Raw genomic sequence first — 57671 nt, 5'->3', positions numbered from 1 at the left:
CAGTCCGGTCTCGGCCCAGATGCGGGTGAGTTCGCCGTGCAGTACGTCCCGGGTGATGGCGTCGAGGGCGGCGAACGGCTCGTCCATCAGCAGCAGCCGGCTGTCCTGGGCGAGCGCCCGGGCCAGGGCCACGCGCTGGCGCATGCCGCCGGACAGCTCGTGCACCCGCTTGCCGTAGGAGCCGCCGAGGCGGACCAGCTCCAGCAGCCGCTCGGCCTCCGGACGGCGCTCGGCCTTGGCCACCCCGCGCAGACGCAGGGCGAGTTCGATGTTCTTGCCCGCGGTCAGCCACGGGAAGAGGGCGTGCTCCTGGAACATCAGCGCCGGACGGCCGCCGGGGGTCTCGATGGACCCCGCGGACGGCTTGTCCAGACCCGCGACCAGGTTCAGCAGCGTGGACTTTCCACACCCCGAGGCACCCAGGATGGTGACGAACTCTCCGGGAGCGACATCGAGGCTGATGTCGTCCAGGACGAGCTGCGATCCGGCCGGGCCGGAGAAGGACTTCGAGACGTGCCCGATGCGGGCGGCGTGCGTGCGCTCCGCGACGGAGCCCTCGGCAGCCTTGGCAAGCGTAGTGGCCATGGTCGTCACCTCCTGGGGTTGCTGGATTGCGGGGTTACTTGGTGCCGAGTCCGGCGTCGGAGACCTCGGGCTTGCCGGCGGCCTTGAGCACCTTGTTCAGGAGCGTGAGGTCGTAGATGCCGGCGAGGTCGGGCTGCTCGATGAGCTTGGCCTTGACGGCCCACTCGGACTGGGTCTTGAGGGTGGCGGCCAGCGGGTCGTCGGTGATGGCGATGCTGGGCCACGCGGGGTCGATGACCTTCGCGTCGAGTGCCTTGCCGCTGTCGGCCTGGAGCTTGGCGTTGGCGGAGGCCTTGGCCCTGTCCGGGTTGGCGTTGATCCACTCGTTGGTCTTGACGGTGCCCTTGAGGACCGCCTCGACGACGTCCGGGTGCTCCTTGAGGAACTTCTGGGACACGATGATGTTCGTGATCACGAACTTCTTGTCGGGCCACAGGGCGGTCTCGTCGAGGAGGACGGAGCCGCCGTCGGAGACGAGCTTGGAGGCGGTGGGCTCGGGGACCCAGGCGCCGTCGATCGAGCCCTGCTTGAAGGCGTCGGGGGTGACCTTGTTGTCGGTGCGGACGACGGAGACGTCGCCCTTGCCGGACTCGGGGTCGACCGTCCAGCCCTTCTCGGAGATCCAGTTGAGGAACGCGACGTCCTGCGTGTTCCCCTTCTGCGGGGTGGCGATCTTCTTGCCCTTGAGGTCGTCGAGGCTCTTGATCCTGTCGGGGTTGACGACGAGCTTGACGCCGCCGGAGGCGGATCCGGAGATGATCCGCAGGTTGGAGCCCTTGGACTTGACGTAGCCGTTGATCGAGGGGGAGGGGCCGATGAAGCCGATGTCGAGAGAGCCGCCGTTGAGGGCTTCGATCTCGGACGGGCCGGCGTTGAAGGACTGCGGCTTGACCTTGGTGCCGTTCAGTTCCTTCTCGATCAGGCCTTCCTGGAGGCCGACGAGTGCGGTGGCGTGCGTCAGGTTCGGGAAGTACCCGATGCGGACCTCGGCGGCGGAGAGCTTCTTGCCGGCGTCGGCGTCGGCGGCGTCCGCGGCCTTCGGTTCGTCCTTCTTCGCCTCGGAACCGTAGCCGCAGGAGGCGAGCGCACCGATCAGGAGCGGCAGAGCGGCGGCTGCGACGATGCCGCGGCGGAGGGTGGTGCGGGCGGTGGCGGTGGCAGGCACGGGAGGGCTTCCTCTCGTGACGGCGTCATCTCATGACGCACGTCTTCGTTCGTGGAGCGAGGTCGGGTACGGCTCGTGGGGGGTGTGGGCGCGCATGCGGTGCGCGTACGTCATCGCGCACATCGCGCCACCCCTCCCTGGCCGCTGCCGAGGGCGCCGCTGCCCACGCGGCCGCCCTCCTTCGCGAAGGTGGAGTAGATGTCGGGGAGCATGGTTTAGAAGTCCCAGCCTTCCTCGTCGGCCTGGACGGTCGTGTCGGCCCTGGAGGCGAAGGACTCGCCGGCCATGCCGGCCGCCAGGGTGGTTCCGTCGGCGGGGTCGATCAGGAGGAAGGATCCGGTGCGGCGCGAGTCGGCGTACGCGTCGAGCGCGAGCGGCTCGGCGGTGCGGACGACGACGCGGCCGATGTCGTTGGCGACCAGCTGCCCGGGGTTCGGGTGCTGGGACAGGTCGTCCAGGGTCAGCCGGGAGGGGATCTCCTTGACGATGGCCTTGACCGTGCGGGTCGTGTGCTTGATCAGCACCCGGGCGCCGACGGCCAGGGGCTGGTCGGCCACGTGGCAGACCGTCGCCTCGACGTCCTGGGTGGTGGCCGGGGCGCTCGCGGACGGCGCGATCAGGTCGCCGCGCGAGATGTCGATGTCGTCCCGCAGGCGCAGCGTCACCGACTGCGGGGCCCAGGCGATGTCCACGCTCTCGCCGAGCGCGTCGATGCCCTCGATGACGGAGGTCCGGCCCGACGGCAGGACGGTCACGGCCTCGCCGACGCGCAGCACGCCGGAGGCGATCTGGCCCGCGTAGCCGCGGTAGTCGGGGTGCTCGGCGGACTGCGGACGGATCACGTACTGCACCGGGAAGCGCGCCGGGCAGGCCGTGAGGTCGTGGCTGACCGGGACGGTCTCCAGGTGCTCCAGCACCGTCGGGCCGCCGTACCAGTCCATGTTGGCGGAGGGCTCCACCACGTTGTCCCCGGCCAGGGCCGAGATCGGGATGGCGGTGATCTCCGGGACGCCCAGGTCCGAGGCGTACGCGGTGAACTCCTCGGCGATGGCGGCGAAGACCGACTCCTGGTAGCCCACGAGGTCCATCTTGTTGACGGCCAGGACCACGTGCGGCACGCGCAGCAGGGCGGCGACGGCCGCGTGCCGGCGGGTCTGCTCGATCACGCCGTTGCGGGCGTCGACGAGGACCACGGCCAGGTCGGCGGTGGAGGCGCCGGTGACCATGTTCCGGGTGTACTGCACGTGCCCCGGGGTGTCCGCGAGGATGAACCGGCGGCGCGCGGTGGCGAAGTACCGGTAGGCGACGTCGATGGTGATGCCCTGCTCCCGCTCGGCCCGCAGGCCGTCGGTGAGCAGCGCGAGGTCCGGGGCGTCCTGGCCGCGCTGTGCGGAGACGGCCTCGACGGCCTCCATCTGGTCGGTGAGGACCGACTTGGAGTCGTGCAACAGCCGGCCCACCAGGGTGGACTTGCCGTCGTCGACGGAACCGGCGGTCGCGAAGCGCAGCAGGGTGGTCGCCGACACGTCGGCGAACTGCTCGGTGGTGCTGGTCATGTCTAGAAGTACCCTTCGCGCTTGCGGTCTTCCATCGCGGCCTCGGACATCTTGTCGTCGGCGCGGGTCGCGCCCCGCTCGGTGAGACGGGAGACGGCGATCTCGGCGATCACGGCGTCCAGCGAGGTGGCGTCGGAGTCGACGGCGCCGGTGCAGGACATGTCGCCGACGGTGCGATAGCGGATGAGGCGCGTCTGGGGCGTCTCGCTCTGCTTCGGGCCGCCCCACTCGCCCGCCGTCAGCCACATGCCGTTGCGCAGGAACACCTCGCGTTCGTGGGCGAAGTAGATCTCCGGCAGCTCGATGCCCTCGCGGGCGATGTACTGCCAGACGTCCAGCTCGGTCCAGTTCGAGAGCGGGAAGACGCGCACGTGCTCGCCCGGGGCGTGGCGGCCGTTGTAGAGCTGCCACAGCTCGGGGCGCTGGCGGCGCGGGTCCCACTGCGAGAACTCGTCGCGCAGGCTGAACACCCGCTCCTTGGCGCGGGCCTTCTCCTCGTCGCGGCGGCCGCCGCCGAAGACGGCGTCGAACTTCAGGCTCTGGATCGCCTCGGTCAGCGGCACGGTCTGCAGCGGGTTGCGGGTGCCGTCGGGGCGCTCGCGCAACTTGCCCGCGTCGATGTACTCCTGGACGGAGGCCACGTGCAGGCGCAGGCCGTGCTTCTCGACCGTGCGGTCGCGGTACTCCAGCACCTCGGGGAAGTTGTGCCCCGTGTCGACGTGCAGCAGCGTGAAGGGCACCGGCGCCGGCGCGAACGCCTTCAGCGCCAGGTGCAGCATGACGATGGAGTCCTTGCCGCCGGAGAACAGGATCACCGGCTTCTCGAACTCGCCCGCCACCTCGCGGAAGATGTGCACCGCCTCGGACTCCAGCGCGTCCAGGTGCGACAGCGCGTACGGGGCGTCGGAGCCGGAATCGGTGTGCAGGTGTGCGGCCGTGGTCATGCCAGACCCCTCTCGGTGAGCAGTGCGTGCAGGGCCGAGGCCGACTCCTGCACGGTCTGCGTGTGCGACTCGATACGGAGGTCCGGGGACTCCGGTGCCTCGTACGGGTCGTCGACCCCGGTCAGACCGGAGATCTCGCCCGCCGCCTGCTTGGCGTACAGGCCCTTCACGTCGCGCTCGGAGCAGACCTCGACCGGGGTGGCCACGTGGACCTCCAGGTACGAGGTGCCCTCGGCGGCGTGCCGCTTGCGGACGGCCTCACGGCTGTCCGCGAACGGCGCGATCACCGGCACCAGCGCCTTGACGCCGTTGCTCGCGAGGAGCTCGGCGACGAAGCCGATCCGCTGCACGTTGGTGTGCCGGTCCTCGCGGGTGAAACCGAGGCCGGCGGAGAGGAACTCGCGGATCTCGTCCCCGTCGAGCACCTCCACACGGTGGCCCTCGGCGCGCAGCCGCTCGGCCAGCGCGTAGGCGATCGTGGTCTTGCCCGCGCTCGGCAGCCCGGTCAGCCACACCGTGGCGCCCTGGTCGCTCACGCTCATCTGCTCTGTCTCCGTAGGTTCTTCGCCGGTCGTCATCAGCCGTGCAGTCCGCACTCGGTCTTGCCCCGCCCGGCCCACCGGCCGGCCCGCGCGTCCTCGCCCTCGGCGACGCGGCGGGTGCACGGGGCGCAGCCGACGGAGGCGTAACCGTCCATCAGCAGCGGGTTGGTGAGTACGCCGTGCTCGGCGACGTACGCGTCCACGTCGTCCTGGGTCCAGCGGGCGATCGGCGAGATCTTGACCTTCTGCCGCTTCTCGTCCCAGCCGACCACCGGGGTGTTCGCCCGGGTCGGGGACTCGTCGCGGCGCAGGCCCGTCGCCCACGCGGTGTACGCGGTCAGGCCCTCTTCCAGGGGCTTGACCTTGCGCAGCGCGCAGCACAGGTCGGGGTCGCGGTCGTGCAGCTTCGGGCCGTACTCCGCGTCCTGCTCGGCGACGCTCTGACGCGGGGTCAGGGTGATGACGTTGACGTCCATCACGGCCTCGACCGCGTCACGGGTGCCGATGGTCTCCTCGAAGTGGTAGCCCGTGTCGAGGAAGACCACGTCCACACCGGGGAAGACCTGCGAGGCCAGGTGGGCGACGACCGCGTCCTCCATGGAGGAGGTCACGGCGAACCGCTTGCCGAAGGTCTCGGCCGCCCAGCGCAGGATCTCCGGCGCCGAGGCGTCCTCCAGGTCCCGGCCCGCCCGCTCGGCCAGCTCCTTGAGTTCCCCGGCCGTGAGACGCACGTCTTGAGTGGTGGTCATATCCCGTCCCCTCCCGCTGATCCCGCTGATCCCGCTGATCCCGCCGAATCCGACTGGACACCCCGGGCCAGCAGCCCGAGGTACTTCAGCTGGAAGGCTCGGTTGCAGGCCCTGCATTCCCACGCGCCGTGGCCCGTCTCGTTCGGAAACAGGTCCTCGTCGCCGCAGTACGGGCAGTAGAACGGTGCGGCGCGCTCGCTCACGAGAGGCTCTTCTCGTCCGCGCGGGCGACCCACGCCGCGAAGCGCTCGCCGTCCTCGCGCTGCTCCTCGTAGTGCTTGACGACCCGCTCGACGTAGTCGGGCAGACCGGCCGAGGTGACCTTGAGGCCGCGCACCTTGCGGCCGAAGCCGGCCTCCAGGCCGAGGGCGCCGCCCAGGTGGACCTGGTAGCCCTCCACCTGGTTGCCGTCGTCGTCCAGGACCAGCTGACCCTTGAGACCGATGTCCGCCACCTGGATACGGGCGCAGGCGTTCGGGCAGCCGTTGATGTTGATGGTGAGCGGCTCGGCGAAGTCCGGCAGACGGCGCTCCAGCTCGTCGATCAGCGAGGCGCCGCGCGCCTTGGTCTCGACGATGGCCAGCTTGCAGAACTCGATGCCGGTGCAGGCCATCGTGCCGCGGCGGAACGGGGACGGCTTGACCCGCAGGTCCAGCGCCTCCAGCGCCTCGACCACCGAGTCGACCCGGTCGGCCTCGATGTCGAGCACGATCATCTTCTGCTCGGCGGTGGTGCGCAGTCGGCCGGAGCCGTGCTGCTGCGCCACGTCCGCGATCTTGGTGAGGGTGGCGCCTTCCACGCGGCCCACGCGGGGCGCGAAGCCGACGTAGAACTTGCCGTCCTTCTGCTGGTGGACGCCCACGTGGTCACGCCACTGGCCGCTCGGCTGCGCGGGCGCGGGACCGTCGGTCAGCTTGCGCTTCAGGTACTCGTCCTCCAGGACCTGGCGGAACTTGGCCGGGCCCCAGTCGGCGACGAGGAACTTCAGGCGGGCGCGGTTGCGCAGCCGGCGGTAGCCGTAGTCGCGGAAGATCGAGATGACGCCCTCGTAGACGTCCGGGACCTCGTCGAGCGAGACCCAGGTGCCCAGGCGCACGCCCAGCTTGGGGTTGGTGGACAGACCGCCGCCGACCCAGACGTCGAAGCCGGGGCCGTGCTCGGGGTGGTTCACGCCCACGAACGCGATGTCGTTGATCTCGTGCGCCACGTCGAGCAGCGGCGAGCCGGAGATGGCCGACTTGAACTTGCGGGGCAGGTTGGAGAAGTCCTTGTTGCCCACGATGCGGCGGTAGATCTCGTCGATGGCGGGCGTGCCGTCGATGATCTCGTCCAGGGCGATGCCGGCGACGGGCGAACCGAGGATGACGCGGGGCGTGTCACCGCAGGCCTCGGTGGTGGACAGGCCCACGGCTTCCAGCCGGCGCCAGATCTCCGGGACGTCCTCGATCCGGATCCAGTGGTACTGCACGTTCTGGCGGTCGGTGAGGTCCGCGGTGCCGCGCGCGAACTCCTCGGAGATCTCGCCGATCACGCGGAGCTGCTCGGTGGTCAGCCGGCCGCCGTCGATGCGGACGCGCAGCATGAAGTACTCGTCGTCCAGCTCCTCCGGCTCCAGGATCGCGGTCTTGCCGCCGTCGATCCCGGGCTTGCGCTGGGTGTAGAGGCCCCACCAGCGCATACGGCCGCGCAGGTCGTTGGGGTCGATCGAGTCGAAGCCGCGCTTGGAGTAGATCGTCTCAATGCGTGTCCGCACGTTGAGACCGTCGTCGTCCTTCTTGAACTGCTCGTTGCCGTTGAGGGGGGTGTGGTGTCCGACGGCCCACTGGCCCTCACCGCGGTGACGGCCGGTCTTGCGGCGCGCGGCGGCTGCGGGTGCGGCTGCGGGCGTTTCGGGGGTGGCGGCCATGGCGGTACGTCCTTCTTCGGCGGCTCGAGGCAAGGGCAGGGGGAGGCGGCGGCGCTCCCCGGCCGGCTCGGCGTTTCCGAGCGGGTGCGGCGGATTCCCGCTCCGCTGCCGGGGTTGCCGGCGGGCAGAGCGGTACTACGGCCTCAGGGGGCTGGAGGGTGATCGGCGCGTCCGCGGCGGCGGGGACGACGGCGATGTGCGGCGTGGCTGGTTCCGTCAGCGCGCCGGACAGATGGCGCTGGACATGCGGCCGAGGTCGACGTGCCGCCGACTCACCAAGGCAATTCCAGCTCCATTCATGGCGGAAGCGTGTCATGTGCCGATTGGAGGAGTCCACTACTGTCCACGATTCGGACGAACTCGTCTCGACCAGTGGGACGACGTGATGGGTGTCACTCGGTGAAGGCCCGCTCCTCAAACGCCGGAGGGGCTGAAATCTCAGCCCCTCCGGGTTCGGCCGACCGCCCCCGGAGGGGCTACGCGCCGGGCCAGGGGCCGGGAGTCGGGGTCTCTTCCTTCTGTTCCGTCTCCGTCCTGAAGACCTTGAAGCCGCGCCGCTCGTAGTTGCTCATCGCCGTCGGGCCGTCCTGGCTGCACGTGTGCACCCACACCCGCCGGGTCGGCTCCCGCTCCGGCCAGCGCTCCGCGAGGGACCACGCGCGGGCGACGCCCACCGACAGCAGGTGCCCCCCGATGCGGCGGCCCCGGAAGTCCGGGAGGAGACCGAAGTACATGATCTCCACCACGCCGTCCTCCTGCGGGTCCAGCTCCACGTACCCCGCCGGCGTGCCCCGGTCGTACGCCACCCACGTCTCCACGCCCGGCCGCTCCAGCTGCTCCACCCACTGGGCGCGGGTCAGCGAGAGCCGGTCCGTCCAGTGGATGTCACCGCCCACCGACGCGTACAGGAAACGGCTGAACTCGGGGGAGGGGACCTCCGCCCGCACGATGGATATCTCCGGGCCCGCCGGAGCCGCTGCGACGAGGTCCGCCGCAGAGGTCATCTCCAGCGACCAGGTGGTGAGTGCGATGGTGCTCATGCAGCTCAGGGAATCATGCCGGGCCCGGTACGGCCCAGGCGGGCCCGGATCACCGCCGGAGCCGTGGAGTGCGGGAGCAGCGCGGCCGGGTCCCGGGGGCGGATCAGCTCCACCTCCACGTCCTCCGCGAAGCGGTACGGCCGGTGCGCGAGGACTCCCGCGAGGTGGCGGCGTACGCGGGACAGCTCCGCGCGGACCGTCACCGTCCGCGTCGGGTCCCCGAACACCTCCCCGGCCAGCTCCGCCGCCGAGAGCCCGCGCGGGCTCTCCGCCAGCAGGAACAGCAGCTCCGCGTGGCGCGGGCTCAGCTCCTGCGACCAGCTCCCCGAGGGCCCGTACACCGTCGCCGACCAGCAGCGCGCCCGGCTGAGGTCCAGCACGATCCGCGACACCGCCGTACTCGTACGGTCCTGCGCGACCCGCAGCAGCCAGCCGCCCGGCAGCGGCTCCACCACGCACTCCCCGAGCTGCGGCACCCACACCCGGCCCGGCCCGAAACTCTTCGGCAGCGGGATCCGCTCCGCCGGGGCCAGGCCCGTCACCGCCGCCGTCCAGCCGTTCGGGTCCACCGCCAGCGCCCGCCCCGGCAGCCGGGCCAGCAGCGGGGCCGCCACCGTCCGCAGTCGCTCCAGCGACTCCAGGTGCCGTACCCGCAGCTCACGCTCCGCGAGGCGCGCCACCGAGCTGACCCAGGCCAGGGTCGCCGGGTGCATGGTCGCCAGCGGCCCGCTGACGTCGACCACGCCCAGCAGCCGCCCGTCGCGCGGGTCCCGTACGGGCGCCCCGGCGCAGGTCCAGTCGTGGTGGCTGGAGACGAAGTGCTCGGCCGAGAACACCTGCACCGGGCGCCGGGCCACCAGGGCGGTGCCCACCCCGTTCGTGCCGACCACGGCCTCGTCCCAGTCCGCCCCGACCGCGAAGCCGAGCCGGTCCGCCTTGCGCAGGATCGAGGAGTGGCCCTCGCGCCACAGCAGCCGCCCGTCGGCGTCCGCGACGACCATGATGTGCAGGGCCTCGTCCAGGGCGGGCAGCAGCCCCTCGCGCAGCACGGGCAGGATCTCCCGCAGCGGCGAGACGTGCCGGCGCTCCTCGGTCTCGGCCGCCGAAAGCATCCGCGAGCGCGCGTCCCGGTCGGGGTGCACCCCGCCGGCCAGCATCCGGCGCCAGGACTCCGCGATCTCCGGTCTCGGCGCGGCCGGCGGCCGGTCCCCGGCCAGCGCCGCCGCCCGCACCCCCTTGAGGAGGTGCGCCGCCGCCCGCGCGTCCATGGCCGAGATGCGAGCCGCATCGACCGTACTGCCTGTGGTGTCGGCCACCGGAACCTCCCCGTGCGAACAGGACGTACGACACAAGCCGCCCGGGTGGTCCGTGTCCACTGCTTCCCCAAGCACCCCGACGGACGGCTGCCGACTCAAAGGTTGCAACGGTATGCAACTCTCGCCAAGTCCCGGTCCGCCGACCGAAACTGTCCGGACGCCGCAGAGCGGCGAACCGGCTCCTCCTCGGGGCTTCGGATCAGGGGTGGCGCCGAGTCGGCGCGGCGCCACCCCTGTACCGGTCGACGGGCCCGGATCCCGGCCCGGAGCGGTTTGGGGACCGCAGCGGAGCCCGACGGGGGCTCCCTTCCTAGACCGTGATCCGTGCCCGTTCCACCACCGCGCGCAGGTCGAGGCTGTGCGGCAGCGTGCCGAACGCCGCGCCCCAGTCGCCGCCCAGCCGCGAGGCGCAGAAGGCGTCCGCGACCTCCGGCGGGGCCCACCGCACCAGCAGGGATCCCTGGAGCACCAGCGCCATGCGCTCGACCACGCGGCGGGCCCGCGCCTCGATCCCGTCCAGATCGGCGAGATCCGTCAGCAGGTTCTTGATGGCCGAATCCAGCCGGTGGTCGGCGCCCCGGGCCAGGCCGACCTCCTGGAGGAAGGCGTTCAGTGCCTGCGGCTCCCGCTGCAGGGCGCGCAGTACGTCCAGCGCCTGTACGTTGCCCGAGCCCTCCCAGATGGAGTTGAGGGGGGATTCGCGCAGCAGTCTGGGCAGCCCCGACTCCTCTACGTAGCCGTTGCCCCCCAGACATTCCAGGGCCTCCGCCACCATCGGCGTACAGCGCTTGGTCACCCAGTACTTGGCGGCGGGCACGGCGAGCCGCAGGAAGGCCTTCTCCTGCTCGGTCCCGGCGTCGTAGGCGGCCGCCAGGCGCAGGGTCAAGGTGGTGGCGGCCTCCGACTCCAGGGCGAGGTCGGCGAGCACGTTGCGCATCAGCGGCTGGTCGATGAGCGGTGCTCCGAAAGCAGAGCGGTGCTCCGCGTGGTGCACGGCCTGGGTCAGGGCCTGCCGCATCAGCGAGGCCGAGCCGATGACACAGTCCAGCCGGGTCGCCGCGACCATCTCGATGATGGTCCGCACCCCGCGGCCCTCCTCACCGACCCGCCGCGCCCAGGTCCCGTCGAACTCCACCTCGCTCGACGCGTTCGACTTGTTGCCCAGCTTGTCCTTCAGCCGCTGGATCGCGAAGACGTTGCGCGTACCGTCCGGCAGCACCCGCGGTACCAGGAAGCACGTCAGTCCTCCAGGAGCCTGCGCCAGCACCAGGAAGCCGTCGCTCATCGGCGCCGAGCAGAACCACTTGTGCCCGGTCAGCAGGTACTCACCGGACGCGTCCAGCGGCACCGCGGCCGTCGTGTTCGCCCGTACGTCGCTGCCGCCCTGCTTCTCCGTCATTCCCATCCCGAAGAGCACACCGCCCTTCTCGGCGGCCGGCCGCAACCCCTGTTCGTACACGTGCGAGGTAAGCCGCGGTTCCCATTCGGCGGCCAGCACCGGATCGGCGCGCAGCGCCGGCACCGCGGCGTGCGTCATCGAGATCGGGCAGCCGTGCCCCGCCTCGGCCTGCGACCAGACGAAGAACCCGGCGGCCCGGCGCAGGTGCCCGGCCGGACGCCCCCAGGCGTCGGTCAGCCCGGAGGTCACGGCGTGCCCGAGCAGCCGGTGCCAGGCCGGGTGGAAGTCCACCTCGTCGATCCGGTTGCCGTACCGGTCGTGCGTCCGCAACCTGGGCGGATTCTCGTTCGACTGCACACCCCATTCCTGGGCCTGCGCGGAGCCCGCCGCGCGCCCGAGGTCGGTGAGCTCCTCCCTTACGTCGCCGAGGAGTTCGGGATCGGCGGATGCGAGGTGACGCTCGACGCCCTCCGTGAGGGCCCGATCGCCGCCGTAGACGTCGTGGCCCACCAGGGGCGGGGCCTGGTTGCTGACTGTGTGGGTGGTGGCTGCCATGCGGATACCGTAAGGACGTGCAGCCAGCAAAAGAAACACCCGAGCGGATCCCAGGACGGCTCCACCGGGCCCGCGCCCTCTACCGCAACGTCTCGAAGCGGAAAATGGGCTGGCTGCTGCTGAAGGACACCGTCAACTCGTGCATCGAGTACCGGATCCTCGGGCTGGCGGCCGAGGCGGCGTTCTTCACGCTGCTCTCGCTGCCCCCGCTCTTCCTGGGCCTGCTGGGCCTGCTCGGCTACGTCGACGGCTGGACCGACACCCGGACGGTCGAAAGCATCGAGGAGAACATCCTGCGGGCGGTCGGCACCGTCCTGTCCGACCGGGGCGTCAACGACATCGCGCGGCCCCTGCTCGACGACGTCACCGGACGCGGCCGCCCCGACCTGATCTCGCTCGGCTTCGCCTTCGCCCTCTGGTCGGGATCGCGCGCCGTCAACGTCTTCATCGACACCATCACCGTCATGTACGGGCTCGACGGCCAGCGCGGCATCGTCAAGACCCGGCTGCTGGCCTTCCTGCTCTACATCATCGCGCTGCTCATCGGCGCGATCGTGCTGCCGCTGATGGTGGTGGGCCCGGACGCGGTCGTCCGGCTGGTGCCCTGGGGCACCGAGGTGATCGCGGTCCTGTACTGGCCGACCGTGACCCTGCTGTCCATCGCCTTCCTGACCACGCTCTACCACGTGTCCGTGCCCGTGCGCTCGCCGTGGATCGAGGACGTGCCGGGGGCGCTGGTGGCCCTCGCCATGTGGGTGCTGGGCTCGTTCCTGCTGCGGATCTACCTGACCAACACCGTGGAGGGGCCGACGATCTACGGATCGCTGGCCGCGCCCGTGGCCGTACTGCTGTGGATCGGCATCTCGGCCTTCGCGGTGCTGGTCGGCGCCGCCGTCAACGCCGCGATCGACCGGGTCTGGCCCTCCGTGGCCACCGCCGCGGCGCGCGAGGCGAACGAGCGGGCGCGCGAGGCGGAGGCCGCCCGGCTGATCGCGCGGGCCGCCGCCTGGCGGGCGATGGCGGAGGGCGAGTCGGAGGACGACGAGGACGCCGGGATGCCGTCAGAGTTCCCGGAGCGGTGGTCGAAGTTCCTGCCGCCCGAGGACTACCACTCCCGGCTGCGCAAGCACTGAGCACTGAGCACGGACACCGGGCCGGTCAGCCGGTCAGCCGGTCAGCCGGTCGGCCGGTCGGCCCGACACCCGGACCGCCGGACGGTCGCCCCGCCTACGCCGGGCCCTTCACGCCCCAGGCGGTGAGCAGGCCGGGGGAGAGCGCGGCGCAGTCCGGTGAGTCCAGGTAGCGGATCGCCGCGTCGATCGCCGCGTCGTCGACCAGACCGGTGGCCGTCATCGGCTCCCGCGCGCGGTCCCACGTACCGGCCCAGAACCGGCTGATGGGGCTGCCCGGCAGCAGCGGCGGGACGAGGATCTCGGCCCCCACGGACAGCAGACCGGCCTCCCGCAGGTGCCGGGGGTAGTCCGGCACCCAGGAGACGTCGGTGCCCAGGCTCTCCCGCAGCCCCTGCCACATCGCCCGCATCGCCCGGCCGTACGTGGTCGTGGGCGCGGCGGGGGTGGTCAGGTCGACCGCGTCGCCGAGGACCAGGACACCGCCCGGGGCGACCAGGGAGGCGAGCTTGCCGATCATCCGCGGCCAGTTCCGCAGGTGCATCAGCACGAACCGGGCGTGCACCAGATGGAAGCGGCCCGGACTGAAGTCCAGGGCGGTGATGTCCGCCTCCAGCGGGGTGAGCCCGGCCGTCGGGTGCGCCCGGAGGAAGGCCGTGTCCCGGTCCACGGCCAGGACCTCCGAGACCCCGGCCCGCTCCAGGAGGAGCCGGGCGACGGTGCCCGTACCCGCGCCCACGTCCAGGCAGTGCCAGCCGGGCCCGGCCCCCAGGGCGCGCAGCCGGGCCAGGGTGAAATCGTCGTAGGCGAGTGCGCCCAGGTCGATGCGGTCGTCCTCGCCCGCCAGCTCCGGGCGGAACACCGCCTCGCCGTAGCGTCCGCCGGCCGGTGCGCCGCCGGCGCGCGTTTCCGGGGTCGGCGTGCCGTCGGTCGCGCCGTCGGGACGAGGCGGTTCGTCGTCGGGCAGATTCACGTCCGGACCTCTTCACGGGCTGGGGAGCAGCGGGTGCGGCCGCATCGGCGCCGCCGCCCCACCGATCCTCCACCGGCGCCGGACCGCCCCACCGAGGCGCGCCGGGCCTGATCCGAATGGGCGGACCGGTCCTTAACCTGGAGGCGTGTACGAGGAAGCTCCGTCGGCGGTCGTCCCCGGCGCCGTGCTGTGGCGGGCCACGGGCGGCGGCGGGACCGTGCTGCCCGACGGCTGCATGGACCTGCTCTGGGTCGACGGCCGGCTGCTCGTCGCCGGACCCGACACCGGGCCGCATCCGGCCGGGGAGGTCCCGGGCGGTGCCTTCGCCGGGATCCGGCTGGCGCCCGGCACCGCGCCCGCACTGCTCGGCGTACCGGCGCACCTGCTGCGGGACCGGCGCGTCGAGCTGACCGAGCTGTGGCCCGCCCGCGAGGTACGCAGGCTGTCCGGGCTGGTCGAGGGGTACGTCGAGGGGTACGGGGACGCGCGCGCGGGACTCGAAGAGCTGGCCCGCACCCGGGCCGCCGCGGCCGGGCCGCCCGACCCGCTGGCCGCCGAGGTCGCGGCCCGCCTCCGCGCGGGGGAGGCGGTGGCCGCGATCGCCCGCGCCGTCGGCCTCGGGGAGCGCCGGCTGCACCGGCGCTCGCTCGACGCCTTCGGGTACGGTCCCCGGACGCTCGGCCGCATCCTGCGGTTGCGCCGCGCGCTGGCCCTGGCCCGCGCGGGCCTGCCGTTCGCCGAGGTCGCCTGCGTCGCCGGGTACGCCGACCAGGCACATCTCGCCCGTGAGGTCCGGGCGCTGGCCGGGACGACGCTACGGGCCTACACCGCCGGATCCGACGGGGCGAACAGCGAGACCCCGCCGCCGTCCGGGTCGAGCACGACGGCGTAGCGCTGGCCCCAGAATGCGTCCCAGGGCTTCAGGTGCCCGGTGTACCCGGCGGCGGTCAGCTCGGCGTACAGCGCGTCCACCTCGGCCGGCGCGTCGCACAGGAAGGCCAGGTCCCGGCGGCCGTCGCCGGTGGGCGGGGTCCAGGACGGGTCGAAGGAGCGGATGGTGTCCTCCGTGTCCCACGCGATCCGCAGGCCCCCGGGCAGGACGGCCTCCACGTGCGGCAGGCCGTCGGCCTCGGCCGGGATGTCCAGCCCGAGACGGCGGTAGAAGGCGAGCGATGCGGCCATGTCGGAGACCACCATGCCGATGAGATCGAGTCGAGGAGTCATGGCAGCAGGCTAGGCGCGCACCGGACGCCCGTCTTGAACGAATCGGACAGCGTCCGCGCCGTGTCCCGTCCGCCCTCCCGGCAATAGCGCGTGCGGCGTCAGCGGCGTCGCGTCGGTACGGGCTGCGTCGGTACGGGCGGCGTCAGCGCGTGCGGCGGGCCGCCACCAGCGCGCAGGCCGCCGCCAGCGGCAGCTCCGCGCCCGCCGCCAGCAGCAGCGCCATGCCCTGGCCGTCGGTCCCGGCCGAGGTCGTCACGTCGAACCAGGCGTCCATCACCAGCAGCGCGGCCGTCGCCGCCGCGACCGGCGACGCCCGGGGGTCGCCCCTGCGCAGCAGCACCCCGGTCCCGGTCAGCCCGGCGGCCAGCATCAGGTCCAACCCGATCCACGCGGTGGCCCAGTGGGAGACCTCGGTGGTCTGCGGCACGGTCCTGGCCAGCACCACCACCCAGGGCAGCAACGCCAGTCCGGCGCCGGTGAGTACGGTGGCCGTCCGGGACGTACGCCGGGGCACGTGCCGGGTCATCGGCCGGGGGGTGCGCCAGGCGGGGGCCTGCGGGGCGGCGAGAGCCATGGTCGGAGTCTCCTTACGGCCCGGCGGTCCGTCCCCCGGGCACCCCTCCAGCCTCGTCGGCCGAGCCCGCCGGATCAGTAGCCCGACGGTCCGGATCGGGGGTGGCACCAGGTACACCCCCGGGCGGGTGCCAGCGTGATGGCAGGCCGCTGAACAGTGCGATTACCGTACGGACATGGACTTTCGCGGGGGCGCGCCGAGGCGTACGTACACCTGGATCGCGGCGCACGCGCCGTGGTCGGCATGGGCCTGGCGCAACACCGCCTTCACCGCCGCCGCGATCCCACCGGCCCTGCCCGTGTTCCTCGGCCTCGCCTACGCGCTCACCGAACCCGCCCTCGGTCCGGCCCCGTTGCTCCTCCTGCCGGCGCTCTGCCCGCTGCTCACCGGGCTCCAGCGCAGCCGGTTCCGTTCCCTGCTCGACCTCGACGTGCCCCGGGTCGTACGGGCGGGCAGCTGGAACAGCCCGCGCGGACTGGCCGAACGGGTGCGCTCCGAGGCGACCTGGCGGCAGTACGGCTACCACCTGCTGGTCAGCCCGCTCGCCGCCGTCGCCGGAGCCCTGGTCGTCCTCGCCTGGACCTTCGGCGTCGCGGCCGCCTGCGTCTACGGATGGTTCTGGATCCTGCCCTCCGAAACCCGGACTCCCCTCTCGAGCAACGACTACGACCTCGTCACCGCGGGCGGTGTCCTGCTGCTGCTCGCCGCGCCCTGGCTCGCCGCCCTCTGCACCCGGCTGGACGCGTTCGCCGCGGCCGCCCTCCTCGGCCCGAACCGGTCCCGCGAACTGCAGCGCCGGGTCGAGGACCTCGCGGAGAGCCGGGCCGGAGTACTGGACGCCGCCGACCTCGAACGCCGCCGGATCGAACGGGACCTGCACGACGGAGCCCAGCAGCGACTGGTCGCCCTCGCCATGAACCTCGGCATCGCCCGCGCCACCCTCCCGGACCTGCCACCCGAGGCCAAGGCCGTCATCGACGAGGCGCACCGCGAGGCGAAGGAGGCCATCGAGGAGCTGAACAGCCTGGTACGGGGCCTGCATCCGGCCGTACTGGAGGACCGCGGGCTGGACGCCGCCCTCTCCGGGATCGCCGCCCGCGCCCCGTTCCCCGTCGGGCTGACCGTGGACATCGGGCAGCGGCCCGGGGCCACCGTGGAGGCCGTCGCCTATTTCGTGGTCTCGGAGACCCTGGCCAACGTGGCCAAGCACGCCCGGGCACAGCGGTGTTCGGTCCACGTCGTACGCGGCCGGGCACCGGACGGCCCCGGGCCGCAGGCTCCGGGCCGGGGCGGGGACCTGCTGCGGGTCAGCGTCACCGACGACGGCGTGGGCGGCGCCGATCCGGCCCGCGGTACCGGCCTGGTCGGCCTGCGCAAACGCGTAGGGTCCGTCGACGGAACCATCATGATCGACAGCCCCCTCGGGGGCCCGACCGTCATCACCGTGGAGCTGCCGTGCGGGCTGTGATCGCCGAGGACTCCGTCCTGCTGCGCATAGGACTCGTCAAAGTCCTCGAAATGGCCGGATTCGAGGTGGTCGCCGAGACCGGCGACGCCGAGGGTCTGCTCGCCGCCGTCGGGGAACACCGCCCCGAACTGGCCCTGGTGGACGTCCGGATGCCGCCCGGCTTCACCGACGAGGGCGTCCGGGCGGCCCTGATGATCCGCCGGGAGAGCCCCGACACGGCGGTGCTGCTGCTCTCGCAGTACGTGGAGGAACGCTACGCCGCCGACCTGCTGGCCACCCAGACCCGCGCCGGCATCGGCTACCTGCTCAAACAACGGGTCGCCGACGTGGAAGAGTTCATCGACGCACTGCGCCGCGTCGCCGCCGGCGGCACCGCACTCGACCCGCAGGTCGTCGCCCAGCTCCTGCTGCGCCGCGGGGGCGGACCGGACCCCCTGGGCCGGCTCACCCCGCGCGAGCGCGAGGTGCTGGCCCTGATGGCCGAGGGGCGCTCCAACGCCGGGATCGCGGCCGAACTCGTCGTGAGCGAGAGCGCCGTGGCCAAACACATCAACAGCATCTTCGGCAAACTCGACCTGCCGCCGGCCGACGGCGACCACCGCCGCGTCCTCGCGGTCCTGCGCTTCCTGGACGGCACGCCGTGACCCCGGCGGCCGAAGCAGCGCGCCGCAGGCAGCGCCGGGCCTGGATCACCGCCGCGCTGCTCGGGGCGGTCCTCGTGGTGGTACCGGCCACCTGGCAGGCGTGGTCCTGGGGGACCGCCCGGAGCGGCACCCTGGACGGCGGCAGCGAGGGCCGCCCGGTGACCGCCCTTGAGGTGGTGGGCGGCGGGGCCGACATCACCGTCACCCCCCGGGCGGACCACGAGGTCGGCTACCGGGCCACGGTCGGCTGGTCCCTCAAGGCCCCCACGATCGAGGAGAGCTGGCTCGGGGACACCCTGCGGCTGACCCCGCACTGCCCCGGTGAGGACTTCTGGCCGCTCGCCGGGGCCGGCTGCTCCGTCCGGCTGGCGGTGACCGTACCCGTGGACATTCCCGTGAAGGTGACGGCCGGTTCCGGCCGGGTCGCCCTCAGCGGCCTGGGCGGAACCGTCGACATGGAGGTCGACTCCGGCCGGGTCGACCTCGTGGGGCTGCGCGGCCCGCTCCGCGCGACGGTCGGCTCCGGGCGTCTGCAGGCCACCGGCCTCAGCACGCCCCGGGCCGACATCCGGGTCGGCTCGGGCCGCGCCGTCGCCACCTTCGTCACCCCGCCGGACGCGGTGGACGCCCGCGTCGGCTCCGGCCGCCTCGCCCTCACCGTGCCCGCGGCCACCCCATTCCGGGTCTCCTGCGCGAGCGGCAGCGGCAGCGGCGGCTGCGAGGTACCGGACGCCCTGCGCGACCCCGCATCGCCCCGCACCCTGGACATCGAGGTGGGCTCCGGCCGCGCCCGGGCCGCGTACCCGGACGGGCCCTGGTCGAAGGAGACGGCCTAGGCTTCCCGTGTGAACGACACGACACACGGCCTGCGGATACGGCCGGGCGGCCCCGCCGACGCTCCGGCCGTCCTGGACATGCTCGACGCCGCCGTGGCCTGGATGAACGCCCGCGGCAACACCGAGCAGTGGGGCACGACCCCGTACTCGCAGAAGCCCGGCGGGGCGGCCCGGGTCGACCGGTACCTGACCGAGAACACCCCGTACATCGCCGAGTCGGCCGGCGCACCCGTCGGGGCTCTGGTGCTGGACTCCGGCCCCAGCCCGCAGATGCCGATCGCCCCGGCCGGAGAACCCGAGCGGTACGTCCGGCTGCTGGTCTCCGACCGGCGCCACGCCGGTCTCGGCATCGGCGCGGCGCTGCTGGCGCACGCCGCCGAGGAGACCCGGAAGGCCGGCGTCGGACTGCTGCGCGTCGACTGCTGGGCCGGCGGCGGGGGCGAACTCGTGGCCTTCTACGAGCGCAACGGATTCACCCCCACCGAGCCCTTCCTGTCCGACGCCTGGCCGGGACAGGTGCTGGCCCGCCGACTCGGCTGAGGCCGCCCGGAAAAACAAGTGGCCCCGGTGGGAGCGGGCTTGTTACGGTGGGGTCCGTTCCCGCCGACCGGTGGGGAACGACCGGCATGTGTGTGGACCCGGAGGTGAGTTCGTTGATGACTGTCATTGCGCAGGGCGCTGCCCGCACTCAGAAGACCATCAATGTCACTTCTGTGGTCTCCGGCTGACCTCACACCTCTTCGCGCGCCGCCGTCGAGCGAGCGCACGCGGCCGGGGCCACCCTGTGAAGGGTTCCCCTTGTCTCTCTCGTCCTCCTCCGCTTTCTCCTCCTCCTCGCAGACCTCGCTCCCGCACGCCCTCGCCCCCTTCGGCTGGGACGACGCATGGGAGGCCGAGTTCGCCCCGTACGCCGAGCAGGGCCTGCTGCCCGGCCGGGTCGTACGCGTCGACCGCGGCCAGTGCGACCTCATGACCGCGGACGGCATCGTCCGCGCCGACACCGCCTTCGTCACCCCGCACGACCCGCTCCGGGTCATCTGCACCGGGGACTGGGCCGCCGTCGAGGCGGCGGGCAGCCCGCGCTACGTGAAGGCGTACCTGCCGCGCCGTACCGCCTTCGTGCGGTCCACCTCCTCGCAGCGCTCCGAGGGGCAGATCCTCGCTGCCAACGTCGACCACGCCATCATCGCCGTCTCCCTCGCCGTCGAACTGGACCTGGGGCGCATCGAGCGCTTCCTGGCCCTGGCCTGGGAATCGGGGGCGCAGCCGTTGGTCGTCCTCACCAAGGCGGACCTGGTCCCCGACCAGGCGACCCTCGGACACCTCGTCCAGGACGTGGAGGCCACCGCGCCGGGCGTCCAGGTCCTGACCGTCTCCTCCGTCACGGGGGAGGGTACGGACGTCCTCGCCGCGATCGTCGGCGACGGCACCAGCGTGCTGCTGGGCATCTCGGGCGCCGGCAAGTCCACCCTGGCCAACGCGCTGCTCGGCGCCGAGGTCATGGAGGTCCAGGAGGCGCGCGAGGTCGACGGCAAGGGCCGTCACACGACCACCACGCGCAACCTGCTCGCCCTGCCGGGCGGCGGCGTCCTCATCGACACGCCCGGTCTGCGCGGCGTCGGGCTCTGGGACGCCGAGACCGGCGTCGGCCAGGTCTTCTCGGAGATCGAGGAGTACGCGGAGCGCTGCCGCTTCCACGACTGCGCCCACGAGGCGGAGCCCGGGTGCGCGGTGCTGGCCGCGCTGGACTCCGGCGAGCTCGCGGAGCGCCGCCTGGAGAGCTACCGCAAGCTGCTGCGGGAGAACCAGCGCATCGTCGCCAAGACGGATGCCCGGCTGCGGTCGGAGATCCGCCGTGACTGGCGCCTGAAGTCGGCGGAGGGCCGCGCCAACTATGCCGCGAAGCGGACCGGTCGGGCCTGAGGCACGTCACGGCCGGCGCGGGGCGGCCTCGCCGCTGCCCCGCCCCGGCCCGGCCCGCCCCGGACGCGTCAGCCGGGCTGCCGGATGGCCTGTTGCGCAGTGCAGGTGATCCGCCGGACCGACGACAGGGCGTACCCGGCCGTCACGTACCCCGCGATGACCGACAGGGGGCCGAGCGCGGCCAGGCCCAGCAGGGCGGACGACATCAAAGGGTTGCCGGGCTGCTGCCGAGGGGCCGGAGCCGCCGCGGGCGCAAGGACGACCGGGGTCCCCGCCTGCACTTCGAAGACCGGGTCACTGCCCCTGTTCACGGCCTGCACCGCGAGCAGGTGGACCACGGCCAGCAGCACCGTCCCGGCCACCATGAACACCCCGCCGTACAGGCAGGTGAGACGTGAGCGGCTCACGGAACGCCGCTGCGGCGAAGGCCGCTCACCGGCCACGGCGTCCACGACGACACGGCTCCCGACTCGGACAGGCACCGGCACTTCCCCCCTTGCGGTGTGACAAGCCATCACCTCCCCACTGTCGCTGGTGCGCCCCTAAGCAGAGCGTCAGCACGGCGGCGGCGGAGCCGGTGAGTGCCGGCCGTCCCGGGTCACCTCGGGTCGGAGCCGGTCGGCCCGGGTCACAGCCCCCACACGTGGACGCGCTCCGGATGGATCCGGATCACCTCCGGACCGAAGTGGGGACCCAGCTCGTGCGGGCCCGTCTCCAGCGTGGCGCGGCCGCGGATCTCGATGCCGCGCACCTTCCACGGCCGGGTGCTCACCAGGTCGTCCACGACCAGGGACAGCCGCGGGTTCCCCTGCAGGTTGCGCCACTTCTTCGTCGTGCCCATCGCCAGCCCGCCCACCAGGATCGTGCCGTCCTCCTGCGGGAAGAACCCCACCGGATTCGCCTGCGGCTGACCGGCCGCGTCCACCGTCGCCAGCCGGCCCAGATGCTGGGAGCGCAGGTACGCCAGCTCCGCCTCGCCGAAACCCTTGAAGTCCGTCATACCGGTAAGCCTGGCAGCCCCCGCACCCCGCCGCATCGGGCCGCAGCCCTACGCCGGGGGGGCGTACACCGCCGTCGCGACGGCTACTGCGCCACCTCCGCCCCCACCCACGCCCCGACCACCATCAGGCACGCGAACAGCTCCACCAGCACGCTCGTCCCCACCGAACGCATCACCGCCCGCACCGATGCCCAGGCCTCGCCGTGCGTCCCCAGCCGGCGCCGCTCGCACAGGTAGATGCCGCCCACGAAACCCGGTACCGCCCCCACCACCGGGACCAGGACGAAGCCCAGTACCGCACCGGCCCCCGCGAACAGCGCCGTCCGGGGGGTCACGCCCAGCCCCCGCACCCGCCGGGGCGGCAGCAGCCACTTCACCACCTGGACCACCAGCAGCAGGGCCGTCGCCGCGACCAGCAGGGACCAGGCGAGCGTCGAGCGCACATGCAGCGCCCACCACAGCAGCCCCGCCCACACCAGCCAGGTACCCGGCACACCCGGGATCAGCACTCCGACCACCCCGAGCAGCAGCACCAGCCCCACCAGGAGCAGCTGAGGCAGATCCATCTGCTCAGCGTGACCGACCAGGGGCTATCGGGCCACCCAGCCCCGCTCGAACGCGTGCCAGCCCAGCTGCAGCCGGGTCGTCACCCCGGAGAGCTCCATCAGGCCCTTGACCCGCCGCTGCACCGTCCGCAGCCCCAGCTCCAGGTGCTTGGCCACGCTCGCGTCCGTCATGCCCGCCAGGAGCAGCGAGAGGATCTCCAGATCGGTGGCGTCGGGGCTGCCCCCGGACTCCTCCGCCGAACCGGCCGGCCCCAGCCGCAGCGGCAGCGACTCCCGCCACACCGCCTCGAACAGGCCGGTCAGTGATTCCAGCAGCCCCGACGCGTGCACCACCAGGGCCGCCGGCTCCGCCCCGCGGGCCGTCAGCGGGACCATGGCCAGCGTCCGGTCCGCGATCACCAGCTTCGTCGGCACCCGGTCCGTCACCCGCACCTGCTCGCCCCGGGCCAGCGCCGTCGACGCCTCCCGGATCCCGCTGGGCAGGCTCAGCACCTCCCGCTCGATGACCACCCGGTAGTCGACCCCGCGTACGGAGGCCCGGTCCTCCGCGTCGTTGTCCGTCCCCGTCACCACCTGGGGCCGTCCGGTGACCAGCGCGCAGACCTCCTTCTCCGCGCCCAGCTGGATCTGGTGGAAACGGTGCGCCACCGCGCTCGCGCCCTGCACCACCTCCACCAGGTCGTGCACCGCGGGCTCGGTCGCCTCCGCCCGGTACTCCTGCGCCAGCAGCGCCGCCGCCAGCTCGGCCTGCTCCAGCTCGTGCCGCTGCTGGGTCAGCAGCGCCCCGAGGGCCACCCCCGGCGGGGCCGCGACCCAGCGCCCGGGCCGGGCCGAGGACTGCGCCGCCAGCCCGTGCCGCTCCAGGTGGCGCAGGGCCCGTTCGGTGTGCGGAACCGGCAGGGTCAGCCGGTGCGCGAGGTCGGGTACCTCCGCCGCCCCCAGCGCGACCAGCGCGCGGTACGCCGACTCCTGGCCCTCGTCCAGCCCTATCGCACCCAGCAACCCGTCCACCCACCTTTCGACACGCGCCTGGCGGGAAGCGGCCACGGCGCAAACCCGCCGCGGACATCATCGCCGCACCCCCCGCCACTCTGCCAAGGTGACGCCACCGCAGCACCAACATCCGCCGGCCAGAAGCCATTTACGCGGCGCTTTCGCCGTGCAATGCAGTAGTTGGCCGGAATTCACCTGGGGAGAGCGATGCGTCCGATATCGCGCACGGCGCTCGGGGCGGCCACCGCGGCCGTCCTGGCCGTCACCGCCGTCGGCCCGTCCACGGCGCAGCCCGCCGACGGAGCGCCCGGAGCGGCAAAGAGACCACTCGTGGGCAGCGAGGCGGCCGGAAAGCAGCCCACCGCCCCCGTCACGGTGACCCTGGTCACCGGAGACCGGATCCTGGTGTCCACCGACACCGCCGGCCGCACCGCCGCCACCGCGATGCCGCGCGCGGACGGCTCACAGCCGCTCGTGCAGACCCGGCAGTCGGGCAAGGACCTCTACGTCTACCCCGAAGGCGCCGTCAAGGCGCTCGCCGCCGGCAAGGTCGACCCCGAGCTCTTCAACGTCACCGGCCTCGTCCGGCAGGGCTACGACGACGCGCACACCAAGAAGCTGCCGCTCATCGCGGTCTACGACGGTTCCGTGAACGTGGCGCGCAGCGCCCCGCCCGCCCCGCGCGGCGCCGACCGCTCGCTCGTCCTCGGCTCCATCGGCGCCGTCGCGCTCGCCGCCGACAAGGAGCAGGCCGCCGCCTTCTGGTCCGACGTCACCGGTACGGACGCCCGCGCGCGCTCCGTCTCGGGCGGGCTCAAGAAGCTCTGGCTGGACGGCAAGGTCAGGGCGAACCTGGAGCGCTCCACGAAGCAGGTGGCCGCCACCGCCGCCTGGGCCGCCGGGTACGACGGCAAGGGCACCAAGGTCGCCGTCCTCGACACCGGCACGGACCTGGACCACCCCGACCTGAAGGGGCGGGTCTCGGCGTCGAAGAACTTCACCGACTCCGACAGCGACGCCGACCGGCAGGGCCACGGCACCCACACCATCTCCACCGTCGGCGGCTCCGGCGCCGAGAGCGGCGGGGCGAGGAAGGGGGTCGCTCCCGGCGCCGAACTCCTCAGCGGCAAGGTGCTCAACGACGGGGGCTACGGCCTGGATTCGTGGATCATCGCGGGTATGGAATGGGCCGTCGAGGCCAAGGCCGACGTCGTCTCCATGAGCCTCGGCGATCCCTCCCGGACCGCCTGCGACGACCCGCTCGCCGCGGCCGCCGAACGGCTTTCCCGGCAGGGCCCGCTGTTCGTCATCGCCGCCGGCAACTCCGGCCCCGGCAACAACACGGTCTCCTCGCCCGGTTGCGCCGCCTCCGTGCTGACCGTCGGAGCCGTGGACCGCGACGACACCACGGCCACGTTCTCCAGCCGCGGCCCGGCAGGTCTCCAGCACACCCTCAAGCCCGAGATCGCCGCCCCCGGCGTCGGGATCTCCGCAGCCGCAGCGGGCGGCCGCGGGGTGTACGCCTACCGGTCCATGTCCGGCACCTCGATGGCCACCCCGCACGTCGCGGGCGCCGCCGCCATCGTCAAGCAGCGCCACCCCGACTGGACCGGGCAGCAGATCAAGGCCGCCCTCGTCGGATCCGCGAACACCTCCGTCCCCGGCGACGTACGGGAGACCGGCGGCGGCCGCCTCGACGTGAAGGCCGCGATCGACACCACCGTCACCGGCGCCCCCGCCGTCCAGGGCGGCGCGTACAACTGGCCGCAGGACCGCAGCGACCGCAGCACCGTCGAGCTTCCGTACACCAACCTCGGCACGAGCGCCGTCACGCTGAACCTCGCCGTCGAGAAGGTCACCGGCAACGACGGATCCGCCGTCCGCAGTCGGCTCGCCCGCCTCGACCGGCGCACCGTCACCGTCCCGGCCGGAGCCACCGCCAAGGTGCCGCTGGCCCTCGACCCGGCCGCGAAGCTGGAGCGCTCCCAGTACGGGGACGTCACCGGCCGCGTCGTCGCCACCGCGAACGGCGTGCGCGTCTCCACGCCCTTCTCTCTCTACGTCGAGCCGGAGACGGTGACCCTGCGCGTCAAGCTCGTCGACCGCGCGGGCAGGCCGGCGGCCGGACCGTCCTCGCTGGACGTCATCGGCACCGACGATGCCACCGGCGAGCGCCGCTTCAACGACGGTTCCGTCGACCAGGTCTACCGGGTGCGCCCGGGCGCCTACTTCCTCTCCGCCTTCGTCGGCACCCCCGACGCGGGGGAGGGCGCCGAGCTGATCGACTCCCTCACCTACCTCGGCCGCCCCCAGGTCGAGGTGAAGAAGGACACCACGATCGTGCTCGACGCCCGCAGGGCCGGGCGCCTGGACATCGCGGCCGACAAGCCCGTCGAGGCCCGCAACACCACCCTCGGCTTCGCCCGCAGCTGGGGTCGTGATGCATGGCTGCACTCTGGTACGGCGATGGGCGGCCGGACCATCCGCGGCTTCTACGCCTCCGTCGAAGGCCGCGCCGAGGACGGCGACTTCGAGTTCGGCAGCTACTGGCGGGCGGCCGCGCCGCAGATCTCCGAGCTGAAGGCCGTCGGCGGACCGGTCCTGCACCCGATCACCGCCTCCACCGGCAGCGACAACCTCGACGGCACCGGCAGCGCGCCGCTCGTCGACGCGGGCTCCGGCACCCCCGGGGAACTCGCCGCGGCGGGCGCCGCCGGCGCGGTCGTCCTGGTGAAGGCGGTCGACGGGGCACTGTACGAGGTCGCGCGGAACGCGCAGGCCGCCGGCGCCAGGGCGGTGCTCGCCCACCGCGAGGCCCCGGGCCGCTGGGTCGCCTTCACCGGCTATGCGGGCGGGGCGCTGCCCACGATGGCCATCGAGGCCGCCGAGGGGCAGGCGCTCCTGGCCGGGCTGAAGACCGGCAAGGTCACGCTGTCCTGGAAGGCCACGGCGAAGAGCCCGTACGTCTACTCCCTCGCCTTCCCCGAGACGGGAGAGGTCAAGGGCGGCCGTACGTACCGCGTGCGCGACCGCGACCTCGGCCAGGTCGAGTCCGCCTACCACTCCATGGGCGTGGCGGCCGACTTCATCGATCTGGCCGGGGCCTACCGGCCGATCGGCAGCGCGGTGTACTTCGGCGGGATCGAGCCCGTCGCGGCGCCGGGCACGAGGACGGACTACTACTCCGCCGGGGACACCGCCTGGGACCAGATGCTCTCCAGCAGCTTCCCCTGGGGCGAGTTCATGGTCGGCGAGCAGCGCACCTACGCCAAGGGCCACAAGGGCAAGGCGAGTTGGTACGACGGGATCACCGGCCCGGTCGCGCCGCGCGACCTCTCGGGCAGGGAGACCCTCGCCGCCGAGCGGCAGGGCAACCTGATCGGCTTCGCCCCCGCCATGTGGGGCGACGGCGCCCACGCCGCGCAGCCGGGCTCCTTCGGTGACATCGGCGGGCTCCAGCTCAAGCGGAACGGCGAGGTGATCGGGGACAGCTGGTACCCGTTCGGCGTCTTCGAGGTCCCGGCCGAGGAGAGCCGCTACGAACTGACCCAGAGCATCGAGAAGATCGGCCCGCCCGCCCGGGTCTGGCAGCGGTCCACCTCCGTTCTGACGACCTGGGGCTTCACCTCGAAGCTGGACGCGTCGGCGTACACGCAGGGGCTGCCGGTCCTCTTCCCGCGGTACGCGGCCCCGCTCGACGGGATGAAGACGGTGGCGGCGGCGACCGGCCAGAGCATCGGGCTGGGCGTCACCGGGCACGCGGGCTACACCCCGGGCGCGCTGAAGTCGGCGAAGCTGTCGTACTCCTACGACGGTGAGAACTGGACGCAGGCGGAGGTCGGCGAGCGGGGCGGCCGCTGGACCGCGGTCGTGGACCATGCCGGAGCCTCCGGCAAGCCGGTGTCCCTGAAGGTCGAACTGACCGACACGAAGGGCGCCACGGTCACCCAGACGGTCGTACGGGCGTACGACGTGCGCTGACCCGTACGGGTATCGCGCGAGGGGTCCACCGGACGGCGGTCCGGTGGACCCTTTTCCCGCATTCGGCGTTTTCCGCCCCCGCGGGGGGCCGAGAATGAAGCCATGAGTCAGCAGGGCGCGGACGACTGGTGGCAGAAGCTCTACGAGGGCCCGGACGCCGGAGCGGAACCCGACCCGGGGGACACCCTGGACAACCGGTTCCGCTCGGCGGCGGGGGTGACGACGGAACCGGCGCCGAACCGGGGCCAGACCCTCGGCCACGGCCCGGGCCAGGGCGCGGGGCAGGGTCCGGGGCAGGACCCCACCCGGGCCTCGGCCCAGAGCCAGGGCCTCGGCCCGGCATCGGGTCAGGGCCAGGTCCCGGCCCAGGACCTCGGCCGAAGCCCGGCCCAGGACCTCGGCCGGTTCCCGGAGCAGGGCCTTGGCCCGGCGCCGGATCCGGGCCTGCCGGAACCCCCGCGCGCCCCGGAACCCGCGCGCCCCCCTGAGCCGTTGGTGCCCGGCCCCCGGCAGGGGGACGCGGAACCGGGGCCCGCCCCGGCCCCCGCCCCGACACGGACCCCGACCCTGCCCACCCTGCCGCCGCCGCGGGATCCCCGGGCGGGCGACGCCACCGGGTACGCGCTCGGGGGTGTGGCCGTGCCCCCGGTCCCGGTGCAGGAGCCCGAGCTGCCGGTCCGGCGACCGGAGTCGCCGCGCACGGAACCCCGGTTCGATCCGAAGCGGCCGCCGGCGGCACCGGACCCGGCTCCCGGCGCGGCGCCGGTACCGGCGGTGCCCGTACCGGCGGCGGCCGGACCCGCGGCCGCCCGGCCCGAGGTGTCCCACCTCGGCGACCGCGCCCCCACCTACGCCCCTGAGCCGGGAGCCCTCCCGCCCGCCGACCCGGCCGCCCTCGACGGGCTGACCCCGGACACCGTCCTGGAGGGTGCCCGCTACGGCAGCTACACCCTGCGCGCCGCCTCCCTGCGCGGGGACTCCGCCCGCTACCGCGGCGAGGCCCGCCGCGATTTCCTGCTCACCGCCCGCTTCGGCAGCGGCGACGACGCGCTGGTCCTGGTGGCCCTCGCCGGCGGGGACCGGGCCGCCCCCGGGGCCGCCGAGGCCGCCGCCGAGCTGTGCCGCTCGGTCGCGGCCGCCGTCGGGCGGAGTCAGGACCGGCTGGCCGAGGACATCCGCGCAGGGCGCCGCGACGACCTGCGCTCCGGCCTCCAGCGCCTCACCGACCGGGGCTACGGGCGGCTGCGGGCCCGCGCCGCCGAGCTGGGGCTCGCGGAGACGGCGTACACCGCGGGACTGCGCGGGCTGCTGCTCCCGGTGGACCCGCAGTGCCGCACCCGGGTGTGCTTCGGCGCCGGCGCGGGCGGGCTCTTCCGGCTCCGCTCGGGCGAGTGGCAGGACCTGGAGCCCGACGGGCAGCCCGAGGACACCGAGGGAGGTTTCTGCTTCCGTGCGTCCGTGGCCCGGCCGGGGGACACCCTGCTGCTGTGCTCCGGGGGGCTGGCGGATCCGATGAGGGAGGAGGCCGCCCTCTCGGCGGAGCTCGCCGCGCGCTGGTCCGAGCAGGAACCGCCGGGTCTCGCAGCCTTCCTCGCGGACACCCAGCTCCGCCTCAAGGGGTACGCCGACGACCGCACGGCCGCCGCGGTCTGGGAGGCGTAACCGGCGCACCCGTGGCTGGATGGGAGGCACACGCGGCAGAGCCGGAGCCGGACCGGGGCCGGACGGACCGGGGCCGGACCGGAGACCGGGAAGGGTGCCTCCTCATGGCCAAGCAGAACGTGGCGGAGCAGTTCGTCGACATCCTCGTACGGGCCGGCGTCCGCCGGATGTACGGGGTGGTCGGCGACAGCCTCAACCCCGTGGTGGACGCGATCCGCCGGACGGACGGCATCGACTGGGTGCAGGTCCGCCACGAGGAGACGGCGGCCTTCGCGGCCGGCGCCGAGGCCCAGATCACCGGCCGCCTCGCCGCCTGCGCCGGCTCCTGCGGCCCGGGGAACCTGCACCTCATCAACGGGCTCTACGACGCCCAGCGCTCGATGGCCCCGGTCCTGGCACTGGCCTCGCACATTCCCTCGGGAGAGATCGGCCTCGGCTACTTCCAGGAGACCCACCCCGACCAGCTCTTCCGCGAGTGCAGCCACTACAGCGAGCTGATCTCCAACCCGCAGCAGATGCCGCGGCTGCTGCAGACCGCCGTGCAGCACGCCATCGGCCGCAGCGGGGTCAGTGTCGTCGCGCTGCCCGGGGACATCGCCTCCCTCCCCGCCCCCGAGAAGGCGGTGCAGCATGCCCTGGTCACCGCCCGGCCGACGGTACGGCCCGGGGACGGAGAGATCGAGAAGCTGGTCCGCCTCGTCGACGAGGCGGACCGGGTCACGCTGTTCTGCGGCAGCGGCACGGCCGGGGCGCACGCCGAGGTGATGGAGTTCGCCGGCCGCATCAAGGCGCCCGTCGGGCACGCCCTGCGCGGCAAGGAGTGGATCCAGTACGAGAACCCGTACGACGTCGGTATGAGCGGGCTGCTCGGCTACGGCGCGGCCTACGAGGCCACCCACGAGTGCGACCTGCTGATCCTGCTCGGCACGGACTTCCCGTACAACGCCTTCCTTCCCGACGACGTGAAGATCGTCCAGGTGGACATCCGGCCGGAACACCTGGGCCGCCGCTCCCAGCTGGATCTCGCCGTCTGGGGGGACGTACGGGAGACCCTGCGCGCCCTGAACGCGAGGGTGCGGGCGAAGACGGACCGCCGCTTCCTGGACCGGATGCTGAAGAAGCACGCCGACTCCCTGGAAGGGGTGGTGAAGGCCTACACGCGCAACGTGGCGAAGCACACGCCGATCCACCCCGAGTACGTGGCCGCGGTGCTCGACGAACTGGCCGACGAGGACGCCGTGTTCACCGTCGACACCGGCATGTGCAATGTGTGGGCGGCGCGCTATCTTTCCCCGAACGGCAAACGGCGCATCATCGGCTCCTTCAGCCACGGTTCCATGGCGAACGCCCTTCCGCAGGCCATCGGCGCACAGTTCACCGACCGGAACCGTCAAGTGGTGTCGATGTCGGGCGACGGTGGTTTCTCGATGCTGATGGGAGATTTCCTCACCCTGGTGCAGTACGACCTGCCCGTCAAAGTGGTCCTCTTCAACAACTCATCCCTCGGCATGGTCGAGTTGGAGATGCTGGTTTCCGGCCTGCCCTCCTACGGGACGACGAACAAGAACCCCGACTTCGCGGCGGTCGCGCGCGCGGCGGGCGCCTACGGGGTCCGCGTGGAGAAGCCCAAGCAGCTCACAGGGGCTTTGAAGGATGCTTTCCGGCACCCGGGACCCGCTCTGGTGGATGTGGTCACGGACCCCAATGCCCTGTCGATTCCTCCGAAGATCAGGGCCGAGATGGTGACCGGATTTGCACTGTCCGCCAGCAAGATCGTGTTGGACGGAGGGGTGGGCCGCATGATCCAGATGGCTCGATCCAACCTCCGTAACGTGCCCCGCCCGTAAGCCCGCAGGAGTGCGGAACCGCCCGGGGGGCATGCATCCCGTAGACCTGTTCGAGAGCGTGGACACGGGAGGGACATCGCCGTGCGGGTGGGGGCGAAGACCGGAAAGCTGTGGGGGAGAGGGAGGCCGGTGCCGCGCGAACCGTCCGCCGGCGAGGACGGGGGAACGGTGGACACGCTGCGCATCACCCGGAGCGTACGCCGGGCCGACCTGAAGGCGGTGGGTGAAGTCCGCAGAGCACTGCGGGAGTTGATGCGCCACCGGTACCGGACCGATGCCGCCGAGGTGGCCGAGTTGCTGATCACCGAGCTCGTCACCAACGCGCTCGTCCACACCGACCGGGGCGCTGAGGTGCACGCGAGCCTCGCGGCCACACGCTTACGGGTGGAGGTGCGGGACTACGCCGCACGCCGACCCCGGCCGTACGTACCGACCGCCGACGACGGTACGCACGGCCGGGGACTGGTGCTGGTGCAGGCGCTCGCCGACGACTGGGGGGTGGACGCGCTGGCCCTGGGCGGCGGCAAGGTGGTGTGGTTCGAGCTCGACGGACGGCATGACCCGTCGTACGACGCAGGGCCCGCCTGACCGGCGGGCCCTGCGGGGTATCCCCCGGCATCGGGATCTGTCAGCCGAACTGCTGCTCCAGGTCCTTCAGTTTGCGCTCCAGCGAGTCCAGTCGGGGGATGGTCTGGGTGTCGTCCTCGGCGGTGAGGTCCACCGTCCGGGTGCCGGTCACGTCAGTGGATTCGGTTCGGTTGACGGCCTGCAGGGAGGGCCGGCGTCGCAGGGGCAGTTGTCCCGGATCCGGTATGGCCGGCTCCGCGCCGACCGGCGCGGAGCCCGCTCCCTGCGTCAGTTCCGGGAGCTCGACCTGGCGGCCGCGCGAACGCCCGAACGCCCGGTTCTGCCGGCCCAGCGCCTTGATGCGCGCCCGGTCCAGCCGGTTCTGGTCGCGCCGGCGGTGCCGGTCCTGCGCCCTCTCCTTCTTGTCCTCGCGCACCTCGTCCACGGCCTCGTCGAGCGTGCGTACCCCCTCCAGCAGCATGAGCGACCAGGCGCCGAAGGTCTCCCGGGGGGCCCGCAGCCAGCGGACCATCCGGATCTGGGGCAACGGCCGCGGGATCAGGCCCTGTTCGCGCAGCGCCGCCCGGCGGGTCTGCTTGAGGGCACGGTCGAAGAGCACGGCCGCCGAGAGCGACATCCCCGCGAAGAACTGCGGGGCGCCGTCGTGGCCCAGGCCGCGCGGGGCGTGCACCCAGTTGAACCAGGCGGCCGCGCCCGCGAACAGCCACACGAGCATGCGCGAGCCGAGGGCCGCGTCACCGTGGCTGGCCTCGCGCACGGCGAGCACCGAGCAGAACATGGCGGCGCCGTCGAGGCCGAAGGGGACCAGGTACTCCCAGCCCCCGGTGAGGTTGAGGTTCTGCCGGCCGAAGCCGACCAGTCCGTGGAAGGAGAGTGCGGCGGCGACGGCCGCGCAGCAGAAGAGCAGGACGTACGAAGCGGTGCCGTAGACGGCTTCCTTGCGCCGCCTGCGTTCCTCGCTGCGCTCCCAGCTGTCGTCGGCCGCGGCCTTCTCGCTGTCGCGCTTGCCACGGGCCAGTACCGCAACTGCCGCAAGTACGCCCAGGATCAGCAGGCTGCCGGGCAGCAGCCAGTCCAGCGATATGTCGGTCAGTCTCATGCGGATGTCCCTTGCCTCGCGTATGCGGCTGTGCGGCTTTCCGGGCGCCATAGTGGCGCAGCCGGTGAGCCGTGCACGCGGGTTTCGGGGCAAGTGGACGCCATCGGGGGGTGGGGCCCGCCGGATAGGGTGTTGTGACTCGAACTGATGCCCGTACGAGCCCAGTTGCGTTCGATTGCGGTCAGTCGTACGGGGTGGGTTCAGGCGGCGGTCGCCGCGAGGCGGGCGATGCGGTCGGCGTCGCAGGTACGGGGACAGGTGACGCAGGTGTCCTCGGGGCGGATGGTGTAGAAGAAGCAGCAGCCGGCCCGGTCCCGGGTGGGCAGTTCCTCGCCGGCGGGCCCGGTGAGCGTACGGAACCCCGCGCCCCCGGTGTACGGGGCCGTCGAGCCGGGCAGCAGCGCCTCCAGCTCGGCCATGACCCGCTGTTCCTCGCCGAGCAGGCTGCCGATGTACCAGAGGCTCTCCACGACCTCGTCGGTCACCATGCCCCACAGGGCGCGGCGGCCGCGCCGCATGCGCGGGCCGAAACCTTCCAGCAGCGGTCCGAGGTGATGGGCCACCGCAGCCCGCACCTCCTCGCGCAGCGCCTCCTCGTCGGGCACGACACGGGCCCCCGGGAGTGCGGCCGCCGGATCGTCCGGCAGGCAGGCGAACTCCCCGACGCGCACGCTCATCCGGCCGAGGGTCCGGTGGAAGGCCACCTCGGCGACCGGGAACCGCGGGACCCGCCGCTGCAGGAACCACGGGAGGGTGATCAGCAGGCAGGCCGGCCACGCGTACCGGTGCAGCCCGAAGCCCGCGATCACATCGGGCCGCCCCTGGGTCCCGTAGTCCCGCAGGACCTGGGCGTTGTCCCAGGCGAGGAAGGCGTCCAGGGCCGGCCCGCCGGCCGCGAGCTCGTCCGCGCCGACCCATCCCGCACCGCGAGGGAGGGGTTCGTCAGCGGTTCGCTCGACCACCCGCAGTCCGCTGTACGCCTCGGCCAGCCGGTCGAACGCATCCGTCACCGCAGAGCCGGGCGGGGCGGATGTGACAGCCGGGAAGGTCGTGACGGTCATGACGGGCCACCGAATCACAGAATCACACGATCGTTAACAGGTTAGCCTTACCTTACCTGATTCGGTTCGATCCGTACCCCCCTCGCCCCGCGCACGCCGTCACTTATTCTCAGGACAGGTCGAGACCCGGAGGAGGACCGAGTGCACGAAACGGCCCACGCCCGGGTACCGGCACAAAGGCAGAAGGTGTTGCGCCATTCGGTGCGCGGTCAGGTGCTCGACGCGCTGCGCGCGGCCCTGATCGACGGCGAGCTGGTGCCCGGCGAGATCTACTCCGGCCCGGCCCTGGGGGAGCGCTTCGGGGTCTCCGCCACCCCCGTGCGCGAGGCGATGCAGCAGCTGGCCCTGGAGGGGGCGGTGGAATGCCTCCCGAACCGGGGGTTCCGGGTGCTCTCCCGCAGCCCGCGGGAGCTCGCCGAGCTGGCCGAGGTCCGGGCGCTGCTCGAAGTCCCCGTGATGCTCCGGCTGGCCCGTACGGTGCCCGCGGACGCCTGGGAGGCCCTGCGCCCGGCCGCGGCCGCCACGGCCGAGGCGGCGGCCGCCGGTGACCTGCCGGGGTACGCGGAGGCGGACCGGGACTTCCACCGGGCGGTGCTGCGGCTGGCCGGCAACGACCAGCTGGTGCAGGTGGCGGAGGAGCTCCACCGCCGTGCCCAGTGGCCCCTGCCGGGCGCTCCGCGGGTGCGGCGGGCGGATCTCGTCGCCGACGCGGCGGAGCACTCGGCGCTGCTGGAGGCGCTGATCGCGCGGGACCTCCCGGTGGTGGAGTCCCTGGTCCGCGAACACTTCGCGGGCTCGCCCGGCTGACCGGGGCCCGCCCCCGGCCCGCGCCTCAAACGCGGGCGGGGCCCAGGATCGGGGCTCCGCCCCGGACCCCGCGCCTCACACGCCGGCGGGGCTGGATTCGGTCGGGTGGAGTTGGTCCGCCAGCCAGGTGGGGATGCCGCCCAGCAGGTGGAACAGCCGGCGGGCCTCCGCGCGGAGCCGGGTGGCCTCCGGTTCCGGTTCTGCCTCGGCCAGCGCCGCCAGCGCCGGGGCCGTGCCGATCAGGAAGCCCAGGTCCTCCCGGATGCGCAGGGATTCGGCGAAGCCCTTGCGGGCCTCGGCCACCTCCCCGTCCCGCAGGGCCAGCGCGGCCAGATGCCGCCAGGTGAAGGACAGCAGCAGGGTGTCCCCGTGCGCCTCGGCCCCCGCGTGGGCCCGGTGGTAGGCCGGACGGGCCGACTGCGGGGCGTCCGCCAGGTGCTCCGCGACGAGCCCGCGCCGGAAGTCCAGCAGCGGGCGGGTCCGGGACCCCGGGGACAGCAGGGCAGCCGCCCGGCCCAGCGCGGAGCGGGCCTCGTCGGCCCGGTCGCGTACCCCGAGCACGGTCGCGGCGTACGCCAGCTGACCCCGTTCGCACGCGGCCGCGCCCCGGTCGTCGTCGTCCTGGGCGATCGCCTCGGCGATCCGCAGCGCGTCCTCGGCCTCGGCCCAGCCCTGGCCGGTGAACAGGCAGCGCTCCACCAGCAGCGCGGTCCGCTGTACGGCCGCTCCGGCACTGCCGACGTGCGGCGTCAGCAGCGCCGCCGCATCGGTCCAACAGCCGCGCGAGCGCAGCCGCCATATCGCCCGCTGAAGGGGGTCGTCCCCTCCGGTTGTTCCGGCACCCGACATGGCGGTGTCCGCCACATTGCCCTCCCCAAAGCAACCAAGCAGCGCGTCATTGAGCCCTGGGGCGAAATGAGAGCACGGATCGGCGGCATCGGCCAAGGGGTTGGGTGAACTCTTTCACAAAGTCCGGACGGATCATCAGCCGCCCCGTGGCCGAACCCTTGCGGCCGAGGGGCGGATTCCTCAGCTCATTCGCAGTGCGAGGAAGAAGTCGAGCTTGTCCTCCAGCCGCGACAGGTCCCGGCCCGTCAACTGCTCGATTCGCCCGACGCGGTAGCGCAGCGTGTTGACGTGCAGGTGCAGGCGCGTCGCGCAGCGGGTCCAGGAACCGTCGCAGTCCAGGAAGGCCTCCAGCGTCGGGATGAGCTCCGCGCGGTGGCGCCGGTCGTAGTCCCGCAGCGGGTCCAGCAGCCGGGCCGTGAAGGCGCGGCGGACGTCGTCCGGGACGAACGGCAGCAGCAGCACGTGCGAGGCCAGCTCGTGGTGGCCCGCCGCGCAGACCCGGCCCGGGCGTGCCGCGGCCACCCGGCGGGCGTGCCGGGCCTCCTCCAGCGCCCCGCGCAGCCCCTCCGCGGAGTGGACGGCCGCGCTGACGCCCAGCGTGATCCGGCCGTCGTCGGCCAGACCGGCCGCCAGGGGGTCCCGTACGGCCGCGAGCAGCTCGTCGGCGTGCAGGGCCGAGTCCGGGCCCTTGTCCTCCCCGGCGTCCCCGGAGAGGGAGGGCAGCGGCACGAGGGCGATGGCCTCGTCACCCGCATGGGCCACGGCGATCCGGTCCGAGGGCTCGGGCCCCGAGACCGACGGGTCGACGAGGATCTCCTCCAGCAGGGACTGCGCCACCGGGCCGCCGGGGATCTCCCCGCCCTCCCAGTCCACCCGGGCCACGACGACCTGCCAGTGCGGGGCGGCGCCCAGCCCCGGCAGCAGCACCGGCGCCGCCACCCGCAGACGGGCGGCGATCTCGGCGGGCGGAGCACCCGTCTGGACCAGTTCCAGCACCTCCTGCGCGAGGCGGCGGCGCACCGTGCGGGCCGCGTCCCGCCGGTCCCGCTCCACGGCGATCAGCTGGGTGACGCCCTGGAGCAGGTCCAGGCGCTCGGCGGGCCAGTCGCCCGCGTCCGCCTCGACGGCCAGCAGCCAGTCCGAGAGCACCGTCTCGCGCACGTCACGGGCGGCCGGACCGGCCGGGCCGCGGCCGTGTCCCCTGATCGGGAAGAGCGAGTAGGTAATACCCTGGATGGAGATCCGATGCGGCCCCCTGCGGCCCGTCCGGACCGCCGCAAGGTGCTCGCTCGCCAGTGCTGCGCACACGCCCGGCGCCAGCGGCTCGCCCGCCCCGGCGATCTGCCGGCCGGTGGGGGACAGCACCCAGGCCCGGAGATCGAGGTCGGTGGTGAGCAGATCGAGCACCACGTCGGGGCCGCCGCCGGCCGGACCCGAGGTCATCAGGCGGCGGTGTCGGTCCACGACGGCCGCCAGGTCCCCGGCGCGCTCGCCCGAGACCTGCCGTACGACGTACTCCGTGATCGTGGCGAATGCAACGTCCTCGTTCACAGCGAACAGCGGCAGCCGGTTGCGCACACAGGCCGAAACGAGATCGTCGGGGATCGCGCCCAGCTCCGCCTCGCCCGCGGCGAGCCCGGCGACGCCCGCACTCGCCAGGATTCGTACGAATGGCTCGGAGTCGGCTGAATTTCGTCTCCAGGCCAGGCCGGTAAGGACCAGCTCGCCCCCCGACAGGTACCGGCTGGGATCGCGCAGGTCGGTCGTCATGACCCCGCGGACCGTCCGGTCGAGTTCACCTTCGCCGCCGAGCAGCCGCAGCCCCAGCGCCTCGGTTTCCAGCAGTGCGCGCAGCCGCATGATGTCGCCGCCGATCTGTCTCGAATGTTGCCGTTGGAAATCGGGCAGGTCGTCGCATCCCGCCTTTCATACGAATCTACAAGACGAGGGAGGCCGTCAGCCAACTCCTTCATGGTTTCGGTGACTGCACCCGGGGGACGGGCGGCTTGTGTACTGGGTCCACACCGCGTTAACAGCACGTGAACGACCAGTCGAGGGCTCTTGGGCCTCCTGGCTTGAAGTAAACGACACGATGAAGAAGAAGAGAGCCGCTCATGGACTTCCTTCGCCCCGCCAGCTGGGAGGAGGCACTCGCCGCTAAGGCCGAGTACCCCACAGCTGTGCCGATTGCGGGTGGCACCGACGTGATGGTCGAGATCAACTTCGACCACCGTCGGCCGGAGTACCTCCTGGACCTGAACCGCATCGGTCTGCTGCGGGAGTGGGAGGTCGGCGAGGACGTGGTTCGTCTGGGCGCCTCCGTCCCGTACACGCAGATCATGGAGAACCTCCGTACGGAGCTTCCGGGACTCGCGCTCGCCTCGCACACGGTCGCGTCCCCGCAGATCCGCAACCGCGGCGGCGTCGGCGGCAACCTCGGTTGCGCCTCGCCGGCCGGTGACTCCCACCCCGCGCTGCTCGCGGCGGGCGCCGAGGTCGAGGTGGAGTCCGTACGCGGCTCGCGCCTCATCCCGATCGACGAGTTCTACACCGGCGTCAAGCGCAACGCGCTCGCCGCCGACGAGCTCATCAAGACCGTCCACGTCAAGAAGGCGGACGGACCGCAGCAGTACTCCAAGGTCGGCTCCCGCAACGCGATGGTCATCGCGGTGTGCGCGTTCGGTCTGGCGCTGCACCCGGAGACCCGCACGGTCCGCACCGGCATCGGTTCGGCCGCGCCGACCCCGATCCGTGCGAAGGCCGCCGAGGAGTTCCTGAACGCCGCTCTCGAAGAGGGCGGCTTCTGGGAGTCCGGCAAGGTCATCACCCCGTCGATCGCCAAGCAGTTCGGTGACCTCGCCTCCGGCGCGGCCAACCCGATCGACGACGTCCGCGGCACGGCGAAGTACCGCCGTCACGCGGTCGGCATCATGGCTCGCCGCCAGCTCGTCTGGACCTGGGAGCAGTACCGCGGAACCGGCAACGGCCGCTCGCTTGAAGGGGCTGCGTAATCATGCGCGTCAATTTCACTGTCAACGGCCGTCAGCAGGAAGCCGACGACGTGTGGGAGGGCGAGTCCCTCCTCTACGTCCTGCGCGAGCGCCTGGGCCTGCCGGGTTCCAAGAACGCCTGTGAGCAGGGCGAGTGCGGTTCCTGCACCGTCCGCCTCGACGGCGTGCCGGTCTGTTCCTGCCTCGTGGCCGCCGGCCAGGTCGAGGGCCGCGACGTCGTGACCGTCGAGGGTCTGGCGGAGTTCTCCAAGCAGCGCGAGGAGCACGGCCACGGCGGTGCCTGCGGCACCGGCGGCGGCTGCGGCAGCAAGGGCGTGTCCCTGGACGCGGCCAAGCAGTGGCAGGCGCACGGGCCCAACAGCGAGCTCCGCTCGCGGGCGGGCGACTCGCAGACCGGCGAGGGCGTGGAGCTCTCCAACATCCAGCAGGCGTTCATCGACGCCGGTGCCGTGCAGTGCGGTTTCTGCACCCCGGGTCTGCTCATCCAGGCGGACGCGCTGCTGGAGGAGAACTCCTCCCCGTCCGACCAGGACATCCGTGAGGCCCTGTCCGGCAACCTCTGCCGCTGCACGGGCTACGAGAAGATCCTCGACGCGGTCCGCCTCGCGGCCGCCCGTCAGTCAGAGGCGGTCTGACCATGGCTCAGAACACCCGCACCGTGCCCGCCGGTACGCCGACGAACGTCACCCAGAAGCACAACAAGGGCGGCATCGGCGAGTCCATCCTCCGCCCGGACGGCACCCTCAAGGTCACCGGCGAGTTCGCGTACTCCTCGGACATGTGGCACGAGGACATGCTGTGGGGCCAGACGCTGCGCAGCACCGTCGCCCACGCCGAGATCGTCTCCATCGACATCTCCGAGGCGCTCGCCATGCCCGGCGTGTACTCGGTGCTGACGTACGACGACCTGCCGGCCGAGATGAAGAACTACGGCCTGGAGATCCAGGACACCCCGGTCCTCGCCAACGGCCGGGTACGGCACCACGGTGAGCCGGTCGCCCTCGTGGCCGCCGACCACCCGGAGACCGCCCGCCGCGCGGCCGCCAAGATCAAGATCGATTACCGCGAGCTGCCGCTCGTCACCGACGAGGCCTCCGCCCTCGCCCCCGGCGCGCCGCTGATCCACGAGGGCCGCGACGACCACCACATCGGTCACGTCCCGCACCCGAACATCGTGCACCGCCAGCCGATCATCCGCGGCAACGTGGAGGAGGCCCGCAAGCGCGCCGACGTCATCGTCGAGGGCGAGTACACCTTCGGCATGCAGGACCAGGCCTTCCTCGGCCCGGAGTCCGGCCTGGCCGTACCGTCCGAGGACGGCGGTGTCGAGCTGTACGTCGCCACCCAGTGGCTGCACTCGGACCTCCAGCAGATCGCCCCGGTCCTGGGCCTCCCGCCGGAGAAGGTCCGCATGACGCTCTCGGGCGTCGGCGGTGCCTTCGGTGGCCGCGAGGACATCTCGATGCAGATCCACGCCTGCCTCCTGGCCCTGGCCACGAACAAGCCGGTCAAGATCGTCTACAACCGGTTCGAGTCCTTCTTCGGCCACGTGCACCGTCACCCGGCGAAGCTCTACTACGAGCACGGCGCCACCAAGGACGGCAAGCTCACGCACATGAAGTGCAAGATCGTCCTGGACGGTGGCGCGTACGCGTCCGCCTCCCCGGCGGTCGTGGGCAACGCGTCCTCCCTCTCGGTGGGTCCCTACGTCCTGGAGGACGTGGACATCGAGGCGATCGCGCTCTACACGAACAACCCGCCCTGCGGCGCGATGCGCGGCTTCGGCGCCGTCCAGGCCTGCTTCGCCTACGAGGCCCAGATGGACAAGCTCGCGGCGAAGCTGGGCATGGACCCGGTCGAGTTCCGCCAGCTGAACGCCATGGAGATGGGCACGGTCATGCCGACCGGCCAGGTCGTGGACTCCCCGGCGCCCGTCGCCGAGCTGCTGCGCCGCGTCAAGGCCCGCCCGCTGCCGCCGGAGCGCCAGTGGGAGAGCGCGGGCGAGAACGCGGACGTCCGCGCGCTGCCCGGCGGCCTGTCGAACACCACCCACGGCGAGGGCGTCGTCCGCGGCGTCGGTTACGCGGTCGGCATCAAGAACGTCGGCTTCTCCGAGGGCTTCGACGACTACTCGACCGCCCGCGTGCGGCTCGAGGTCATCAACGGCGAGCCCGTCGCGATGGTCCACACGGCCATGGCGGAGGTCGGCCAGGGCGGTATCACCGTCCACACGCAGATCGCCCGTACCGAGCTGGGCGTCACGCAGGTGACCATCCACCCGGCCGACACGCAGGTCGGCTCCGCCGGTTCCACGTCCGCCTCCCGGCAGACGTACATGACCGGTGGCGCCGTGAAGAACACCTGTGAGGCGGTCCGCGAGGCCCTCCTGGAGATCGGCCGCCGCAAGAACGGCTCCTACCACCCCGCGTGGGCGACGGCCGAACTGCTGCTCGAAGGCGGCAAGGTCGTCACCGACGGCGGCGAGGTCCTCGCGGACATCGCCGACATCCTGGAGGACGAGGCCATCGACCTCGAACTCGAGTTCCGGCACGCGGCGACCGAGCCCTTCGACCTGGTCACCGGCCAGGGCAACGGCCACGTCCAGTACACCTTCGCCGCGCACCGCGCGGTCGTCGAGGTGGACACCGAGCTCGGCCTGGTCAAGGTCGTCGAGCTGGCGACCGCGCAGGACGTCGGCAAGGCCCTCAACATGCTTTCCGTGGTCGGCCAGATCCAGGGTGGCACCACCCAGGGTCTCGGCGTCGCGATCATGGAAGAGATCATCGTGGACCCGAAGACCGCGAAGGTGCGCAACCCCTCCTTCACGGACTACCTGATCCCGACCATCCTCGACACCCCGACCATTCCGGTCGACGTCCTGGAGCTCGCCGACCCGAAGGCCCCCTACGGCCTGCGCGGTATGGGCGAGGCCCCGACCCTCTCGTCCACCCCGGCCGTCATCGCGGCGATCCGGCAGGCGACGGGTCTGGAGATCAACAAGACGCCGATCCGTCCGGAAGCCCTCACCGGGACTCTCTAGGACGGCGTGGTCCGGGGGCCGCGAGGCCCCTGGACCTCCTCACACTCTCCGGGCGGTGCGCATGGGAACGTCACACTTCACGGCGCACCGTCCGGAGGACCTACGAAGCACCGCACCGCTCGCGGTCCCTTCACCCGGCAGTACCCCTGCAACAACCCCCGTGGTACCAGCGGTCACCCCCGCACTACCCGCAGTACACGCAGTGCACATTCGCGTCGCCTCGGGCCGTCACCCCGGGTCGTGCAGCCAAACGCAGCATCCCAAATCCCGCATCTCCAATCTCCAAGCGGGTGCCCCTTTGAACCTTGGGAGTTAGGCACCATGACCCAATCGTCAGTAGAGCCCAAGACCACCGCGGAAGAGGCCGGCGACGGCTCTCAGCCACCCGCTGGCAGGTCCTGGCTCGACCGGTACTTTCATATAACGCACAGAGGCTCCAACATCGGCAATGAGGTTCGTGGCGGTATCACGACCTTCATGGCGATGGCTTACATCCTTCTGCTCAACCCCCTGCTCCTCTCGGGCAAGGACGTCGCCGGTACCACGATGGCCGCTTCGGCGATCATCACCGCCACCGCGTTCGCCGCAGCCGTCACGACGCTCCTCATGGGCTTCGTCGGCAAGGTGCCGCTCGCCCTTGCCGCCGGTCTCTCCGTGTCCGGCGTGCTGGCCTCGCAGGTGGCGCCCCAGATGACCTGGCCGCAGGCCATGGGCATGTGTGTGGTCTACGGTGTCGTGATCTGTCTCCTGGTCGTCACCGGCCTCCGCGAGATGATCATGAACGCGATCCCCCTCGCGCTCAAGCACGCGATCACCATGGGCATCGGCCTCTTCGTCGCCCTGATCGGCTTCGTCAAGGCCGGTTTCGTGGGCAGGGGTCCGGAGTTCGGTCCCCCCGTCCAGCTCGGTGCGGTCGGTGAGCTGTCCGGCTGGCCCGTCATGCTCTTCTGCGTCACCCTGATCACCATCTTCATGCTCCAGGCCCGCAAGGTGCCCGGCGCCATCCTGATCGGCATCGTCGGCGGCACCGTCCTGGCCGCGATCCTCAACGTCATCGTGGACATCGACCCGAAGGCCTGGAAGAGCGGCCCGCCGGAGCTCAGCGGCTCCGCGATCTCGAAGCCGGACTTCTCGCTCTTCGGCGACGTCTCCTTCGGCGGCTGGGGCGACGTCGGCTACATGACGGTCGGCATGATCGTCTTCACGCTGGTGCTCGCCGGCTTCTTCGACGCCATGGCCACCATCATCGGTGTCGGTACCGAGGCCAAGCTGGCCGACGACAAGGGCCGCATGCCGGGCCTGTCCAAGGCGCTCTTCATCGACGGCGCCGGTGGCGCCATCGGTGGCGTCGCGGGCGGCTCCGGCCAGACCGTCTTCGTCGAGTCCGCGACCGGCGTCGGCGAGGGTGCCCGCACGGGTCTCGCCTCGGTCGTCACCGGCCTCTTCTTCGCCGCCTGCCTCTTCTTCACCCCGATCACGCAGATCGTCCCGGGTGAGGTCGCCTCCGCGGCGCTGGTCGTCATCGGCGCGATGATGATGCAGAACGCCCGCCACGTGGACTGGTCCGACAGCGCGACCTCGATCCCGGTCTTCCTGACCGTCGTGATCATGCCGTACACGTACTCGATCACGGCCGGCGTCGCCGCCGGTGTCATCTCGTACGTGGCCATCAAGATCGCTCAGGGCAAGGCCCGGGAGATCGGCGCCTTCATGTGGGCGCTGACCGGGATCTTCCTGGTGTTCTTCGCCCTGAACCCGATCGAGCACTGGCTCGGGGTCGGCTGATCCGGACCGATCGGGTCGGTCCTCCGGCGGGACCGGCCTGATCGACCCGGCCTGATCGACCCGGCCTGATCGACCCGGCCTGATCGACCCGGCCTGATCGACCCGGCCTGATCGACCCGGCCTGATCGACCCGGCCTGATCGACCCGGTTGATCCGGTCGATCCGCTTTTCGAGAACCGCACGCTCCACGTATCCGATACTGGAACCGAACCTCTCCGAGGAGGCCCCCATGCTGGACATCGCCGAAGAGCTGAACCGGTGGGTCGAGCAGGGACGTGACTTCGCCGTCGCCACCGTCGTGGCGGTCGGCGGGAGCGCGCCCCGGCAGCCCGGTGCCGCACTCGCCGTCGACAGCGAGGGCACGGCCATCGGTTCGGTTTCCGGTGGATGTGTGGAGGGTGCGGTGTACGAGCTGTGCCGGCAGGCGCTGGAGGACGGCGAGACCGTCCGGGAGCGCTTCGGCTACAGCGACGACGATGCCTTCGCCGTGGGTCTGACCTGCGGCGGAATCATCGACATCCTGGTCACCCCGGTCCGTGTGGGCTCACCCGCCCGGGAGGTGTTCGCGGCCGGCCTGGCCGCCGCCGCCCGCGGCGAGGCCGCGGCGGTGGCCCGGATGGCGCAGGGCCCGGCCGAGCTGATGGGCCGCGCCGTGTTCGTCCGTACCGAAGGCGCCCACCAGGGTGGATTCGGCGGACACCCCGAGCTGGACCGCACCGTCGCCGAGGAGGCCCGCGCCATGCTCGACGCCGGCCGTACCGGCGTACTGGAGATCGGCGCGGACGGCCGGCTCTGCGGCGAGCCCCTGCAGGTGCTGGTCGAGTCCAGCGTGCCGCCCCCGCGGATGATCGTCTTCGGTGCCATCGACTTCGCCTCCGCCCTCGTGCGGATCGGCAAGTTCCTCGGCTACCGGGTCACGGTGTGCGACGCGCGGCCCGTCTTCGCGACGAAGACCCGTTTCCCCGAGGCGGACGAGATCGTCGTGGGCTGGCCCCACCGCTACCTGGAGACCACCGAGGTCGACGGCCGGACGGTCCTGTGCGTGCTCACCCACGACGCCAAGTTCGACGTCCCGCTCCTCGAACTGGCGCTCAAGCTGCCCGTCGCCTACGTCGGCGCCATGGGCTCCCGCCGCACCCACGAGGACCGCAACAAGCGACTGCGCGAGGTCGGCGTCACCGAGCTCGAACTGGCCCGGCTGCGCTCCCCGATCGGCCTGGACCTCGGCGCCCGCTCCCCGGAGGAGACCGCGCTGTCCATCGCCGCCGAGATCGTCGCGAACCGCCGCGGTGGCAGTGGCGCGGCCCTGACCGGCGCGCACATCCCGATCCACCCGGACGTGTCGAAAACGGTGATCGACCGGATCGGTTCCGTGGCTTGACCGCCTGACCGCCTGACCGCCTGACCGCCTGACCGGCCGCCCGGCCGCCGAAGGTGAGGAAAGGGCGCGACCCGTAGGGGTTGCGCCCTTCTGGCGTCCCCCCTATCTTACCGGCCGGTAAGAGGAGGCACCCTCTCCATCCCTTCCCCGTAGCGGAGTCGATCGGATGTTACGAACCGTGCGCACCCTGGGCATGCTGGCAGCCGCCGCCCTGCTCACCGCATTCACGCCGGCCCCGGCTGCTCCCGCTCCGGGAGTCGGTCTGCGCGAGGTGCTCTTCGTAGGGAACAACTGGGAGGGGACCGCCGACGTCCTCGCCTCCACCGGCGACCTCGCCAAGGTGGGCCGGATCGACGTGGTCCCCGACAAGGCGGAGCGGCTGCGCGAGATCTACCTCAACCCCGTGAAGCTCGCCTTCTTCCTCGGCATCCGGGAGAGCGCCGGTGAGGGGCACGACCAGTTCGTCGACGACATGTACACCACCCCCGACGGCGCCGCCGTCGTCGTCTCCCGCCCCAGCTTCGCCGACGTCGTGTCCATCGACGTGACCTCCGGGCGGATCAACTGGCGCTTCCCGGTGTCCGGTTACCGCTCCGACCACATGGCCGTCTCCCCGGACGGGGCCCGCGTGGCCGTGTCGGCCTCCACCTCCAACACCGTGCACGTCCTGGACATCACCACCGGGCGCCAGGTCGGTTCCTTCGGCACCGGCGACAAGCCGCACGAGAACACCTTCACCCGCGACGGCCGCTTCCTGTGGAACAGCTCCATCGGCGAGGTCAACACGGCGCTGGACGCGCCCTGGCTGGACTGGACGAAGGGCGACCGCAAGATCACCGTGGTCGACGCGCAGACCTTCCGTACGGTGCGGGTGATCGACATGCGTGAGCGGCTGGACGCCTTCGGCCGCCGCGACCTGTCCGATGCCGTCCGCCCGGTGTCCTTCAGCCCCGACGAGTCGAAGCTCTACTTCCAGGTGTCCTTCTTCAGCGGCTTCCTGGAGTACGACGTGCCCTCCGACCGGATCACCCGTCTCAAGAACCTCCCGGCGAACCCCGCCACCAGCCCCGACCGCACCACCTGGGTCAACGACTCCCGCCACCACGGCATGTCCATGAGCCCCGACGGGTCGAAGCTGTGCATCGCGGGCACCATGGACGACTACGCCACCGTCGTGGACCGGGCCACCCTCGCCGAGGGCCCGCTCGTGCCCGCCGCCAAGCCGTACTGGGCCACGGTCGACGGCGACGGCAGCGCCTGCGTGATCTCCGAGAGCGGCGCCGACCGGGTCACGGCCATCGACTTCGCCACGGGCACCAAGCGGGTCTCCGTCCCCGTCGGCGACCATCCCCAGCGCATCCGGCTCGGCCACGTCCCGGCGGGCTGGACCGGTCCCGTGGGCCGGTAGCCGGGTCCGGCCCGTCGGGCCGCGTCGGACAGCGGCGCGGGGCGGGCCCGGATACTCAGCCCACCGTCACGGTCGGCTCGTGCCGGACGGGGAAGTTCACCGAGTTGGCGATGAAGCAGGCCCGGTGGGCCTCCTCGTGCAGTGCGATCGCCGCGGCCACCATCGACTCGTCGCCGACGGTGATCCGGGGGTGCACCACGGCCTCCGTGAACTGCCCGCTGTCCCCGGCGGTGGCCATCGTCCCGGTCGCCTCGTCTACGTACGAGGTGACCACCACGCCGTTGATCGTGCAGAAGTGCAGGTAGGAGAGCATGTGGCACTGGGACAGGGCGGCGAGCAGCAGTTGCTCGGGGTTCCAGCGGGAGGCGTCGCCGCGGAAGGTCGGGTCGGAGCTGCCGAGGATCGCCGGCAGCTCTCCGGCGGCCACCTCGTGCGCCCGCGAATAGGCGCGGTAGTGGCTGGTGCCGGTGCCGAGGTTTCCGGTCCAGGTCACGCGGGTGGTGTAGGAGTGCAGTCGGGTCATGGCGGCTGCTCCCTCTCTCGGGTACGGACGGGTGTGCGCGGCGGGCGGACGCCCGGGACGTGGCGGCGGCGTGGTCGAACCGTGCCGGGCGTCGACCTGGATCGTACGGCCGTCGCCACGGCCGCGTCGGCCGCTTCCTCCGCGAGGCGATCGACGGCACCGCCGGCGTCCGGCGGGCGCACCGTCGGCGGGGTCAGGTCCGCCACTCCTCCCGGAGCATCCCGAACAGCACCTCGTCGTACCGCTCACCCGCCAGCAGCACGGCGCCCCGCCGCCGCCCCTCCTCCCGGAAGCCGAGCCGGGTGAACGCCCGTACGGCCCGCTCGTTCCCGCTCCAGGTGTCGAGCTGGAGCCGGGTGAGCGGGAAGGAGCCGAAGAGGTGGTCGACCAGCAGCCGCATCGCCTCGGAGCCGTGCCCCCGGCCCCAGAACTCCCGCTCGCCGATGGTGATCCCGAGCGTGGCCGATCCGACCCAGGGGTCCAGGTCGCGGTAGTCGACCGTGCCGATCACCCGACGATCCGGCAAGGTCTCCACCGTGAACACCGCCGACTCCCGGGGCGAGAGCACCAGCATCCGCTCGAAGAACATCGTCAGCGCCTCCCGTGTGACCGGGCCGAAGCACGGGTCCCCGGCGGACGCCCAACGGGCCACCTCGGGGTCATTGCGCCAGCGCAGGTGGTGCTCCGAGTCCTCCGCGCGCAGTGCGCGCAGTGCGACGAGTTCTCCCTCGATCAAGCCCTGATCCTCACTCCGTGACGGCGGGAGGCACACGGTAGCCACAGATGATCACGGAGGCGACGGATTTTCGGAGACACCGGGGCGGCGCACCCCGGCGGCCGACCGCCGCAGCGACTGAAATCCATGGCCTCCGGCCTTTATGGGATGACCGGTCCGCGATGACCGATTAGTCTCGCGATCATGGTGGACATCCGCGAGGTACCCGAGTCCGACATCGACCGTGCTCTGGAGCTCGCGTACCTGGTCTTCCACGACCGGCCCGAGAAGGAGGTCCGGGACAAACACCATGCGCTGCTCGCGAGTTGCGACCGGATCGGCGCCTACGACGGCGCCGCCCTGGTCGGTTTCATGGCCGCGCACGACTTCCGGCTCTCGGTGCCCGGGGCGGACCTGCCCTGCCCCGGGCTGACCTTCGTCTGTGTCGCCCCCACCCACCGCCGGCGCGGCGTACTCACCGCACTGATGACGCGGATGCTGCGGCGGACGGCCGCCGCGGCCAGTCCGCTCGCCGCCCTCTGGGCCTCCGAGGCCGCGATCTACGGCCGCTTCGGCTACGGCAGCGCCACCACCGGTGCCACCATCGAGATCGACTCCACCCGCCCGCTGGCCCTGCGCATCGAACCGGACCGGCGGCCGCTGCGGCTCCTCGACCCGGAGGAGGCCCTCGCCGTGATCGGGCCCTTCCACGAGGCCGCCCGCGCCGGGCGGGCCGGCCGGCCCACCCGCAGCGCGGAGCGCTGGCGGGAGGAGTGGCTGGCCGAACAGGACGAGGAGGACGAGGAGTTGAGCCCGCCGCGGATCATCGTCCTCGGGGAGGCGGGCGAGCCGATCGCCGGATACGTCCTCTACCGCACCAGGGCGGAGGACGACGCCGCGGCCGTCCGGGTGCCGGGCCGGGTCCGGGTCGACGAGCTGGAGGCCGACACCCCGGCGGTCGCCGCCGCGCTGTGGGAGTGCGTGGCCTCGCTCGACCTCACCGGCAGGGTCTCGGCGTGGGGCCGCCCGCTCGACGACCCGCTGCTGCACTTCGCCGCGGACCGCGACCAGGTACGGGTCACCGCCCAGTTCCCGGCGCTCTGGGTGCGCCTGGTCGACGTAGGCGCCGCCCTGACGGCGCGGTCCTGGGCCGCGCCGGTGGAGGTGGTGCTGGAGGTGCGCGACGTACGGCTGCCCGCCAATGCCGGGCGGTTCCGGCTCAAGGCGGGGCCGGGCGGGGCGACGTACCGGCACGACCCCGCGGACTCCACCGCAGCCGACCTGGCCCTGGACGTACGCGAACTGGCCGCGTGCTACCTCGGCGGAACCCGGATCGAGGAACTGGTCGCGGCCGGACTGGTCCGGGAGCACACACCCGGCGCGGCGGCGGCACTGGACGCGGCCCTGCGCACGCCGGTACTGCCGCACACGAGCGACGAGTTCTGAGGTCCGGCGGCGGGGGCGGTCGGCCGGTGAGCCGGTCCTGCCCCCTCCGCACGGCCTCGGGGTCAGGCGGGCAGTGAGATCCGGGCGGCCGCCATGCCGAAGTCGGTGCCCAGGATGCGGGTGGACAGCAGGTCGGGCTGCGGGTGCAGATCCTCCGAGCGGTAACGCCGGATCTTCTGGTGCCAGTTGAGGATGCCGGCGTGCCAGTCCTTCAGCTCGCCCACGTACCCGTCCAGCGCCTCCCGGGCCTCGGCGCCGAGCTTCCAGTCGTCGTAGAGCAGCGGCAGCTGGGTCGCCACGATGTGCTCGAACTCCTCGGTCCGCCGGGTCATCAGCTCATGGCAGATGTGCAGGGCCTGCGGGTAGTCGATGTCGAAGAAGTTCCGAGTGACCAGGATGTAGTTGTGGACCTCGCCCTCGACCTCCACCTCCTTCTGGTAGGAGTAGATGTCGTTGATCATGCAGGCGGCGTCCGCGACCGCGTTCTCCAGTGAACGGATGGTCCCGGAGGCGTAGATCTCCTCGGGGATGCCCCGGCCCTGGTGCCCGAGGCGGCACAGGTACATCGTGAGGTGACTGCCGAAGGTGTGGCGGCGCATCTCCGCGTAGTCCACCGGGTCCGGGACGCGGTTCTGGATCTGGTTGTCCACCTCCCACAGCCAGCTCTCCAGCATGCTGACCAAGGTGGCCCGGAACTCGGTGCGCTGCTCGACGGACATGCCGGCGCTGGTGCGCACCCACAGGTCGCCGAGAGAGCGCTCCATCGCGGTCACCGGCTCGGGCTGTCCGGCGTGGTCGACCGGGATCATGGAGATCAGACGGGCGGTGGTCGCCTTGGCGGCCGGAAGGTTCCTGCTCTGGGCGAAGACCACCGGGTAGTAGTCGTCCCCGTACGTGCCCCAGGTCAGCCAGCAGGCGTTGAGGACCAGCTGCTCCGGTGTGGCGTCCGGGTCGATCCCGGCCGAGCAGACGGCGAAGTCGAAGCCCCGCAGCCGCTCCTCGGTCCAGATGGCCGAGCCGGGGTCGCCGGGCTGCGGGTCCAGCAGGCCCATCCGCCGGGACCAGGCCACGGATTCCTCGCGCGCGTGCGCCAGGTGCGGGCTGAGGCTGAGCCGGTGCGGCATGTAGATCTCGGGGATGACGGAGGGGCCGGTGCGTTCGAAGGGCACGTGGGTGAAGGAGCGGTGGCGCAGCTCCATCGAGCGCTTCGTGAACACGGACCGCAGGTCGAGCGCGGTGGTGCCGAGACCGGACGGCAGGAAGGGCAGGGTCGCCGGGGCGGTGGGCCGGGCCTCCTTGTTCATGTAGCGGCTGGAGACCATGTGCCACTCGTGGCCGCCGGACTGCCAGTCCTGCAGGCCCTTGGTGTAGGCGAGGACGGCCGCGATCTCCGCCGGGTTCAGCGCGTGGTCGGCGAAGAGCTGGGGGAGCTCGACGAGCGCGGTCTGCTCGAACTGCTGGAGGCGGGAGGTGAGCAGGTCGTTGGAGGCCTCGGCGGCCTCCTGGGTGGTGCAGCCCAGGAAGGTCTCCAACACCAGGATGGCGTTGGAGAGTTCGCCCTCGTCGGCCACCTCGCGTTCGTAGGAGAAGATGTCGTTCCTGATGTGCACGGCGTCGGAGAAGGCGTCGCGCAGGACGCCGAGCGCGCGGGAGTGCGCGACGCGCGCGGGGACCTCGGCGGACACGTACTCGATCAGGCCGGCCGACCAGGGGGCGCCGCCCACCTTGCGGCGCATCTCGATGTATTCGAGCGGGTTCGCGACGCGCCCGATGTTGATGTTGGCGAGCTCCCACATGGACTCGTTGAGGAGGTTCTTCGTCGACAAGGAGAACCGTTCCCGCCAGTCCGCGGACATCGCGGGAACCGTCCGTGCCCAGAGGTCGGCGAGTCCCGCCTCCACGGGGTTGGTGGCCTCGGGGAACCCGGCGGACAGGTCCATCGGCATGAAGGCGGCGAGCCGGTCGAGGTACTCCTTGGCGCCGTCGCGGTCCAGCGAGCGCTTGTACATCTCCAGGAAGTGGTCGTCGAAGAAGAACACCCACACGTACCAGTCGGTGACCAGCGCCAGCGCGTCGCGGTCGCAGTCGGGGTGGGTGTACGAGCAGAGCAGTGCGTAGTCGTGCGAGTCGAGGTCGCTCTCCTCCCAGACGCCGGACCCCTCCAGCATCCCGAAGTCGCGCGCCCACTGCTTGGTGTGGGTCCGCGCGTCCTCCAGGTGGGGGTTCAGTCGTGCCGGATAGGGCACATAGAAATCCGGCAGTTGAAACGGCTGCGTCACGGCGGGCTCGGCCTTTCGTCCATGGGTACGGGAGCCCGGTCGCCCCGGTCCCCCGCACGAGATCAGCAGTGCCCTACCCCTGTTACGCATGGGACAAGGGTGAATTCACTTCATCAGGTGACGAACCCCCCGTTCCGCGCCACGGAGCCCTGCCGGGGGCTACGGGGCAGGGGAGGGAACGGCGGAGGCCGCCTCCCCGGGTGCGGGAAGACGGCCTCCGTGTGGTGCGGTGTGCGGTGTGCAGTTACGGCGCGGGGATGGGAAGCGGCGCCGTGCCGAGGGTGGGAATGGTCCAGCGCTGGGCCGGGCCGGAGTGGCAGTCGTAGAGCCAGAGCTGCCTTCCGGGAGTCGTGTCGTAGTTGCCGAGGTCGAGGCAGCGACCGGAGGCGGGGTGGTAGATGCCGCCGTCGGCCCGAGGCAGGAACTGCTGGCTGCCGGCGCTGCCGTCACAGGTGCGGAGCTCGATGAGAGTGCCGTTCACGACACCGCCGTTGGCGGCGTTGAGGCACATGCCCTGGTTGCGGATGGTGCCGTCGTTGGAGACCTGGAACTGCTGGGCGGCGGTGCCGTTGCAGCCCGCGATCTGAATCTTGTTGCCGTCCTCGAGGCGGTCGAAGTCGTTGTCCACGCAGAAGCCCGTGGGCGCGGTCAGGTGGATCGGCCCGGTCGCCTGCGGGGCGGTGACGGGGGCGGCGTAGGGATAGACGGCGAGGTTGCTGATGCCGCCCCAGTAGGAGGAGTTGGCGTAGGCGCCGGCATCCTTGAAGCGGCCCAGGTGGAAGGGGCCGACGGGGGCCGGGCTGGTGGACGCCTTGTGGTGGCCGGTGGCCGCAAGAGTGCCGTTGACGTACAGGCGCATCAGGCCGGTGGTGTGGTCGTACACGGCGGTCAGCTGCTGCCAGGTGTCCAGGGCGATGGTGCCGGCGCTGTTGACCTGATGGGTCTCGTCGTAAGGCCAGGGGTCCGTGTCGCCGTTGGCGATGGAGAACTGCCAGACCTTCTTGGTGTGGTTGGGGAAGAGCAGCAGCGAGCTGTTGCGGCCCAGGTCCTGGCTGAGGACGACTCCACCGAGTTTCGAGGCCTTGACCCACGTGCTGATGGTGAAGCTCTTGCGGGTGTCGATCACGGGGCCGGCGGTGCTGGCATAGGAGGTGCCCGCCTCGTTGAAGGCGGCGTAACTGGAGCTGCGGCCAGCGATGTCCTCGGCCGCGGGGAAGGTGACGTTGGTCGTCGTGGCGGGGAAATTGCCGACGGCGCTCGGGGTGGTGGTGCCGGTCTGACCGGTCAGCTTCCACTGCGCCTTGGGCATGTTGAGATTGCCCAGGGTGACGGGAGTCGTGCTGACGCCGGTGGCGGTCGGGAAGGGCGTCGCGGTGCCGACGCCGTTGAAGGCGACGAGCTGCTGGTTGGTGTCGACGGCCCACAGGTCGGGGATGCCGTCACCGTTCAGGTCGCCGTCGGAGCCGACCCGCGGGTAGACCTTCGGGTCGATCTTGCCGGAGACGATGCCCGCGGCCGGGTTGGTGAAGCCGGTGAGGTCGGGGGCCTGGGTCGTGCCCTTGACCGAGAAGGCGTGGAGGGTGCCGTCGGCCTTGGAACGGGCCCACAGGGTCGGGAAGTCGGTGCCCTGCGCACGGCCGGGGGTGAGCAGGTCGTAGCCGGCCCACTTGGTGTCGTTGGCGGAGAGGAGGACGGCCCAGCTGGATACGTCGTTGTCGCTGCCGGAGCCGCTCAACCAGAGGCGCCCGTTCTCTACGAAGACCAGAGAGGTGCGAGGCAGGGCGGGTGCGTTGGGCCCGGTCTCACCTGCGTGGGGGCCGAATGCTGCGATCTGGGTGACCTTGGACCAGTCGGCGCCGTAGCCGTGGTCTGCGCACGTAATGGGTACTCGGGTAACGGACAGGCAGGTACTCGGCTTGGTGACCTTCTGCTTCGCCTGACCGTCGAAGGCGCCACCCTTTCCGTCGTTGGGGTAGGTGTAGAGCCACTGTTGGCCCGGAGCGAGGGCGAGCAGGTCGTCGACGTTCTTCTCACCCAGGCTGCCCCGGTGGGTGATCTGGATCCCGTTCCAGTTGTTGGTGTCGTTGGGAGCGGACTGCATGTTCGCCTTGGGCGCGGCAGACGGGTCCCCGCCACCCAGGATTTTACGAAGGTTGCCTGCGGTGTCGGGCAGCAGGATGTCCGGCTTCTGATCGCCGTCTATGTCCCCGAGCGTCGGCTTGCCCCCGTTGGGGTTGGACGGCGCGTAGTAGCTGTACACGAACGGCTGGGACATGTTGCCCGCGTTGTCCTGGGTCTGAAGGTAGACGTAGTTGGTGCCCCACTGCGGAGGAGTCACCTTGACGTCGGCCTTGCCCCCGGTCAGCTCGATCACGCCGGGGTCGGTGCACTTCCAGCCGGTGGCGGCCGCCTTGACGGGGTCGGTGGTCCAGCGCGCGCAGGCCAGGCCGGAGGTTCGGGTACCGGTCGCCGGGGCGGGGTCGGTGCCGCTGAGCGTGAAGGTGCCCTCCTGGCCGACGAGCTTCGGGTGCGCCCCGATGGTGCCGGAGGCGGGGAAGTCCGTGGAGGTGACGGTGGCGGTCGGCGGGGTGCGGTCGACGCGGAAGAAGCACCACTCACTGTCGGCGCTGGTCAGGAAGCCGTCGGTGTTGCGGGCGTGCCATCCGTACTGGTGTCCGTCGACCAGCTGACCGGCATCGACGGTGACGGGGCCGCTGCTGCCGTTCCAGCCGCTCTCCCTGAAGTCGCTCTTCCCGCCGTTGTCATCGTCCCAGTAGATGAAGGCCGTCCACAGCTGCAGGCCAGTGGCCGAGTGGGTGTCTGCCGTGAAGGTGATGTTGTTGTTGGCGCCGACCCAGCCCGGGTTGTCCCAGGCGTTGACGGCTCCGGGGGTGCGGCAGCCGGCGTACGAGTTGGTGTCCGCGAAGCCGGGCGTCGGGCCGGTGCGGGGCGACGACACCGTGGGCGTGATGTCGTACTCGACCACGATGCGCGGAGTGTTGTCGAACCGCTGGCGGTAGTACTTATCGGACTCGTTGTCGGGAGCGAGACCGACGGTGATGGTGGGCCACCTGTACTGGACCGCCCTCTTCACGAGGTTCTTGACGTCGAAGGCAATGCCACCGGACCCCGACATGGTGATGCCGGCTTCCTTCGTGCAGCCGCCCATGTGCGAGTTCTTGTCGCAGGGCTGCCGGTTCCAGCTGGTCGGGTTGCCGATGGCGTTGGTGGAGTACAGCCCCATCGGGGTCTGGGTGCTCGGGCTCGAGGAGGAGACCACGTTCGCCTCGAACCGTGCGCTGAGGACCTCGGTGCCGTAGAGCCGTGTGTCCACGCCGATCTGGAAGTAGGCGCGGGTCTTGCCGATGCCGTCGCAGGGCGGATTGCCCACGTTGTAACCGCAGTAGCCGGTGGCGGGCCTGTCCTGCCCGTACTGCGTCCCGTTGAACTCGTTGGTGTCCGGGTACGCCTGCTGGACCTGTGCCCACGCCTGGTTGGCGTTGTTCAGGCTGGGCGCCCAGCCCGGATCGATGTACCAGGGGCCGGTGCCCTGTCCGAGGAGCGCGGTGTCGGGAATGAGCTGGATACCCTGGTCGTCGACGGTCGTGGCGATCGGCTTTACCGTGGCACCTTCGCCGGGGCCGTCGGAGCTCGACGCGATCGAGGGGGCCAGGGGGGTTTCCTCGGTCGGTGCGGCCTGCTTGGCGAAGACGCCCGCCGACTTCGGGCGGCCGGCGCCGTTGGCCGACCCGGAGCGAGCCGAGTCCCACATGACCGGGGTCGGGGCGGTGAAGTGGGCGTTGCCCTGGGCGTCCACCGCCTTGAGGTTTCCGGCAGCGTCGGCACTGACTGTCAGGCCGTCGGCCTCGACGGGGAACTGGAGTTTCCTGACGGCCGGACTGGCGGCGGCCTCGGCGGTGCGGACGATCAGTACCTGGCGCCAGCCACCGGTGGGGGTGGCGGTGAGTTCGAGGTCCACGCCCGGCAGAACGGACGGGTAGAGGGCGCTGTCCCCGTTGAGCGTCGGCTTGGGCAGCGGAAAGGGTGCCTTGAGGGCCAGCTTCTTGCCGTCGGAGGCCGTCATGGTGGCCATGGGACCCGTTCCGCCGCCGGAGAAGCCGAGCGAGGAGGGGACGGCCACCGGGGCCACCGTGCCGTCGGCGGCGATCCGCAGGGTTGCGTCGACTTTCTGCCAATTTCCGGAGGAGTTCTTCACCCGCTCCGGCGCGAGCGAGGTCTCCGTGGTGAGCGTCCCGCCCGGGGTGGCGAAGGTCTGTGAACTGGCCGTCGTCAGCGCGTCGATGAGGACCCGCTTTCCGTCGCTCTTGGCTCGGGCCTTTGCGGCACCGATCGCCGACGACGCAGCAGAGGGCGGAGGCGTCTTCGGAGTGGGCCAGGACGCATCGGCCGGGCCGTGTCCGCGTGCGTCCTCGGCGTAGGCAGGAGGTCCGGTCAGCAGACCGGCCCCGAGAGCGATTACGGCGGCGCCGGCCAAGGAGATGGTGAGCATGCCGGGGGAGCGGCGTCTGCCGGACACCCCCGGGTCGGAGTGGCTTGAAAGGAATGCAGGCCTCAAGGCGGAGGTCCTCGCTGTCAGCGGTAAATGAAGAGAAGTCAGGGGCACAGTTCCTTCCGATCTGCAAACCTGTCAACAGCCTGTGAGGAACCTGTGAAGATGCAATGTCCGGTTCATGTCACGAAACGCCATGTTGTCCATGGGTGACATTGCTCATGGGGGGAGATTCTTAAAATCTCCTTAGACTTCCCAACGCCCGCTCCATAGCGTGCACTTGATCCGGACCCTGACGGGCCGGCCTTTTCCTGTACCGGTTTCCTGGGGGGATCCTGTTGTCTCATCGGAGTCGCTTTGCCATGCGCTCAGCGCGTGGCAGAGCACGGGTCGCGGTCGTTGCCGCACTCGCCGTTCTAGTTTCCGGCCTGGGTCTTCCCGCGGTCCAGGCGGCTGACAAACCGCCAAAAGTGTGGGTGCCACCGAAGACCGCACTGCCCGGCGCGAAGTCGGTCAAGGGGTCGGACGCCAAGTCCTCGAAGGGCAAGGCGCCGGCCGCCAAGCCCTGGAAGCCCGCTCCGAAGTCGAAGGCTCCGGCCGGGGCCAGTCGGGTCGAGGTCGACTCCCGCCCCGAGTCGAAGCCTGCCGCCGGGGCGGCGGGGTCCGTCCAGGCAGGCGAGTTGCCCGTCTGGGTCGCACCCGGGAAGGACGCAAAGGCCAAGGCCATGCCGTCCGGGCCCGCGAACGCGCCCTCGGCCACGGGGAGCGGCAGCCTCAGCGTTGAGGTCAAGGACTCGGCAAAGGCGCGCGCCGCCGGAGTGAACGGTGCGCTGATCACCCTCACCGAGCCCGCGGGCGTCGCCGCCACGGGCAAGGTCGAGGTCGGCCTGGACGTGGCGGCATGGGCCAACAACGCCGGCGCCAACTGGGCCGACCGTGCGCGTCTGGTGCAGCTGCCCGCATGTGCCCTGACGACCCCGGGTGCGGCCGGCTGCACCACCCGTACGCCCGTCGCCTCGCGCCGGGACGCCTCCGGGCGTCTGGTCGCCGAGGTCGAGGTGGCGAAGAACGCGGCAGCTCCCAGCATGCTGCTGAAGTCGCAGCCGGGCGCCCAGGCCGGGTCCGCGGCGGCGCCGCAGGTCATGGCCGCCCAGGGCGTGGCCCTCGCCGTGGAGCCGGGCCCGTCCGGCAACCTCGGTGACTACTCGGCGACGCCGCTCCTGCCGTCGGCCTCCTGGCAGGCCGGGGCGAACTCGGCGAACTTCACCTACGGCTACACGGCCGAGATCCCGTCGACGATCGCGGGCGCGGCGCCGAGCGTCGTGCTCGGCTACGACTCCTCCTCGATCGACGGCCGTACCGCGTCGACCAACGCGCAGTCCGGCCTGATCGGTGAGGGCTGGGACTGGCACCCCGGCTCGATCTCCCGCTCGTACAAGGGCTGCAAGGACGCCGGCATCAAGGACTCGGGCGACGAGTGCTGGGCCGGTGACATCCTCTCCCTCTCGATGGCGGGTCACGCCGGGCAGATCGTCCGCGACGACAACACCTGCGTCTACCGCCTGCAGGGCGACGACGGCACGAAGATCGAGCGCCTGACCGGCCAGCGCAACTCCGCCTGGAAGGGCGAGGGTTTCCGCGTCACCACGACCGACGGCACGCAGTACTACTTCGGCGCCAACCGCCTCCCGGGCGGTGACGGCACCGACCCGGAGGCCAAGTCCGTCTCCACGGTGCCCGTCTACTTCAACAGCGGCCAGGACAAGTGCCTCGGCGCCGACACTCCGGCCAACGGCACCCACCAGCAGCTCGGCTGGCAGTGGAACCTCGACTACGTCGTGGACCCGCACCAGAACCTGACCTCCTACCGCTACGAGCAGGAGGACAACCACTACGGGCGTGGCGGCGGCCAGAACAACGGCAACGGCACCCCCACCCTCTACCAGCGCGCCTCCTACCCGACCTGGATCGGCTACGGCCAGCGCCTGCCCGACCAGATCACCGCCAAGGGCAAGGCCAACACCGCAGCCCAGATCTGGCTCCGCACCGCGGACCGCTGCTTCGAAGCGGGCGACGCCTGTGACCCCACGAAGCGCAAGACCAACGCCAAGGCCTGGGGCGACACCCCGGTCGACCAGGAGTGCGCGGCCACCGGCCAGTGCCTGAACCTGTCGCCCACCTTCTTCACCACCAAGCGGCTGACGAAGATCGACACCGAGGTCCTGGGCACCGGCGGCTACCGCAACATCGACTCCTACGCGCTGAAGCAGCGCTTCGAGGCGCCGGGTGACGGAACCTCCCCGACCCTGTGGCTCGAGTCCATCCAGCGCACCGCGACCAATGCCCGGTCCCCGCTGACCGTGCCGCCCGTGCTGTTCGAGCCGCTGCAGATACCCAACCGCGTCGACGGCGTGGTCAAGCGTCCCGACGGCACCGAGGCCAGCACCTCCCGCTACAACCGGCCGCGCATCCAGATGATCACCACCGAGACCGGTGGCCGCATCAACGTGGTCTACAAGGCTCCGGAGTGCTCGCGGGTCAAGGGCACCATGCCCGCGGCCGACGACACCAACAGCATGGCCTGTATGCCG

At 71.8% G+C, this 57671-nt stretch carries 47 protein-coding genes (2 of these 47 running past the window's edge); 20 read left to right on the top strand and 27 right to left on the bottom strand.

The features are described 5' to 3' along the window. From OG373_RS10150 to OG373_RS10095, 12 genes are all read right to left on the bottom strand, one after another. Window positions 1-585: the 5' portion of an ABC transporter ATP-binding protein gene (locus OG373_RS10150; RefSeq protein WP_397729888.1), read on the bottom strand. The gene continues 210 nt to the left of window position 1, outside the view; 585 of the gene's 795 nt are visible here — the first part of the coding sequence; the start codon lies at window positions 583-585; its stop codon lies beyond the left edge, outside the window. A gap of 34 nt (window positions 586-619) precedes the next feature. Continuing rightward, window positions 620-1750, bottom strand: a complete 1131-nt coding sequence (locus OG373_RS10145; RefSeq protein ID WP_405437614.1) for an aliphatic sulfonate ABC transporter substrate-binding protein — start codon at window positions 1748-1750, stop codon at window positions 620-622. 215 nt (window positions 1751-1965) lie between these two features. Continuing rightward, window positions 1966-3306, bottom strand: a complete 1341-nt coding sequence (locus OG373_RS10140; protein WP_405437612.1) for a sulfate adenylyltransferase subunit 1 — start codon at window positions 3304-3306, stop codon at window positions 1966-1968. Window positions 3307-3308: 2 nt separating this feature from the next. Next, entirely contained in the window at window positions 3309-4250 is a 942-nt protein-coding gene (gene cysD, locus OG373_RS10135) for a sulfate adenylyltransferase subunit CysD (RefSeq protein ID WP_397729884.1), read from the bottom strand. Then, window positions 4247-4792, bottom strand: a complete 546-nt coding sequence (gene cysC, locus OG373_RS10130) for an adenylyl-sulfate kinase (protein ID WP_350993795.1) — start codon at window positions 4790-4792, stop codon at window positions 4247-4249. The genes cysD and cysC overlap by 4 nt, the downstream gene beginning before the upstream one ends. A gap of 35 nt (window positions 4793-4827) precedes the next feature. Beyond that, window positions 4828-5541 carry a phosphoadenylyl-sulfate reductase gene (locus OG373_RS10125; protein WP_405437611.1) on the bottom strand — a complete coding sequence of 238 codons (714 nt, stop codon included), beginning with the start codon at window positions 5539-5541 and terminating at the stop codon, window positions 4828-4830. After that, entirely contained in the window at window positions 5538-5744 is a 207-nt protein-coding gene (locus tag OG373_RS10120; RefSeq protein WP_079406494.1) for a hypothetical protein, read from the bottom strand. The genes OG373_RS10125 and OG373_RS10120 overlap by 4 nt, the downstream gene beginning before the upstream one ends. Beyond that, the gene (locus OG373_RS10115; protein ID WP_405437609.1) at window positions 5741-7447 is read right to left on the bottom strand and encodes a nitrite/sulfite reductase; all 1707 of its coding nucleotides are present in this window, start codon (window positions 7445-7447) and stop codon (window positions 5741-5743) included. Before OG373_RS10115 ends, OG373_RS10120 begins: the two co-directional genes overlap by 4 nt. A 216-nt stretch (window positions 7448-7663) precedes the next feature. After that, a complete protein-coding gene (locus OG373_RS10110; RefSeq protein WP_312847410.1) occupies window positions 7664-7747 on the bottom strand; it encodes a putative leader peptide in 84 nt (27 codons plus the stop codon). 176 nt (window positions 7748-7923) lie between these two features. Beyond that, on the bottom strand, window positions 7924-8487 hold the full coding sequence (locus OG373_RS10105; protein WP_405437607.1) for a GNAT family N-acetyltransferase: 564 nt from the start codon (window positions 8485-8487) through the stop codon (window positions 7924-7926). Window positions 8488-8492: 5 nt separating this feature from the next. Then, window positions 8493-9755 carry a GAF domain-containing protein gene (locus tag OG373_RS10100; protein ID WP_405444010.1) on the bottom strand — a complete coding sequence of 421 codons (1263 nt, stop codon included), beginning with the start codon at window positions 9753-9755 and terminating at the stop codon, window positions 8493-8495. Between the two features lie 358 nt (window positions 9756-10113). After that, on the bottom strand, window positions 10114-11757 hold the full coding sequence (locus OG373_RS10095; RefSeq protein WP_405437605.1) for an acyl-CoA dehydrogenase family protein: 1644 nt from the start codon (window positions 11755-11757) through the stop codon (window positions 10114-10116). A 17-nt stretch (window positions 11758-11774) separates the two neighbouring features. Here OG373_RS10095 and OG373_RS10090 point away from each other — a divergent pair, with 17 nt between their 5' ends. Then, window positions 11775-12890: a YihY/virulence factor BrkB family protein gene (locus OG373_RS10090; RefSeq protein WP_397729877.1), complete on the top strand. Its 1116-nt coding sequence runs from the start codon at window positions 11775-11777 to the stop codon at window positions 12888-12890. A 94-nt stretch (window positions 12891-12984) separates the two neighbouring features. Here OG373_RS10090 and OG373_RS10085 read toward each other — a convergent pair whose 3' ends face one another. Beyond that, window positions 12985-13749: a class I SAM-dependent methyltransferase gene (locus tag OG373_RS10085; RefSeq protein ID WP_405444009.1), complete on the bottom strand. Its 765-nt coding sequence runs from the start codon at window positions 13747-13749 to the stop codon at window positions 12985-12987. Between the two features lie 256 nt (window positions 13750-14005). On the opposite strand from OG373_RS10085, the gene OG373_RS10080 reads away from it, so the two are divergent. Then, the gene (locus OG373_RS10080) at window positions 14006-14752 is read left to right on the top strand and encodes a helix-turn-helix domain-containing protein (RefSeq protein ID WP_405437604.1); all 747 of its coding nucleotides are present in this window, start codon (window positions 14006-14008) and stop codon (window positions 14750-14752) included. Here OG373_RS10080 and OG373_RS10075 read toward each other — a convergent pair. Both OG373_RS10075 and OG373_RS10070 read right to left on the bottom strand, forming a co-directional pair. After that, window positions 14683-15084 carry a VOC family protein gene (locus OG373_RS10075; RefSeq protein WP_405437603.1) on the bottom strand — a complete coding sequence of 134 codons (402 nt, stop codon included), beginning with the start codon at window positions 15082-15084 and terminating at the stop codon, window positions 14683-14685. The two genes, OG373_RS10080 and OG373_RS10075, sit on opposite strands and share 70 nt — an antisense overlap. A gap of 142 nt (window positions 15085-15226) precedes the next feature. Then, window positions 15227-15658 carry a hypothetical protein gene (locus OG373_RS10070; RefSeq protein ID WP_405437601.1) on the bottom strand — a complete coding sequence of 144 codons (432 nt, stop codon included), beginning with the start codon at window positions 15656-15658 and terminating at the stop codon, window positions 15227-15229. Between the two features lie 175 nt (window positions 15659-15833). Here OG373_RS10070 and OG373_RS10065 point away from each other — a divergent pair, with 175 nt between their 5' ends. The 5 genes from OG373_RS10065 to rsgA all read left to right on the top strand — a co-directional run bounded on the left by OG373_RS10065 (window position 15834) and on the right by rsgA (window position 20529). Further along, window positions 15834-17126, top strand: a complete 1293-nt coding sequence (locus OG373_RS10065; RefSeq protein ID WP_405437599.1) for a histidine kinase — start codon at window positions 15834-15836, stop codon at window positions 17124-17126. Further along, on the top strand, window positions 17114-17770 hold the full coding sequence (locus OG373_RS10060) for a response regulator (RefSeq protein ID WP_405437597.1): 657 nt from the start codon (window positions 17114-17116) through the stop codon (window positions 17768-17770). Before OG373_RS10065 ends, OG373_RS10060 begins: the two co-directional genes overlap by 13 nt. Beyond that, on the top strand, window positions 17767-18606 hold the full coding sequence (locus tag OG373_RS10055) for a hypothetical protein (RefSeq protein ID WP_405437595.1): 840 nt from the start codon (window positions 17767-17769) through the stop codon (window positions 18604-18606). Before OG373_RS10060 ends, OG373_RS10055 begins: the two co-directional genes overlap by 4 nt. Window positions 18607-18615: 9 nt before the next feature. Further along, the gene (locus OG373_RS10050) at window positions 18616-19146 is read left to right on the top strand and encodes a GNAT family N-acetyltransferase (RefSeq protein ID WP_405437593.1); all 531 of its coding nucleotides are present in this window, start codon (window positions 18616-18618) and stop codon (window positions 19144-19146) included. A 258-nt stretch (window positions 19147-19404) separates the two neighbouring features. Further along, window positions 19405-20529: a ribosome small subunit-dependent GTPase A gene (gene rsgA / locus OG373_RS10045; protein WP_405437591.1), complete on the top strand. Its 1125-nt coding sequence runs from the start codon at window positions 19405-19407 to the stop codon at window positions 20527-20529. 68 nt (window positions 20530-20597) lie between these two features. Here the strand turns inward: rsgA and OG373_RS10040 are convergent, their stop codons facing one another. The 4 genes from OG373_RS10040 to OG373_RS10025 all read right to left on the bottom strand — a co-directional run bounded on the left by OG373_RS10040 (window position 20598) and on the right by OG373_RS10025 (window position 23097). Continuing rightward, window positions 20598-21011, bottom strand: coding sequence for a hypothetical protein (locus OG373_RS10040; RefSeq protein ID WP_405437589.1), 414 nt, complete (start codon window positions 21009-21011; stop codon window positions 20598-20600). A gap of 146 nt (window positions 21012-21157) precedes the next feature. Then, window positions 21158-21529, bottom strand: coding sequence for a PPOX class F420-dependent oxidoreductase (locus OG373_RS10035; protein ID WP_405437587.1), 372 nt, complete (start codon window positions 21527-21529; stop codon window positions 21158-21160). 83 nt (window positions 21530-21612) lie between these two features. Next, window positions 21613-22095: a DUF456 domain-containing protein gene (locus OG373_RS10030; protein WP_405437586.1), complete on the bottom strand. Its 483-nt coding sequence runs from the start codon at window positions 22093-22095 to the stop codon at window positions 21613-21615. Window positions 22096-22119: 24 nt separating this feature from the next. Beyond that, window positions 22120-23097 (bottom strand): helix-turn-helix domain-containing protein, encoded by a 978-nt coding sequence (locus tag OG373_RS10025; RefSeq protein ID WP_405444008.1) that lies wholly within the window; start codon window positions 23095-23097, stop codon window positions 22120-22122. A 198-nt stretch (window positions 23098-23295) separates the two neighbouring features. On the opposite strand from OG373_RS10025, the gene OG373_RS10020 reads away from it, so the two are divergent. The 4 genes from OG373_RS10020 (at window position 23296) to OG373_RS10005 (ending at window position 31166) form a co-directional block, all read left to right on the top strand. After that, on the top strand, window positions 23296-27069 hold the full coding sequence (locus OG373_RS10020) for a S8 family peptidase (protein WP_405437584.1): 3774 nt from the start codon (window positions 23296-23298) through the stop codon (window positions 27067-27069). Between the two features lie 102 nt (window positions 27070-27171). Then, the gene (locus OG373_RS10015; protein ID WP_405437582.1) at window positions 27172-28731 is read left to right on the top strand and encodes a protein phosphatase 2C domain-containing protein; all 1560 of its coding nucleotides are present in this window, start codon (window positions 27172-27174) and stop codon (window positions 28729-28731) included. 104 nt (window positions 28732-28835) lie between these two features. After that, on the top strand, window positions 28836-30578 hold the full coding sequence (locus OG373_RS10010; protein WP_405437580.1) for a pyruvate dehydrogenase: 1743 nt from the start codon (window positions 28836-28838) through the stop codon (window positions 30576-30578). Window positions 30579-30707: 129 nt separating this feature from the next. Further along, window positions 30708-31166 (top strand): ATP-binding protein, encoded by a 459-nt coding sequence (locus tag OG373_RS10005; RefSeq protein ID WP_405437578.1) that lies wholly within the window; start codon window positions 30708-30710, stop codon window positions 31164-31166. A 40-nt stretch (window positions 31167-31206) separates the two neighbouring features. Here the strand turns inward: OG373_RS10005 and OG373_RS10000 are convergent, their stop codons facing one another. Together OG373_RS10000 and OG373_RS09995 are read right to left on the bottom strand one after the other, a co-directional pair. Continuing rightward, window positions 31207-32265, bottom strand: coding sequence for a DUF2637 domain-containing protein (locus OG373_RS10000; protein WP_397729861.1), 1059 nt, complete (start codon window positions 32263-32265; stop codon window positions 31207-31209). A 200-nt stretch (window positions 32266-32465) separates the two neighbouring features. Then, on the bottom strand, window positions 32466-33326 hold the full coding sequence (locus OG373_RS09995) for a (2Fe-2S)-binding protein (RefSeq protein ID WP_405437576.1): 861 nt from the start codon (window positions 33324-33326) through the stop codon (window positions 32466-32468). A 105-nt stretch (window positions 33327-33431) separates the two neighbouring features. On the opposite strand from OG373_RS09995, the gene OG373_RS09990 reads away from it, so the two are divergent. Then, window positions 33432-34133 carry a GntR family transcriptional regulator gene (locus OG373_RS09990; RefSeq protein ID WP_405444007.1) on the top strand — a complete coding sequence of 234 codons (702 nt, stop codon included), beginning with the start codon at window positions 33432-33434 and terminating at the stop codon, window positions 34131-34133. A gap of 75 nt (window positions 34134-34208) precedes the next feature. On the opposite strand, the gene OG373_RS09985 is transcribed toward OG373_RS09990, so the two are convergent. Together OG373_RS09985 and OG373_RS09980 are read right to left on the bottom strand one after the other, a co-directional pair. Continuing rightward, window positions 34209-34982: a hypothetical protein gene (locus tag OG373_RS09985; protein ID WP_405444006.1), complete on the bottom strand. Its 774-nt coding sequence runs from the start codon at window positions 34980-34982 to the stop codon at window positions 34209-34211. Between the two features lie 180 nt (window positions 34983-35162). Continuing rightward, complete coding sequence (locus OG373_RS09980) at window positions 35163-36842, bottom strand: PucR family transcriptional regulator (RefSeq protein ID WP_405437574.1); 1680 nt, start codon at window positions 36840-36842, stop codon at window positions 35163-35165. Window positions 36843-37096: 254 nt separating this feature from the next. Between OG373_RS09980 and OG373_RS09975 the strand changes: the two genes are divergently transcribed. From OG373_RS09975 to OG373_RS09950, 6 genes are all read left to right on the top strand, one after another. Beyond that, window positions 37097-37993 (top strand): xanthine dehydrogenase family protein subunit M, encoded by an 897-nt coding sequence (locus tag OG373_RS09975; protein WP_052871972.1) that lies wholly within the window; start codon window positions 37097-37099, stop codon window positions 37991-37993. Between the two features lie 2 nt (window positions 37994-37995). Further along, on the top strand, window positions 37996-38628 hold the full coding sequence (locus tag OG373_RS09970; RefSeq protein WP_189967653.1) for a (2Fe-2S)-binding protein: 633 nt from the start codon (window positions 37996-37998) through the stop codon (window positions 38626-38628). A gap of 2 nt (window positions 38629-38630) precedes the next feature. Continuing rightward, the gene (gene pucD, locus OG373_RS09965; protein ID WP_405437572.1) at window positions 38631-41033 is read left to right on the top strand and encodes a xanthine dehydrogenase subunit D; all 2403 of its coding nucleotides are present in this window, start codon (window positions 38631-38633) and stop codon (window positions 41031-41033) included. A gap of 321 nt (window positions 41034-41354) precedes the next feature. Next, window positions 41355-42818: an NCS2 family permease gene (locus OG373_RS09960; RefSeq protein WP_405437571.1), complete on the top strand. Its 1464-nt coding sequence runs from the start codon at window positions 41355-41357 to the stop codon at window positions 42816-42818. A gap of 229 nt (window positions 42819-43047) precedes the next feature. Further along, window positions 43048-44199 carry an XdhC family protein gene (locus tag OG373_RS09955; RefSeq protein WP_405437569.1) on the top strand — a complete coding sequence of 384 codons (1152 nt, stop codon included), beginning with the start codon at window positions 43048-43050 and terminating at the stop codon, window positions 44197-44199. Window positions 44200-44365: 166 nt separating this feature from the next. After that, complete coding sequence (locus tag OG373_RS09950) at window positions 44366-45607, top strand: YncE family protein (protein WP_405437567.1); 1242 nt, start codon at window positions 44366-44368, stop codon at window positions 45605-45607. 55 nt (window positions 45608-45662) lie between these two features. On the opposite strand, the gene OG373_RS09945 is transcribed toward OG373_RS09950, so the two are convergent. Both OG373_RS09945 and OG373_RS09940 read right to left on the bottom strand, forming a co-directional pair. Further along, window positions 45663-46130: an OsmC family protein gene (locus OG373_RS09945; protein WP_405437566.1), complete on the bottom strand. Its 468-nt coding sequence runs from the start codon at window positions 46128-46130 to the stop codon at window positions 45663-45665. A gap of 193 nt (window positions 46131-46323) precedes the next feature. After that, window positions 46324-46866, bottom strand: a complete 543-nt coding sequence (locus OG373_RS09940) for a GNAT family N-acetyltransferase (RefSeq protein WP_405437564.1) — start codon at window positions 46864-46866, stop codon at window positions 46324-46326. 183 nt (window positions 46867-47049) lie between these two features. On the opposite strand from OG373_RS09940, the gene OG373_RS09935 reads away from it, so the two are divergent. Next, the gene (locus OG373_RS09935) at window positions 47050-48291 is read left to right on the top strand and encodes a GNAT family N-acetyltransferase (protein ID WP_405437563.1); all 1242 of its coding nucleotides are present in this window, start codon (window positions 47050-47052) and stop codon (window positions 48289-48291) included. Window positions 48292-48353: 62 nt separating this feature from the next. On the opposite strand, the gene OG373_RS09930 is transcribed toward OG373_RS09935, so the two are convergent. Beyond that, a complete protein-coding gene (locus OG373_RS09930) occupies window positions 48354-50570 on the bottom strand; it encodes a germacradienol/geosmin synthase (RefSeq protein WP_405437561.1) in 2217 nt (738 codons plus the stop codon). Between the two features lie 244 nt (window positions 50571-50814). Then, window positions 50815-55080 carry a ricin-type beta-trefoil lectin domain protein gene (locus OG373_RS09925; protein WP_405437559.1) on the bottom strand — a complete coding sequence of 1422 codons (4266 nt, stop codon included), beginning with the start codon at window positions 55078-55080 and terminating at the stop codon, window positions 50815-50817. A gap of 476 nt (window positions 55081-55556) precedes the next feature. Here OG373_RS09925 and OG373_RS09920 point away from each other — a divergent pair, with 476 nt between their 5' ends. Then, window positions 55557-57671, top strand: partial view of a polymorphic toxin-type HINT domain-containing protein gene (locus tag OG373_RS09920; protein ID WP_405437557.1) — the beginning only. 5085 nt of this gene lie beyond the right edge of the window; 2115 of the gene's 7200 nt are visible here — the first part of the coding sequence; its start codon is at window positions 55557-55559; its stop codon lies beyond the right edge, outside the window.

Source organism: Streptomyces avidinii, from assembly GCF_045161815.1.
GTDB lineage: Bacteria > Actinomycetota > Actinomycetes > Streptomycetales > Streptomycetaceae > Streptomyces > Streptomyces avidinii.
Note: the sequence above shows the minus strand (reverse complement) of the source record. Positions and strands in the feature narration are given on the sequence as shown.

Excerpts from the sequence above, each read along its gene's own strand:
- OG373_RS09980 (WP_405437574.1), bottom strand. The coding sequence starts at position 36,842 with ATGCGGCTGCGCGCACTGCTGGAAACCGAGGCGCTGGGGCTGCGGCTG.
- OG373_RS10065 (WP_405437599.1), top strand. The coding sequence starts at position 15,834 with ATGGACTTTCGCGGGGGCGCGCCGAGGCGTACGTACACCTGGATCGCG.
- OG373_RS10000 (WP_397729861.1), bottom strand. The coding sequence starts at position 32,265 with ATGAGACTGACCGACATATCGCTGGACTGGCTGCTGCCCGGCAGCCTG.
- OG373_RS09995 (WP_405437576.1), bottom strand. The coding sequence starts at position 33,326 with ATGACCGTCACGACCTTCCCGGCTGTCACATCCGCCCCGCCCGGCTCT.
- OG373_RS09970 (WP_189967653.1), top strand. The coding sequence starts at position 37,996 with ATGCGCGTCAATTTCACTGTCAACGGCCGTCAGCAGGAAGCCGACGAC.
- OG373_RS09945 (WP_405437566.1), bottom strand. The coding sequence starts at position 46,130 with ATGACCCGACTGCACTCCTACACCACCCGCGTGACCTGGACCGGAAAC.
- OG373_RS09985 (WP_405444006.1), bottom strand. The coding sequence starts at position 34,982 with ATGTCGGGTGCCGGAACAACCGGAGGGGACGACCCCCTTCAGCGGGCG.
- OG373_RS09955 (WP_405437569.1), top strand. The coding sequence starts at position 43,048 with ATGCTGGACATCGCCGAAGAGCTGAACCGGTGGGTCGAGCAGGGACGT.
- OG373_RS10015 (WP_405437582.1), top strand. The coding sequence starts at position 27,172 with ATGAGTCAGCAGGGCGCGGACGACTGGTGGCAGAAGCTCTACGAGGGC.
- OG373_RS10115 (WP_405437609.1), bottom strand. The coding sequence starts at position 7,447 with ATGGCCGCCACCCCCGAAACGCCCGCAGCCGCACCCGCAGCCGCCGCG.
- OG373_RS10070 (WP_405437601.1), bottom strand. The coding sequence starts at position 15,658 with ATGGCTCTCGCCGCCCCGCAGGCCCCCGCCTGGCGCACCCCCCGGCCG.
- OG373_RS10030 (WP_405437586.1), bottom strand. The coding sequence starts at position 22,095 with ATGGATCTGCCTCAGCTGCTCCTGGTGGGGCTGGTGCTGCTGCTCGGG.
- OG373_RS10035 (WP_405437587.1), bottom strand. The coding sequence starts at position 21,529 with ATGACGGACTTCAAGGGTTTCGGCGAGGCGGAGCTGGCGTACCTGCGC.
- OG373_RS09950 (WP_405437567.1), top strand. The coding sequence starts at position 44,366 with ATGTTACGAACCGTGCGCACCCTGGGCATGCTGGCAGCCGCCGCCCTG.
- OG373_RS10020 (WP_405437584.1), top strand. The coding sequence starts at position 23,296 with ATGCGTCCGATATCGCGCACGGCGCTCGGGGCGGCCACCGCGGCCGTC.
- cysD (WP_397729884.1), bottom strand. The coding sequence starts at position 4,250 with ATGACCACGGCCGCACACCTGCACACCGATTCCGGCTCCGACGCCCCG.
- OG373_RS10110 (WP_312847410.1), bottom strand. The coding sequence starts at position 7,747 with ATGAATGGAGCTGGAATTGCCTTGGTGAGTCGGCGGCACGTCGACCTC.
- OG373_RS09935 (WP_405437563.1), top strand. The coding sequence starts at position 47,050 with ATGGTGGACATCCGCGAGGTACCCGAGTCCGACATCGACCGTGCTCTG.
- cysC (WP_350993795.1), bottom strand. The coding sequence starts at position 4,792 with ATGAGCGTGAGCGACCAGGGCGCCACGGTGTGGCTGACCGGGCTGCCG.
- OG373_RS10140 (WP_405437612.1), bottom strand. The coding sequence starts at position 3,306 with ATGACCAGCACCACCGAGCAGTTCGCCGACGTGTCGGCGACCACCCTG.
- OG373_RS10075 (WP_405437603.1), bottom strand. The coding sequence starts at position 15,084 with ATGACTCCTCGACTCGATCTCATCGGCATGGTGGTCTCCGACATGGCC.
- OG373_RS10105 (WP_405437607.1), bottom strand. The coding sequence starts at position 8,487 with ATGAGCACCATCGCACTCACCACCTGGTCGCTGGAGATGACCTCTGCG.
- OG373_RS09960 (WP_405437571.1), top strand. The coding sequence starts at position 41,355 with ATGACCCAATCGTCAGTAGAGCCCAAGACCACCGCGGAAGAGGCCGGC.
- pucD (WP_405437572.1), top strand. The coding sequence starts at position 38,631 with ATGGCTCAGAACACCCGCACCGTGCCCGCCGGTACGCCGACGAACGTC.
- OG373_RS09975 (WP_052871972.1), top strand. The coding sequence starts at position 37,097 with ATGGACTTCCTTCGCCCCGCCAGCTGGGAGGAGGCACTCGCCGCTAAG.
- OG373_RS09925 (WP_405437559.1), bottom strand. The coding sequence starts at position 55,080 with ATGCTCACCATCTCCTTGGCCGGCGCCGCCGTAATCGCTCTCGGGGCC.
- OG373_RS10125 (WP_405437611.1), bottom strand. The coding sequence starts at position 5,541 with ATGACCACCACTCAAGACGTGCGTCTCACGGCCGGGGAACTCAAGGAG.
- OG373_RS10095 (WP_405437605.1), bottom strand. The coding sequence starts at position 11,757 with ATGGCAGCCACCACCCACACAGTCAGCAACCAGGCCCCGCCCCTGGTG.
- OG373_RS10010 (WP_405437580.1), top strand. The coding sequence starts at position 28,836 with ATGGCCAAGCAGAACGTGGCGGAGCAGTTCGTCGACATCCTCGTACGG.
- OG373_RS10100 (WP_405444010.1), bottom strand. The coding sequence starts at position 9,755 with ATGGACGCGCGGGCGGCGGCGCACCTCCTCAAGGGGGTGCGGGCGGCG.